51 protein-coding genes, 1 other RNA gene and 2 pseudogenes (2 of these 54 cut by a window edge) are annotated in these 56,567 nt (G+C 64.7%); 30 read left to right on the forward strand and 24 right to left on the reverse strand.

The genetic code is table 11. The features are described 5' to 3' along the window. From murC to rpmG, 5 genes are all read left to right on the forward strand, one after another. Positions 1–1,121 carry the 3' portion of a UDP-N-acetylmuramate--L-alanine ligase gene (murC, locus tag IT41_RS06930; protein WP_036739833.1) on the forward strand. 307 nt of this gene lie to the left of the window's left edge, so the window shows 1,121 of its 1,428 coding nt (coding positions 308–1,428); its start codon lies off the left edge, out of view; it ends in the stop codon at positions 1,119–1,121. Then, positions 1,118–1,396: a DUF2484 family protein gene (locus IT41_RS06935; protein ID WP_052081324.1), complete on the forward strand. Its 279-nt coding sequence runs from the start codon at positions 1,118–1,120 to the stop codon at positions 1,394–1,396. Before murC ends, IT41_RS06935 begins: the two co-directional genes overlap by 4 nt. Before the next feature lie 86 nt (positions 1,397–1,482). Then, the gene (locus tag IT41_RS06940) at positions 1,483–3,882 is read left to right on the forward strand and encodes an ATP-dependent helicase (protein WP_036739834.1); all 2,400 of its coding nucleotides are present in this window, start codon (positions 1,483–1,485) and stop codon (positions 3,880–3,882) included. 41 nt (positions 3,883–3,923) lie between these two features. Beyond that, positions 3,924–4,292: RNase P RNA component class A (gene rnpB / locus IT41_RS19420), an RNA gene on the forward strand. 236 nt (positions 4,293–4,528) lie between these two features. Next, positions 4,529–4,696: a 50S ribosomal protein L33 gene (rpmG, locus tag IT41_RS06945; RefSeq protein WP_011750518.1), complete on the forward strand. Its 168-nt coding sequence runs from the start codon at positions 4,529–4,531 to the stop codon at positions 4,694–4,696. A gap of 151 nt (positions 4,697–4,847) precedes the next feature. On the opposite strand, the gene IT41_RS19405 is transcribed toward rpmG, so the two are convergent. From IT41_RS19405 to IT41_RS06985, 8 genes are all read right to left on the reverse strand, one after another. Next, positions 4,848–7,256, reverse strand: a complete 2,409-nt coding sequence (locus tag IT41_RS19405; protein ID WP_052081325.1) for a sulfotransferase — start codon at positions 7,254–7,256, stop codon at positions 4,848–4,850. A gap of 32 nt (positions 7,257–7,288) precedes the next feature. Next, the gene (locus tag IT41_RS19410) at positions 7,289–12,130 is read right to left on the reverse strand and encodes a glycoside hydrolase family 99-like domain-containing protein (protein ID WP_052081326.1); all 4,842 of its coding nucleotides are present in this window, start codon (positions 12,128–12,130) and stop codon (positions 7,289–7,291) included. 155 nt (positions 12,131–12,285) lie between these two features. Beyond that, on the reverse strand, positions 12,286–13,299 hold the full coding sequence (locus tag IT41_RS06960) for a lysine-2,3-aminomutase-like protein (protein WP_052081341.1): 1,014 nt from the start codon (positions 13,297–13,299) through the stop codon (positions 12,286–12,288). Positions 13,300–13,397: 98 nt separating this feature from the next. After that, positions 13,398–14,243, reverse strand: coding sequence for an ATP-binding cassette domain-containing protein (locus IT41_RS06965; protein WP_036739836.1), 846 nt, complete (start codon positions 14,241–14,243; stop codon positions 13,398–13,400). Then, positions 14,240–15,079, reverse strand: coding sequence for an ABC transporter ATP-binding protein (locus IT41_RS06970; protein ID WP_052081327.1), 840 nt, complete (start codon positions 15,077–15,079; stop codon positions 14,240–14,242). The genes IT41_RS06965 and IT41_RS06970 overlap by 4 nt, the downstream gene beginning before the upstream one ends. Positions 15,080–15,083: 4 nt before the next feature. After that, the gene (locus IT41_RS06975) at positions 15,084–15,986 is read right to left on the reverse strand and encodes an ABC transporter permease subunit (protein WP_036739838.1); all 903 of its coding nucleotides are present in this window, start codon (positions 15,984–15,986) and stop codon (positions 15,084–15,086) included. Next, positions 15,983–16,990, reverse strand: coding sequence for an ABC transporter permease subunit (locus IT41_RS06980; protein ID WP_036739840.1), 1,008 nt, complete (start codon positions 16,988–16,990; stop codon positions 15,983–15,985). Before IT41_RS06980 ends, IT41_RS06975 begins: the two co-directional genes overlap by 4 nt. Positions 16,991–17,061: 71 nt before the next feature. Further along, a complete protein-coding gene (locus IT41_RS06985; protein ID WP_036739842.1) occupies positions 17,062–18,666 on the reverse strand; it encodes an ABC transporter substrate-binding protein in 1,605 nt (534 codons plus the stop codon). Positions 18,667–18,914: 248 nt separating this feature from the next. On the opposite strand from IT41_RS06985, the gene IT41_RS06990 reads away from it, so the two are divergent. The 8 genes from IT41_RS06990 (at position 18,915) to trpB (ending at position 25,712) form a co-directional block, all read left to right on the forward strand. Further along, positions 18,915–19,499 (forward strand): (d)CMP kinase, encoded by a 585-nt coding sequence (locus IT41_RS06990; protein ID WP_036739844.1) that lies wholly within the window; start codon positions 18,915–18,917, stop codon positions 19,497–19,499. Beyond that, positions 19,496–20,530: an NAD(P)H-dependent flavin oxidoreductase gene (locus tag IT41_RS06995; RefSeq protein ID WP_036739845.1), complete on the forward strand. Its 1,035-nt coding sequence runs from the start codon at positions 19,496–19,498 to the stop codon at positions 20,528–20,530. Before IT41_RS06990 ends, IT41_RS06995 begins: the two co-directional genes overlap by 4 nt. 203 nt (positions 20,531–20,733) lie before the next feature. Then, a complete protein-coding gene (gene rpsA, locus IT41_RS07000) occupies positions 20,734–22,413 on the forward strand; it encodes a 30S ribosomal protein S1 (protein WP_036739846.1) in 1,680 nt (559 codons plus the stop codon). Between the two features lie 188 nt (positions 22,414–22,601). After that, positions 22,602–22,889 carry an integration host factor subunit beta gene (gene ihfB, locus IT41_RS07005; protein ID WP_036739847.1) on the forward strand — a complete coding sequence of 96 codons (288 nt, stop codon included), beginning with the start codon at positions 22,602–22,604 and terminating at the stop codon, positions 22,887–22,889. A 37-nt stretch (positions 22,890–22,926) separates the two neighbouring features. Next, complete coding sequence (locus IT41_RS07010) at positions 22,927–23,328, forward strand: LapA family protein (RefSeq protein WP_036739848.1); 402 nt, start codon at positions 22,927–22,929, stop codon at positions 23,326–23,328. Between the two features lie 3 nt (positions 23,329–23,331). Next, entirely contained in the window at positions 23,332–23,979 is a 648-nt protein-coding gene (locus IT41_RS07015; RefSeq protein ID WP_036739851.1) for a phosphoribosylanthranilate isomerase, read from the forward strand. Beyond that, the gene (locus tag IT41_RS07020) at positions 23,976–24,428 is read left to right on the forward strand and encodes a GNAT family N-acetyltransferase (RefSeq protein ID WP_036739852.1); all 453 of its coding nucleotides are present in this window, start codon (positions 23,976–23,978) and stop codon (positions 24,426–24,428) included. Before IT41_RS07015 ends, IT41_RS07020 begins: the two co-directional genes overlap by 4 nt. 51 nt (positions 24,429–24,479) lie before the next feature. Further along, a complete protein-coding gene (gene trpB, locus IT41_RS07025) occupies positions 24,480–25,712 on the forward strand; it encodes a tryptophan synthase subunit beta (RefSeq protein WP_036739853.1) in 1,233 nt (410 codons plus the stop codon). Between the two features lie 27 nt (positions 25,713–25,739). Here the strand turns inward: trpB and IT41_RS07030 are convergent, their stop codons facing one another. Beyond that, positions 25,740–26,375 (reverse strand): DsbA family protein, encoded by a 636-nt coding sequence (locus tag IT41_RS07030; protein WP_231564703.1) that lies wholly within the window; start codon positions 26,373–26,375, stop codon positions 25,740–25,742. Between the two features lie 279 nt (positions 26,376–26,654). Here IT41_RS07030 and IT41_RS07035 point away from each other — a divergent pair, with 279 nt between their 5' ends. From IT41_RS07035 to IT41_RS07060, 6 genes are all read left to right on the forward strand, one after another. Beyond that, the gene (locus IT41_RS07035; protein ID WP_036739855.1) at positions 26,655–27,050 is read left to right on the forward strand and encodes a hypothetical protein; all 396 of its coding nucleotides are present in this window, start codon (positions 26,655–26,657) and stop codon (positions 27,048–27,050) included. A 73-nt stretch (positions 27,051–27,123) separates the two neighbouring features. Continuing rightward, positions 27,124–27,630, forward strand: coding sequence for a cell wall hydrolase (locus IT41_RS07040; RefSeq protein ID WP_036739858.1), 507 nt, complete (start codon positions 27,124–27,126; stop codon positions 27,628–27,630). A 119-nt stretch (positions 27,631–27,749) separates the two neighbouring features. Next, complete coding sequence (locus IT41_RS07045; protein ID WP_081967484.1) at positions 27,750–28,862, forward strand: polysaccharide pyruvyl transferase family protein; 1,113 nt, start codon at positions 27,750–27,752, stop codon at positions 28,860–28,862. A 118-nt stretch (positions 28,863–28,980) separates the two neighbouring features. Further along, positions 28,981–30,528: a S8 family serine peptidase gene (locus tag IT41_RS07050; protein ID WP_036739862.1), complete on the forward strand. Its 1,548-nt coding sequence runs from the start codon at positions 28,981–28,983 to the stop codon at positions 30,526–30,528. Positions 30,529–30,533: 5 nt separating this feature from the next. Further along, positions 30,534–30,788: a hypothetical protein gene (locus tag IT41_RS07055; protein ID WP_074948024.1), complete on the forward strand. Its 255-nt coding sequence runs from the start codon at positions 30,534–30,536 to the stop codon at positions 30,786–30,788. 44 nt (positions 30,789–30,832) lie between these two features. Further along, positions 30,833–31,717, forward strand: a complete 885-nt coding sequence (locus IT41_RS07060; RefSeq protein ID WP_052081328.1) for a DNA/RNA non-specific endonuclease — start codon at positions 30,833–30,835, stop codon at positions 31,715–31,717. A gap of 94 nt (positions 31,718–31,811) precedes the next feature. Here the strand turns inward: IT41_RS07060 and IT41_RS07065 are convergent, their stop codons facing one another. Continuing rightward, positions 31,812–34,097 (reverse strand): FepA family TonB-dependent siderophore receptor, encoded by a 2,286-nt coding sequence (locus IT41_RS07065; RefSeq protein ID WP_052081329.1) that lies wholly within the window; start codon positions 34,095–34,097, stop codon positions 31,812–31,814. A gap of 290 nt (positions 34,098–34,387) precedes the next feature. Here IT41_RS07065 and IT41_RS07070 point away from each other — a divergent pair, with 290 nt between their 5' ends. Next, a complete protein-coding gene (locus tag IT41_RS07070; RefSeq protein WP_036739864.1) occupies positions 34,388–35,599 on the forward strand; it encodes a BaiN/RdsA family NAD(P)/FAD-dependent oxidoreductase in 1,212 nt (403 codons plus the stop codon). A 158-nt stretch (positions 35,600–35,757) separates the two neighbouring features. Here IT41_RS07070 and IT41_RS07075 read toward each other — a convergent pair whose 3' ends face one another. The 3 genes from IT41_RS07075 to IT41_RS07085 are packed head-to-tail and all read right to left on the reverse strand — an operon-like array spanning position 35,758 to position 38,558. Then, entirely contained in the window at positions 35,758–36,981 is a 1,224-nt protein-coding gene (locus IT41_RS07075) for an MFS transporter (protein ID WP_052081330.1), read from the reverse strand. Next, positions 36,974–37,891, reverse strand: a complete 918-nt coding sequence (locus tag IT41_RS07080; protein WP_052081331.1) for a PLP-dependent cysteine synthase family protein — start codon at positions 37,889–37,891, stop codon at positions 36,974–36,976. The genes IT41_RS07075 and IT41_RS07080 overlap by 8 nt, the downstream gene beginning before the upstream one ends. Further along, on the reverse strand, positions 37,881–38,558 hold the full coding sequence (locus IT41_RS07085) for a serine O-acetyltransferase (protein ID WP_052081332.1): 678 nt from the start codon (positions 38,556–38,558) through the stop codon (positions 37,881–37,883). The genes IT41_RS07080 and IT41_RS07085 overlap by 11 nt, the downstream gene beginning before the upstream one ends. Positions 38,559–38,692: 134 nt before the next feature. Between IT41_RS07085 and IT41_RS07090 the strand changes: the two genes are divergently transcribed. Continuing rightward, complete coding sequence (locus IT41_RS07090; RefSeq protein ID WP_052081333.1) at positions 38,693–40,012, forward strand: aminotransferase-like domain-containing protein; 1,320 nt, start codon at positions 38,693–38,695, stop codon at positions 40,010–40,012. A 392-nt stretch (positions 40,013–40,404) separates the two neighbouring features. Here IT41_RS07090 and IT41_RS19805 read toward each other — a convergent pair. Both IT41_RS19805 and IT41_RS22035 read right to left on the reverse strand, forming a co-directional pair. After that, a pseudogene (locus IT41_RS19805) lies at positions 40,405–41,303 on the reverse strand (IS701 family transposase); the annotation flags it as partial. Between the two features lie 27 nt (positions 41,304–41,330). Beyond that, positions 41,331–41,648 (reverse strand): annotated as a pseudogene (locus IT41_RS22035) (IS5/IS1182 family transposase); the annotation flags it as partial. Between the two features lie 139 nt (positions 41,649–41,787). Here IT41_RS22035 and IT41_RS21275 point away from each other — a divergent pair. Beyond that, positions 41,788–42,057, forward strand: a complete 270-nt coding sequence (locus tag IT41_RS21275; RefSeq protein WP_036739875.1) for a hypothetical protein — start codon at positions 41,788–41,790, stop codon at positions 42,055–42,057. A gap of 300 nt (positions 42,058–42,357) precedes the next feature. On the opposite strand, the gene IT41_RS07110 is transcribed toward IT41_RS21275, so the two are convergent. Next, on the reverse strand, positions 42,358–42,651 hold the full coding sequence (locus tag IT41_RS07110) for a hypothetical protein (protein WP_036739882.1): 294 nt from the start codon (positions 42,649–42,651) through the stop codon (positions 42,358–42,360). A 252-nt stretch (positions 42,652–42,903) separates the two neighbouring features. Between IT41_RS07110 and IT41_RS07115 the strand changes: the two genes are divergently transcribed. From IT41_RS07115 to IT41_RS07135, 5 genes are all read left to right on the forward strand, one after another. Continuing rightward, the gene (locus IT41_RS07115) at positions 42,904–43,455 is read left to right on the forward strand and encodes a thioredoxin family protein (RefSeq protein WP_036739885.1); all 552 of its coding nucleotides are present in this window, start codon (positions 42,904–42,906) and stop codon (positions 43,453–43,455) included. Next, entirely contained in the window at positions 43,456–44,136 is a 681-nt protein-coding gene (gph, locus tag IT41_RS07120; protein ID WP_036739887.1) for a phosphoglycolate phosphatase, read from the forward strand. It abuts the gene before it with no gap. Between the two features lie 91 nt (positions 44,137–44,227). Further along, on the forward strand, positions 44,228–44,656 hold the full coding sequence (locus tag IT41_RS07125) for a protein tyrosine phosphatase family protein (RefSeq protein ID WP_036739889.1): 429 nt from the start codon (positions 44,228–44,230) through the stop codon (positions 44,654–44,656). 258 nt (positions 44,657–44,914) lie between these two features. After that, positions 44,915–46,735, forward strand: a complete 1,821-nt coding sequence (gene typA, locus IT41_RS07130; protein ID WP_036739891.1) for a translational GTPase TypA — start codon at positions 44,915–44,917, stop codon at positions 46,733–46,735. 76 nt (positions 46,736–46,811) lie between these two features. Next, complete coding sequence (locus IT41_RS07135; RefSeq protein ID WP_052081334.1) at positions 46,812–47,444, forward strand: TetR/AcrR family transcriptional regulator; 633 nt, start codon at positions 46,812–46,814, stop codon at positions 47,442–47,444. A gap of 21 nt (positions 47,445–47,465) precedes the next feature. On the opposite strand, the gene IT41_RS07140 is transcribed toward IT41_RS07135, so the two are convergent. From IT41_RS07140 to IT41_RS07165, 6 genes are all read right to left on the reverse strand, one after another. After that, positions 47,466–47,789, reverse strand: a complete 324-nt coding sequence (locus IT41_RS07140; protein ID WP_036739893.1) for a 2Fe-2S iron-sulfur cluster-binding protein — start codon at positions 47,787–47,789, stop codon at positions 47,466–47,468. 67 nt (positions 47,790–47,856) lie between these two features. Then, a complete protein-coding gene (locus IT41_RS07145; protein WP_197055982.1) occupies positions 47,857–48,744 on the reverse strand; it encodes a DMT family transporter in 888 nt (295 codons plus the stop codon). Positions 48,745–48,880: 136 nt separating this feature from the next. Continuing rightward, positions 48,881–50,089, reverse strand: a complete 1,209-nt coding sequence (locus IT41_RS07150) for a beta-ketoacyl-[acyl-carrier-protein] synthase family protein (RefSeq protein WP_036740051.1) — start codon at positions 50,087–50,089, stop codon at positions 48,881–48,883. Between the two features lie 137 nt (positions 50,090–50,226). Continuing rightward, positions 50,227–50,487, reverse strand: a complete 261-nt coding sequence (locus tag IT41_RS07155; RefSeq protein ID WP_036739896.1) for an acyl carrier protein — start codon at positions 50,485–50,487, stop codon at positions 50,227–50,229. A gap of 43 nt (positions 50,488–50,530) precedes the next feature. After that, complete coding sequence (gene lpxD / locus IT41_RS07160; RefSeq protein ID WP_036739899.1) at positions 50,531–51,625, reverse strand: UDP-3-O-(3-hydroxymyristoyl)glucosamine N-acyltransferase; 1,095 nt, start codon at positions 51,623–51,625, stop codon at positions 50,531–50,533. A 26-nt stretch (positions 51,626–51,651) separates the two neighbouring features. Then, positions 51,652–53,145 (reverse strand): L,D-transpeptidase family protein, encoded by a 1,494-nt coding sequence (locus IT41_RS07165; RefSeq protein ID WP_231564704.1) that lies wholly within the window; start codon positions 53,143–53,145, stop codon positions 51,652–51,654. A gap of 444 nt (positions 53,146–53,589) precedes the next feature. Here IT41_RS07165 and IT41_RS07170 point away from each other — a divergent pair, with 444 nt between their 5' ends. After that, a complete protein-coding gene (locus IT41_RS07170; protein ID WP_036739902.1) occupies positions 53,590–54,150 on the forward strand; it encodes a YcbK family protein in 561 nt (186 codons plus the stop codon). A gap of 91 nt (positions 54,151–54,241) precedes the next feature. Here the strand turns inward: IT41_RS07170 and IT41_RS07175 are convergent, their stop codons facing one another. Further along, a complete protein-coding gene (locus IT41_RS07175; protein ID WP_036740054.1) occupies positions 54,242–54,994 on the reverse strand; it encodes an SseB family protein in 753 nt (250 codons plus the stop codon). Then, positions 54,978–55,583: a uracil-DNA glycosylase family protein gene (locus IT41_RS07180; RefSeq protein ID WP_036739905.1), complete on the reverse strand. Its 606-nt coding sequence runs from the start codon at positions 55,581–55,583 to the stop codon at positions 54,978–54,980. The genes IT41_RS07175 and IT41_RS07180 overlap by 17 nt, the downstream gene beginning before the upstream one ends. A 193-nt stretch (positions 55,584–55,776) precedes the next feature. On the opposite strand from IT41_RS07180, the gene IT41_RS07185 reads away from it, so the two are divergent. After that, positions 55,777–56,430: an ABC transporter ATP-binding protein gene (locus IT41_RS07185; RefSeq protein ID WP_036739907.1), complete on the forward strand. Its 654-nt coding sequence runs from the start codon at positions 55,777–55,779 to the stop codon at positions 56,428–56,430. Then, a protein-coding gene (locus IT41_RS07190; RefSeq protein ID WP_036739909.1) for a capsule biosynthesis protein crosses the window boundary here: on the forward strand, positions 56,414–56,567 show its 5' end (the start). The gene runs 1,589 nt beyond the window's last position; 154 of the gene's 1,743 nt are visible here — the first part of the coding sequence; the start codon lies at positions 56,414–56,416; the stop codon falls past the right edge of the window. Before IT41_RS07185 ends, IT41_RS07190 begins: the two co-directional genes overlap by 17 nt.

Raw genomic sequence — 56,567 nt, forward strand, 5'->3', positions numbered from 1 at the left:
TGCTGGCCGAGCTGATGCGCCTGAAATCCAACATCGCCATCGCGGGCACCCATGGCAAGACGACGACCACCACCATGGTCGCCACGCTTCTGGACGCGGGCGGGCTGGACCCGACGGTTATCAATGGCGGGGTGATCCACGCCTATGGCTCCAACGCCCGCGCAGGCGCAGGCGAATGGATGGTGGTCGAGGCGGATGAAAGCGACGGCAGCTTCAACCGCCTGCCTGCGACCATCGCCATCGTCACTAATATCGACCCCGAACATATGGAGCATTGGGGCAGCTTCGACGCGCTGCGCCAGGGGTTCTATAACTTTGCCTCGGGCATCCCCTTCTACGGGCTGGCCGTCTGCTGCACCGACCATCCCGAGGTGCAGGCGCTGGTCGGCAAGTTGACCGACCGCCGCGTCGCCACCTTCGGCTTCAACGCCCAGGCCGATGTGCGCGCCATGAACCTGACCTATGAGAACGGCATCGCGCATTTCGATATCGCCCTGCAGGGCGAGGCCGAGCTGAACGAGGGCCAGACCCCGGTGATCGAGGGCTGCACCCTGCCGATGCCGGGCGATCACAATGTCAGCAATGCGCTGGCCGCCGTCGCCGTCGCCCGCCATCTGGGCATGAAGCGCAGCGAGATCCGCGAGGCGCTGGCCAAGTTCGGCGGCGTCGGCCGCCGCTTTACCCGCGTGGGCGAGGTGAACGGGGTCACGATCATCGACGATTACGGCCATCACCCGGTCGAGATCGCCGCCGTGCTCAAGGCCGCGCGACAGGCCACCAGGGGCCGCGTCATCGCCGTGCATCAGCCGCATCGCTATTCGCGCCTGTCCAGCCTGTTCGACGATTTCTGCACCTGTTTCAACGAGGCCGATGTCGTCGCCATCGCCGAGGTCTATTCCGCCGGCGAGGACCCGATCCCCGGCGCCTCGCGCGACGATCTGGTCGCCGGGCTGATCGCGCATGGCCACCGCCATGCCCGCGCGGTGATCGACGAATCCGATCTGGCGCGGCTGGTGCGCGAACAGGCCCGTCCCGGCGACATGGTCGTCTGCCTGGGCGCCGGCACGATCTCCACCTGGGCCAACAACCTGCCCGAACGCCTGCAGGAGAAAGCCGCGTGAGCCTGCCTGCCTTTCCCCTGCCGATCGCGGCGCTGGCCGTGGCGCTCTGGGTGCTTGTCGCCTGTCTGGTGCCGCTGTTTCGCGCCCGCTGGCGCAACGCGGCACTGTTCGGGCTGGTGGTCTGCGGCGTGCCGGTGCTGGGCTGGATGACCTATCTGCTGGGCCCGGCCTTCGGGGTGCTGTTCCTGGCGCTTGGCCTGTCGCTGCTGGTCTGGCCGCCCGCCGGGCTCCTGCGCCGCCGTCGTCAGTCGCAGCCGGAGCGTGGCCTGCATTAGCGCCGCGCCGCCTTTGCCGGCCCTCGGGCGGGAACATTTCCAGAACAAGGCTTTTCGCTGCGGATATTGACGGCTATGCTGCGCGCATGAGCGATTTCGACGATTCCGACGCCTTTCAGGCCGCCGCCGCGCCTGTTCCCCTGTCGCAGCGCGCCTTGGGGGCGCGGCCGGCGCCCTATCTGGACGGGCTGAACCCCGCGCAGCGCGAGGCGGTCGAGGCGCTGGAGGGGCCTGTCCTGCTGCTCGCCGGGGCAGGGACCGGCAAGACCCGCGCCCTGACCACGCGGATCGCGCATCTGCTGACGCTGGGCAAGGCGACGCCGGGTCGCATCCTCGCGGTGACATTCACCAACAAGGCCGCGCGCGAGATGAAGGATCGCATTGCCCGCCTGCTGGGCGAGGCGGTCGAGGGCATGCCATGGCTGGGCACCTTCCATTCGATCAGCGTCAAGATCCTGCGCCGCCATGCCGAACTGATCGGCGATGGCGAATTGCACCTGAAGACCGGCTTTACCATCCTGGACACGGACGATCAGATCCGGCTGCTGAAACAGCTGATCGCGGCCGAGAATATCGACGAAAAGCGCTGGCCCGCGCGCCAGCTTGCGCATCTGATCGACGGCTGGAAGAACCGTTGCCTGACGCCCGCGCGCCTACCCAAGGGCGAGGAGCGCGGTTTTGACGGCTGGGGCGGGCGGCTTTACGCGGCCTATCAGCGCCGGCTGCTGGAGCTGAACGCGGTCGATTTCGGCGATCTGCTGATGCATTGCGTCAGCCTGTTCCAGGCCCATCCCGATATCCTGAACCAGTGGCAGGAGCGGTTCCGCTATATCCTCGTGGACGAATATCAGGACACGAACAGCGCGCAATACATTTGGCTGCGGCTGCTGGCCCAGGCGCATCGCAATATCTGCTGCGTGGGCGATGACGACCAGTCGATCTATGGCTGGCGCGGCGCCGAGGTGGGCAATATCCTGCGCTTCGAGACGGATTTCCCCGGCGCGAAAGTCATCCGGCTGGAACAGAATTACCGCTCGACCCCGCATATCCTGGCCGCCGCCTCCGGGCTGATCGCGGCGAACAAGGGCCGGCTGGGCAAGACGCTCTGGACCGAGGCCGAGGGGGGCGAGCGGCTTCGCCTGATCGGCCATTGGGACAGCGAGGCCGAGGCCCGCTGGATCGGCGAGGAAATCGAGGCCTTTCAGGGCGGGCACCGCCATTCCATCGGCCAGCGCAGCCTGAATGATATCGCCATCCTCGTGCGGGCCAGCCATCAGATGCGGGCCTTTGAGGATCGTTTCATGACCATCGGCCTGCCCTATCGGGTGATCGGCGGGCCGCGCTTCTATGAACGGCAGGAAATCCGCGACGCGATGGCCTATTTCCGGCTGGCGGTCAGCCCCGCCGACGATCTGGCCTTCGAGCGGGTGGTTAACACCCCCAAGCGGGGGCTTGGCGACAAGGCGGTGCAGAAGATCCAGTACGAGGCGCGCAGCCGCGGCCTGTCGCTGCTCGAGGGCGCGGCCTCGGCCGTGGCCACGGGCGTGCTGGGCGGCAAGGGCGCCGCCGCGCTGCGGCGGTTCACCGAAAGCATGGGGCGCTGGCATGCGGATGTCCTCGACAGCAGGGTGAACCATGTCGAACTGGCCGAGCGGATCCTGGACGAATCCGGCTATACCGCCATGTGGCAGAACGACAAATCGCCCGATGCCCCGGGTCGGCTCGACAACTTGAAAGAGTTGATAAAGGCGCTGGAAGAGTTTGATAATCTGCAAGGTTTTCTGGAACATGTGGCGCTGGTCATGGACAATGACAGCGGCGAACGCGGCGAAGAGGTCAGCATCATGACGCTGCATGCCGCCAAGGGGCTGGAATATCCCATCGTCTTCCTGCCGGGATGGGAGGACGGGCTGTTCCCCAGCCAGCGCAGCATGGACGAATCCGGCATGAAGGGCCTCGAGGAGGAACGCCGTCTCGCCTATGTCGGCATCACCCGGGCCGAGGAACTGGCGACGATCAGCTTTGCCGGCAACCGCCGCATGTACGGGCAATGGCAGTCCAGCCTGCCCTCGCGCTTCATCGACGAACTGCCCGAGGAACATGTCGATGTCTTGACGGCCCCCGGCCTTTATGGCGGCGGTTACGGCGCGGCGGCGCAGGCGCAGCCCTTTGCGCCCTCGGGCATGCATGACCGCGCGGCCAGCGCCGATGTCTATAACTCGCCCGGCTGGAAGCGGATGCAGGAACGCAGGGCGCAACCCGCGCAGCCCGTTCGCCGGACGCCGGTGACCATCGACGCCGAACCGGCAGCGCGGTTCACCGTGGGCGACCGGGTCTTTCACCAGAAATTCGGCAATGGCACGATCATGGGCATGGCCGAGGATACGCTGACCGTCGAATTCACCGCCGGCTTCAAGACGGTCAAGGCGGGCTATGTGCAGCCGGCATCCGCGGCGGGCGACAGTCTGGACGACGTGCCGTTCTGAGCGCTTGACCGCCCCGGCCCGGCAGCATATCTGCCTTGGGCGCGGATGGCCGGATGACCGCGGCGGCAACGTCGAGGAAAGTCCGGACTCCATGAAGGCACGGTGCCGGGTAACGCCCGGCGGGGGCAACCCCAGGGAAAGCGCCACAGAGAACAGACCGCCCGCGCTGGTCGCGGGCAAGGGTGAAACGGTGGGGTAAGAGCCCACCGCGGGGCTGGCAACAGTCTCGGCACGGCAAGCCCCACCGGGAGCAATGCCGAATAGGGACCGCGCGTCGCAAGACAGGGCCGCCTTCGCCCCAGCAGGTCCGGGTTGGCAGCTAGATCCCGTCAGCAATGGCGGGGCCAGATGAATGGTCATCGAAGGGGGCAACCCCGGAACAAAATCCGGCTTACAGGCCATCCGCGCGTTTGTTTCCCCGGCTCCGGCGGCCCTCCTGTCGCGTCCGATCCTGCGGCACCGTGCGGAAAGCCTGATGGCGGGCCAGCCGCGGCCCCGACAGTCGCGTGATCCGCTTCACCTCTATCGGCGAAAGCCGGTTCCGGGCCATGTTTTCCGGTTGACACGGCCGGCCGCGTCGTTAAAAGCCGGGTTTCAGGAATTTCCACGGTGGCCGTCCGGTGCCGCCGCAGCAGGAGCAAGTAATATGGCGAAGCCGACGACGATCAAGATCCGTCTGAACTCGACGGCCGGGACCGGGCATTTCTATGTCACCAAGAAGAATGCCCGCACGATGACCGAAAAGATGACGGTCAACAAATACGACCCGGTCGTCCGCAAGCATGTCGAGTACAAGGAAGGCAAGATCAAGTAGGATCCTGCCCGGCAGAACCGATCAGGAACCGCGCCCCGAAACGGGCGCGGTTCTTGCATTTGGCCGGCGCGCATTGCCGTGCCGGCAGCCGTGATCCGGCGCGAGGAAGCCGGCGCGTCACCGGGCATCGCCCGCGATGCCGCCCCGGCGATCAGTCGAGCGAAACCCGGAATTCATCCGTCGGCAGGGTGGCCATGAAACGCTCGGCGATCTGCGAGATGACGATCTGCGGCCGCACGCGCTCGATCAGTTCGTAATCGAGATTGGCGGACCAGATGAAATGCACCTCGCGGAAGGTTTCGGCCAGCATGGCGGTCAGCAAATGGGGGCGGAACTCGCTGAAGGAATCGCCGAACAGCATCACCGTCTGGGGATGCGCGTCGTCCAGGCTGTTCTGCAGGTGGACATAGCAGCCGACGAAACGCGGACTGCCCTGGCGGAAGCCGGTTTCCTCGTTATAGCGCACCGGGCCGTTGGCGAGGACCCGCCTGGCATCGCGCAGGACATGGGTAAAGCGCGCTTCCTCGATCACCGGGGGCGAGAACTTGTTGCCCAGATCAAGCGCCATCGCCTTGCCGCCGACTTTGCGATCGGAAAAATCGCGCGGCGCGACGCCCAGCGTCTCGCACAGCCGGCGATAGGCGGCCTGGCAGCCACGAAAATTCCAGTGGCTGTCGGATTTGTAGAAAACCGGGCCTTCCAGATCCGCCGCCCGCAGATCGGGCAGGACGTCCAGGTTCAGATCATTCCCGGGCACCAGCTGGGCCAGCAGCCGCGCCGGGTGGCGGTCGTGATGCGGCAGGGGCCGGCCCACATGCTCGGGATAGACCGACAGCTTGTCGGGCGCGGTCATATGCAGATAGCGGATGCCCAGCCCGGCCAGGCGGTCGCGCCGCGCGGTCAGCAGATCGGCCCAGTCCCGCGCATGCTTGTCGGTGAAGTGATCGTCCTGGGTATAGTAACGATGCACATTGTTCGAGCCGGTCCAGAGGAACAGCCAGCCATCCCTGCCGGACAGGACACCGTTCTCGATCCGGCCCCGTTCGGGCATGTTCAGCAATGGCAGATTGGGGTTGGCGCGCGCCAGAATGCTGCGTACCGCAGCGGCGTTGAAGGGCACGCCCAGCCGGTCGAACAGCGGCTTCAGCGCGGCCTCGTTGCCGATATAATCGTCATAGGCAATTTCGATGCAGCGATCCGGATGCGCGGCGGCGAACTTGCGGAACAGCTGGTCGGCGCGGGCATATTCATGCTCGTTCGCGACCTCGCCCGAGGCACGGTTGGCGGCGATCACCCGGCCCGTGTCGCGGGTGTTGAAGATCAGCAATGCCCGCGGAAAGCGCAGGCGCAGATAGTTGCAATAGGCGACGAATTCCGGGCGCGGCATCAGCCGGGTCTCGGTGCAGCCGATGATATGACTGTCCTTGGGCGGGCGCAGGACATGATCGACGAAACCGGCCGAGAGCTTGTCGGCAAAGGCCCTGGCCTGAATTTCCGGCGCACCGAACCAGGCAGAGCCGGGACCCGCCGCGCCGTCCTTCTGCCGCTGTGCCTTGTCCAGCCCGGCAGCAAGCTGCGCCACACCGACGAGCACGCCGCCATTGCCGCCCCGGATGCAGATGCCGGGCACGGTGTTCAGCGCCTCTTGCACGATGCCGGCGCCGGCATGCGGATAGCTGATGATGAAAGCCTGCTCGAACGGGCCGGTGGGCTTGTCCGGCGCCCGGGCGGCCGCAGCGGGGGATGCCTTTGTGGCGGGCCTGGGCGCGGGCTTGGCTGCGGGTTTTGCGGCTGGCCGGCGGTTCGGCAGGCCGGTCAGCTTGCAAAAGGCGTTGTAATTTGGGTTGAACAGGTTGTTGAGCCGTTCGGTCGTCTCGGGCGAAAGCGGATAGGTCGCGTTCTTGTCCTGATGGCTGTATTTCCGTTCCCCGAACCTTTCGTCACGGATCGGATCGACGCCGATATGGCGAAAGATCCGCTCCATGGTCTGCTGCGGGTCCTGCGACAGGCTTTCGTTCTCGACCGCAAGGAAACGGTCGCCGAACACGGTCCGGTAATTATGGGCCTTGCGGAAATACAGGCTGAAATTCAGGCACTGCATCAGATACATGTCGATCTGGTGGATCTGGCTGACCGCGGCTTCCAGATCGCGGGAAAAGAACTCTTCCGGCGAAATGCTCCTGAGTGCCTCGATCTTGTTGATCTTGCGCAGGTGATTGAAATGCGACAGCGCGCGGTCGATCGGGTCGCGGGCCATCATGATCACGCGGGCGTCCGGATTATAGTCGTGAATGCGGCGCGGGATCACCGGCTCGTTGGCCATGTCGAAATAGGTCGGGCTGGCATCGAGATAATGCTGGTCCGGGGGCAAGTGGCTGAAATGCGCGTGATACCAGTCCGGCCCCTTGGTGTCGAAAAGCGAGAAGTAATGGATTTCCTTTTGCGTGCCGGCATGGATTTCCGGGTGCAGCGACAGGAACTCGTGCAGGATGGTCGTGCCGCCCTTCATCGTGCCGACAATGAAGATATCAGGCCTGTTCACGGTCTGGTGGTCTTTCATCTCGAGTCTTTCCCTTTTTCAGCGGGCAGAGGTCATGCCCGGCGGCGGGTTGGTTTCAATCCGAACTGGTTCTCGAGTTCCGTGATCGCGGCGGCCGCGCGGCGATCGCGCTCGGCATCCGTGCCGATCAGATCGCGCGCCTTGCCCTGCATGCGGATGATCTCGTCCAGTTGCTTTTCATTGAAGTTCGAGATGGTGACGCTGGACTGGTGCCGGCGGTGAAGGTTTTTTGACAGGGCCGAATAGGCGATGTCGCCCCGCGCCATCAGGTTCAGATAGACTGCCCAGTCGCCGGCGAAGCGCAGCCCCTCGATTTCGGCGCGATGCTGCTGGAACACCTCGCGCAGCGCATCGGCGCGCATGACCACGGCCGAGGCGTTCAGGATGGTGTTTTTCAGAAACAGCGCCTGTTCGATCTCGGCGCGGCCGGAATTGACATAGTTCCGGTCCCATTTTCCGGGCGCGACGGCGTTCGTGTAATAACGGTAATCGCCGGCCAGCGGATTGCCCTTTTCGTCGATCTGGGCGGATTCGCAATAAGACAGAACCACGCCCGGCGCCTCGAAGCCGCGCATGACGGTGGACAGGAAATCCGGCGCGGCCAGATCGTCGGCCTCGGCGATCCAGATATAGTCGCCGCGGGCCAGTTCCAGACCCTTTTGCCATTGCCGGAAGACATTGCCGGAATTGGTCTCGTTGCGGATCACGCGGACCGGCGCCTGGCTGGCGGCGGCGAATTCCGCGATGATTTCCGGGCTGCGATCGGTCGAGCAATCGTCCAGCACGATGATCTCGAGAATCGGCATGTCCTGGGCGGCGACGCTTTCCAGCCGCTCGCGGATGTAATCCTGGTAATTGTAGCTGGGCACGATGACCGAGATGCGCGGCACCGGCCGGCCGCCAAAACTGAGCAGGTCCAGCGCATATTCGGTAAAGCCGGTATCTTCGGCGATGTGGCGGCTGGCGCGGGCGACCATCGCATCGCGTTCGGCGCCGCCCTGCAGCAGGTCCAGCGCGGCCCGCGCCATTTCGTCGGGGTTTTCGGCCGCCACCGCGCGGGCAAGGCCCCGGTCGGCCAGATCCGCCGCGCCGGTGACGCCGGCGAACATCACCACCGGCAGGCTGGCCGCCATCGCCTCGAGCACGACCGAAGGATAGGGATCCTCGCGCGAGGTCAGCAGGAACAGGTCCGAGGCGGCATAGAAGCGGGCGGGGTCCGGCCTGCGGCCCGGCAGGTGGATATGCGCGGCCACGCCAAGCTCTTTGGCCAGCGCCTGCACCCTGGGCAGTTCGTCGCGATCGGCATGGCCGATCCAGATCGCCTCGGCCGGCAGGCCGGCAGCGAGCATCGCCGCCACGGCGCGCACGAACAGATCGACCCCCTTGCGATGGTCGATATAGCCGGCGCCCAGGATCAGCGGCGCATCGGTCGCGATGCCGAATTCGGCGCGCAGCGCGGCGCGGTCGGCATCATTGCGCGGCGCGGGGGAAAGATACAGGCCCTGCGGCCGGATCCCGGCCTGCGGCAGCGCGCTGCCCAATGTCTCCTGAAACTGGTCGCGGACGATGCGGGCCGGGAATATCGTCGGCACGCCGGCCTCGGCCAGATCGCGCATCTGCCGGCGAAGGTTCAACTGACTGTAGACCGAGCGCATTTCATGGACCAGCGCGACGGGGCTGTAGCCGGCCTCTTGCAGCAGCGGGACCGCGCTTCCCGAAACGGTGGTGTTGGCGATCGCGACTTCCAGATGCTCGTTGCGCAGCCCGCGCAGCATGCGCAGCGCCTCGTCGCGACGGGTCGCGGGATCGGGCAGTTCCACGACCTGTGCGACCTCGGCGTAATCCTTGACCAGCTCGCCGCCCTGCAGCAGGACGACCTTGACCAACAGCCCCGCCTGCCGATAGGCGCGCGCCAGGTTGAGCAGCAGGAACTGCGCGCCATGCGGATGCGCGTCATGGCCGATCAGCGTGACATGTTTCGGCGCCGCGCGCGGATCCAGCGCGTCGCGCGTGGTTTCCAGCCAAGCATAGCCAAAGCGGGTATCCGGTTCGAGATGGGCGCCTTCGGCCCATTCGTTCCAGGCGTTGCAGAAGATGATGCGCTCGTCCCGGGTGGGGGCGTCCGCCAGCGTCCGGGTCATGGCATTGTTCAGCCATGTCGCATATTCGCCGGGCGTATTGTTGAGGAAGATCGCGCCGCCCTTCTTGCGCCGCGCGCTGTTGTCCCAGGCCGGGCAGACCGAGCGGATCAGCCGGTAATCGGGGCGCGGATAGTCGCGGCTGCGATCGACATAGGAATTCCAGTCATAGATGATGCCGTTGAATTCCGGGTCCAGCCCCTCGACGCGGTCGGTCAGCACGGTGGGCGAGGCATTGTTGGGCGGGAATTCGATCGCGGCGTCGAAATCATAGGTCTTGGGGTCGGCAAGCTCGAAGGACTGGGTATAGGCCAGATAGATCTCGCCCACGCCGTTCTCGCGGCACCACTCGCGCCAGCGCCCGGCGGTGGCGGCGGGATCGGGCAGCAGGCTGGGGCGATAGACCAGCACCAGCGGCCTGCCGTCGATCCGGATATAGCGCGGATCGCGCAGATAGGGGGCGAGCGCCGCGATAAAGGCCAGATCGTCCTCGGGCGAATGGTCCTGGGCGATCAGGATTTCGGCATCCTTGCCGTCCCAGCGGCGCGACCAGTTCTCGTTCGCCCAGCAGATGCAGAAGGGGAAATCCAGTTCGGCATGCGCGAGCCAGTTCTCGACCGGCTTTTCCAGCAGCCGCTTGCCGGCGAACCAGTACCAGTAAAAGCAGAAGCCGCCCAGGCCATAAAGTTTCGCCAGTTCGATCTGGCGTTTCTGCGCCTCGATATCGGTCAGGTCGTAATAGCCGATATCCAGCGGCTCATGCGGCTGGTAATGGCCGGGGAACATGGGCTGCGTGACCCGTACATTGGTCCATTCGGTAAAGCCCTTGCCCCACCATTCGTCATTTTCGGGAATGGTGTGGAACTGCGGCAGGTAAAAGGCGATCACCCGGGCCTTGGGGTCGGTCAGTTCGGTCTGGATGCGGCGCGGCACGAAATGATCCGCCGTGTCAACCGCGACCATGCCGCCGGGCGAATCCGCGGCTGCGGGCGCGGCCTCGGACTGGAAGCGGGCCGCCGACTGGCCGGGTTTTGCCGGGGCCGGCGCGGGTTTTTCGAAGGGCGCCACCTGAACCGCCAGCCAGTGCTGGTAAAGTGCCGTCGAGCCGAACAGCCGGCGGCCGGCGGATGAGGAAAATATCCGGTTCTTCCACTGCACGCGCCGGTTGGTCGGGATCGGCAGCCGGCGCCAGACCCCCAGGGCGATCCCGGCCGCGATACGGCGCAGAAGCCGGAGGATCCCGCGCAGCGCAGTGCTGAGCGCGCGCATCGGCCGCGTCACCCGCCACGAGGTGCTGGCATAGACCGCGCGCAGCATGTTCGAGAGATTCTCGATCTCGGCCAGACGGTCCTGAACGCCGCGCGCGTAATGGCCGGCCTCGATCCGTGACGCGTCCAGAGCCTGTGACAGACGGCCGGCCTCGATCCGTGACGCGTCCAGAGCCTGTGACAGACGGCCGGCCTCGATCCGTGACGCGTCCAGAGCCTGTGACAGCCGGGCGGCCTCGTCCTGTTTCTGGCGCAATTCCTCCTGGGCCTTCTGCAGCGCGCTTGCCGATTTTTGCGCCCTGTGCTGCAGGTCCTTCAGCCGCGCCCGGTCCTGTCGGTAAACCTCGCGGTCGCGCTCATAGGCGGTCTGCACTTCGATGCGCGCGGCCTCGGTCTGCGCGCGGGCGTTCTCGGCCCGGCTCAGCCGGTCGATCGAGGCGCCGAGCTGGCGCTGCTTTTCCTCAAGTTGCGAGCGCAGATCATTGATATAAAGTTCGTTTTTCTTGTTCAGGTCCAAGACGACATCATGCAGTTTCCAGATGCCTTCCAGACCATGCGAAAGCTCGGTATTGCGGCGCGCCAATTCGTCGCTGGTCAGCTTGTGCAGGGCGATATCGGCGCTGACACTGGCCAGTTCATGGCGCGTGTCGCGGATCGCGGGCAGGGTCAGTTCGACCAGCTCGTCGAACCGTTCGGCAATGGCATCCATCTGGGCCATGGCCGTCGCGTCCTGCGGATCTTTGGCGAATGCCGCGCAGGCGTCAAAGCCGCGCAGCGCCAGCCCGTTCGTGTAGCTTGTCCGCGCCAGATCCTCGGCGGTCCATCTGTTGTGACGGGCATCCTTGACGATGGCCTTTTTGACATCGGCGGCGATCTTTCCCAGATCATTCGGCCAATTCAGCCCCAGATCCGCGGCCATGCGGCCGAAGGTGTCGCGCCAGTCATCGAACAGGCTGTCATATGAGGTGAAGCTGCGCTTGCAGCCGCGGCTGTCGCGTTCGGCGTCGATCAGATGGCGCAACCACAGCATGATCCCCTCGCGCATGCTGATTCCGTCGCGGGCAAGAAGCGAGCCGGCGACCTCCAGCGGGTTGCGATAGGGAATGACGACCAGCGGCTCGATCCTTTCGGCCTCCAGCGCGCGCAGGATCGGCGGCAGCAGGCGGCAGCTGCGCGGCTCTTTCAGCACCATCAGCGGCGCGTCGCCCTGTTCCTCGCGGAGAAAACCGCGCAGGTCCGAAATATAGCGCGCGACCAGATCCTGCGGCGCCGCGCCAAGGTCCAGCCGCGACCATTCGTTCCAGTCGCTGCCCAGATCCTGCAGCAGTTCGGAATTGCGGTTGTTCAGCCAGACCGGCTCCCAATGCCCGTATTCGTTATCTTTTGTGGCGCCGATCAGATCCGCAGGCAGCCTGGCGCCGGCCAGGCCGATCAACTGGGTGACGACACTGGTGCCCGAACGGTGCATTCCCAGGACCAGCAGGCATTGACGAACTGCTTGGGCTTTTTTCGCGGCTTTGGCGGGTTTGTTCGGCAATGTCGTTCTCGCGATCTGTGACGGGTGTTTGCTAATCGCTATGGCCGACTCGCGCAACCCGGGATGAGGGAAGATCCGGCCCCGGATCAGGCATCGGGATCGCGGTAGTCATGGGTCTTGCCCCGCCAGTCGCGGATCAGCCATCGCCCCGGCGCGACCTGCTGTGCGTGGCCCGGATCCAGCGGCACCTTGCCATGCCCGCCGGGCAGGTCCAGCACATATTGCGGCAGGCAGGTGCCCGAGATGCGTCCGCGCAGGCGCGCCATGATCTCCTGCCCCTCGGTGATCGAGGTGCGGAAATGGCCGGTGCCGCGCGCCAGGTCGCAGTGATGCAGGTAATAGGGTTTGACGCGGTTGCGGATCAGCGCGCGAAACAGATCGGCCAGCGTGTCGGCATCGGCATTGACGCCGCGCAGCAGCACCGTCTGCGACAGGAGCGGGATGCCGGCATCGGCCAGCCGGGCAAGGGCGGCGCAGGCATCCGGCGTCAACTCATTCGCGTGGTTGCTATGCAGCACGAGCCAGACCGTCAGCCGCGCCGGACGCAGCGCCGCCAGCATGGCCGGGTCGATGCGGCCGGGGGCGACCACCGGGATGCGGGTATGGATGCGCACCAGATCGACATGGGCGATCCCGTCCAGCCGCGCCATGACCGCCGCGATGCGGCGCGCGGACAGCACCAGCGGATCGCCGCCGGTCAGGATCACCTCGCGGATGGCCGGGGTCGCGGCGATATGGGCCAGCGCGGCATCTATCTCGCGCGCGGGCAGGGTGCCCTCATCGCCGACCACCTCGCGGCGGAAACAGAAGCGGCAATAGACCTCGCAACTGCGGGTGATGTGCAGGATCGCCCGGTCGGGATAGCGATGGGTCAGGCCGGGGACGGGGCTGTGCGCCTCGTCGCCGATGGGATCGGCCAGTTCCTCGGGGCGGGTGATCAGCTCGCGCGGGTCGGGCACGAATTGCGCGGCGACGGGATCGGCCGGGCCGTCCGTCTGCACGGCGGCCCGCATGGCGGGCGTCATGCGGATGCGGAATCCGGCCGCGACCTGCTCGAGCCGCGCGGCATCGCCCGAGGGCGCAAGGCCGGCGGCGATCATCTGCGATACGGTGGTCAGGGGGCGTTCGGGCACGCGGGCCTCATCGGGGTTGCAAGGGCGGGCGTTTAACCCGGGGCTGCCCGCCCTTGCAAGGCTGCTTAGCCGCCGGCAGCCGCGCGCATTGCCTGCCGGCGGGCGACGCGGGCGCGGATCGCGTCCAGATCGGTGACCGGCGTGGCGGCGAAAAGCTCGCGCGTATAGGGGTGCTGCGGATCGGCAAAGACCGCCTCGCGGCTGCCCTGTTCGACCGCCTCGCCCTGGTTCATCACCAGCACGTCATCGGCGATATAACGCACCACCGACAGATCGTGGCTGATGAAGACATAGGCCAGGTTGAACTCTTCCTGCAGATCCGCCAGCAGGTTCAGCACCTGCGCCTGCACCGACAGGTCCAGCGCCGAGACCGGCTCGTCCAGCACCAGCAGCGTCGGGTTCAGCATCAGCGCCCGCGCAATCGCGATCCGCTGCCGCTGCCCGCCGGAAAACATGTGCGGATAGCGGTTGAAATGCTCGGCCGGCAGCCCGACCTTGACCAGCATTTCGCGCGCGCGGTCGCGCCGTTCCGGGGCGGGCGTGTCGGTGTTCAGAAACAAGGGCTCCATCAGCACATCGCCGATCTTCTGGCGCGGATTCAGGCTGCCGTAAGGGTTCTGGAACACTATCTGCACCTTGGAGCGCATTTCGCGCGTGGGGCGGGTCTTGCCGATATCGACGGGCTTGCCCTCGATCAGCAGCTCGCCCCCCGTTGCCTGGTCGATCAGCGCCACGATCCGCGCCAGAGTGGACTTGCCCGAGCCGGATTCGCCCACGATGGCCAGCGTCTTGCCGCGCTCGACCGCGAAACTGATCCCCTTGACCGCATGCACCGTTTTCGCCGGGCGCATCAGCGAGCCCGCGATGTGATAGTCGCGGATCAGGTTCCTGCCTTCGACGACCACGCTCATGGCTGTGCCTCGTGTTCAAGGAAGCTGGCCACGGTGGACAGCCGGTCGCCGGTCGCGTTTTCCGGCAGGGCTGACAGCAGCGCGCGGGTATAGGGGTTCTGCGGGTTCTCGAACAGGCTCAGCACATCGGCCTCTTCCATCTTCTTGCCTTTGTACTGGACCTGCACGCGGTCGGCGGTTTCGGCCACCACGCCCATGTCATGGGTGATCAGGATCAGTGCCATGCCGGTTTCCTGCTGCAATTCCATCAGCAGATCGAGGATCTGCTTCTGGATGGTCACGTCCAGCGCCGTTGTCGGCTCATCCGCGATCAGCAGGCGCGGATTGGTGGCGATGGCCATGGCGATCATCACCCGCTGCGACTGCCCGCCCGACATCTGGTGCGGATAGGATTTCAGCTTGCCCTCGGGGTCTGGCAGGCCGACCTGTTCGAACAGGTCGATGGCGCGGGCGCGGGCGGCCTTGCGCGACAGGCCCGCGTTCAGGCGCAGCACCTCCTCGATCTGATAGCCCGCCGTGAAGGAGGGGTTCAGCGAGGCGATGGGTTCCTGAAAGATCATCGTGATCTCGCGCCCGATGATCTGGCGACGCTGGCGCGGGGTCATCGACAGCAGGTCGCGGCCGTCGAACGTCATCTCGTCGGCGGTGACGGTCGCGGTATCGGGCAAAAGCCCCATGGCCGCCAGCATCGAGACCGACTTGCCCGAGCCCGATTCGCCCACGATGGCCAGCACCTCGCCCTTGTCGACATGGACGTCGATGCCGTCCACGGCGGTGAAACTGCCGGTCGAGGTGCCGAAGCGGACGGTGAGATTGCGGATTGTCAGCAAGGCCATGGTCTCAGCTCCGCTTCAGTTTCGGGTCGAGCGCGTCGCGCAGCCCGTCGCCCATCAGGTTGATCGCGAGGACCGAGGTCAGGATCGCGAGACCCGGGAAGGTCACCACCCACCAGGCTCGCAGGATGAATTCGCGCGCCTCGGCCAGCATGGTGCCCCATTCGGGCGTCGGCGGCTGCGCGCCCATGCCCAGAAAGCCGAGCGCCGCCGAATCCAGCACCGCGCTGGAAAAGCTGAGCGTCGCCTGCACGATCAGGGGCGCCAGACAGTTGGGCAGGATGGTCCGGAACATCAGCCGCAGGTTCGAGGCCCCGGCCACGCGCGCGGCGGCGACATATTCGCGGGCCTTTTCGCCCATCACCGCGGCGCGGGCCAGGCGGGCGAAATGCGGCTGATAGACGATGGCGATGGCGATCATCGCATTGGTCAGCCCCGGTCCCAGAACCGCGACCAGAACCAGCGCCAGCAGCAGCGAGGGAAAGGCCAGGATCACGTCCATCACCCGCATGATGACGCTGTCGACCCAGCCGCCGTAAAAGCCGGCGATCAGCCCGATCACCACACCGCCGGTCAGCGCGATGGCGACGACGACGATGCCGATGAACAGCGAATATTGCGATCCATGGATCAGCCGCGACAGCATGTCCCGGCCGACCGCATCGGTGCCCAGCAAAAATTCCGCGCGCCCGCCCTCGGCCCAGACGGGCGGCACCAGAAGCGCGTCGCGATATTGCTGCGTCGGGTCATGCGGCGCCAGCAACGAGGCGAAGACGGCGGTCAGGACCAGCAGGACAAAGACCGCAAGCCCAAGCACCGCGCCACGGTTCTGGCTGAAATAGAACCAGAATTCCCTGAGCAGCTGGCGGCGGATGGCCGCGTCCGAGGTGGTAAGATTGCTGTCGGTCATTGGTGCCGGATCCTTGGGTTGATGAGACCATAGGTCAGGTCCACGATCAGGTTCACGATCATCACGATGCCGGCGATCAGCAGCAGGCCGCTTTGCACCACCGGGTAATCGCGGCGCGAGATCGAATCGATCATCCACTTGCCGATGCCGGGCCAGGAAAAGATCGTCTCGGTCAGGATGGCGCCGGCCATCAGCACGCCGATCTGCAAGCCGATGGTGGTGATCACCGGGATCATCGCGTTGCGCAGCGCATGCACGCCGATCACGCGGGCGGGCGGCAGGCCCTTGGCGCGGGCGGTGCGGACGTAATCCTCGCCCATGACCTCAAGCATGGCGGAACGGGTCTGGCGCGCGATCACCGCCAAGGGGATCGTGTCCAGCACGATCGAGGGCAGGATCAGGTGGCTGACGGCCGAGGCGAAGGCGCCATCCTGCCCCGACAGCAGGCTGTCGATCAGCATGAAGCCGGTGACCGGCGGAAAGTAATACATCAGCGAAATGCGCCCCGAAACGGGCGTCCAGCCCAGGATGCCGGAGAACAGGATGATCAGCAAAAGCCCCCACCAGAAGATCGGCATGGAAAAACCGATCAGCGCGCCGGTCATGGAGATCTGGTCGAACCAGCTGCCGCGTTTGATCGCGGCGATGACGCCCACCGGAACGCCGACGAAAGCCGCGATCAGGATGGCGACCAGCCCCAGTTCCACCGTGGCCGGAAACAGCGCCAGGAATTCGTCCAGCACCGGCCGCTTGGTGACCAGCGAATTGCCCAGATCGCCCTGCAGCAGATCGCCCAGATAGCCAAGATATTGTTGCCAGACCGGCTTGTCATAGCCGAGCTGCGCCGCGATCTGGGCATAGCGCTCGGGCGACACGCCGCGCTCGCCCGCCATCAGCAGCACCGGATCGCCGGGCAGCAGCCGGATGAAGCCAAAGGCCACCAGCGTGATCCCGAGCAGCGTCGGGACGAGATAGAGTAGTTTCGAAAGAATGAACCTGATCATCGAATCCTATGCCTCAAAGGCCGTGCGAAAGGAAATTCCGCACGGCCGCAAGCGTTTCTGCCCGATCGAAACTATTCGGTCAGGTCGACGGATTCGAAGGTGTAATCGCCCAGCGGCGACTGCACGAAGCCGGTGACGTTCCTGGCCATCGGCACATATTGCGTCGAATGCGCCAGCGTGGCCCAGGGCGCCTGATCCTTGAAGATGACCTGCGCCTGTTCATAAAGGCTGGTGCGTTCCGCCGGGTCCGAGGTCGCCTTGGCCCTGGCCAGCAGGTCCGAAAACTCCTCGTTGCACCAGAAGGCGCGGTTGGCGCCGCCCGGCGCCGCCGAGGCGCAGCTCAGCAGTACCGACAGGAAGTTGTCCGGGTCGCCATTGTCGCCCGTCCAGCCCAGGATGACGGCGCCCTCGCGGCCCTCTTCCATCGACTTTTTCAGGTATTCGCCCCATTCGTAGCTGACGATCTTGACCTTGACGCCGACCTTGTCGAAATCGGCCTGGATCATCTCGGCGGCGCGGCGCGCATTGGGCATGTAGGGGCGCTGCACCGGCATCGCCCAGACCTCCATGCTGAGATCGGTGACGCCGGCATCTTCCAGCATCTTCTTCGCGGCTTCGGGATCGTAGGCATCGTCCTCAACCGCGTCGTTATAGGACCACATGGTTGGCGGGATCGGGTTCTTGGCGACCTCGGCGCTGCCCTGATAGACGGCCTCGATCATCGCCTGCTTGTCCATCGCCATGTTCAGCGCCTTGCGGACCTGCGGATTGTCGAAGGGGGCGACGGTGGTGTTATAGGCCAGATAGCCGACGTTCAGGCCGGGCTGCTCGTCCAGTTTCAGGTTCGGATCGGCGCGGATGTCGTCCAGATCGGCGGGCGCGGGATAGGGCATCAGGTGGCATTCGCCGGCCTTGAGCTTTTGCAGCCGCACCGAGGCGTCGGGCGTGATCGCGAATACCAGATCGTCGATCTTGGGCGCTTCGCCCCAGTAATCGGCGTTCTTCTGGTAACGGATCACCGCGTCCTTCTGATAGGCCACGAACCGGAACGGGCCGGTGCCGATGGGCGCGTTGTTCAGATCCTCGCGGGTGCCGGCGGCCTCCAGCGTATCGGCATATTCCTTGGACAGGATCGACACGAAGGGCATGGCGACATTGGCGAGGAACGGCGCCTCGGGCTGGTTCAGGGTGAACTTGACGGTATTGTCGTCGATCTTCTCGATGGATTTGATCAGCTTGTCCATTTCCATCGACGAGTAATATTCATAGGTGATCCCGGCCAGGTACTGGTTCCAGGGATGGTCGGCATTGGCCTGACGCTCAAAGGTGAAGATCACGTCATCGGCGTTGAAATCGCGGCTGGGCGTGAACTTGTCATTCGCGTGGAACTTGACCCCCTGACGCAGCTTGAAGGTATATTCCAGGCCGTCCTCGGACACCTCCCAGCTTTCCGCCAGGGCGGGCTCGATTTCGGTCGTGCCGGGCTTGAACTGCACCAGACGATTGTAGACGGCATGGCCCGATGCGTCGAAGGTGGTGCCGGCGGTATAGGGCGCGGGGTCGAAGCCCTCGGGCGAGCCCTCCGAGCAATAGACGAAGGTCTTTGCATGCAGCGGCGCCGCAGCCATCACGGCCAGCGCGGATGCGGCCAGCATCCGGGGTGAAAAAATCGACATATTACCTCCCATGTCTAGATTTATTATCATGCCTGATGCAAACCAATCCGGGCGCAAGGTCAAGCCTTGTGCCGCAAAGAATAGCAGATCCGCCCGCATGACGCGACGAAATGACGAAGACGCGGCGCGGTTTTCGGCGAATTGTCGGCGATCATCGCGGCGCGGGTGCTGGACCTTTGGCGCCGGCGGGTGCAATGAAAGGGAACAGATCAGGGACGGCCCGGTCCCGCCCAACCCCCGAGGAAGCCATGCCCTTCACCATCGCCATCGACGGACCGGCCGCCTCGGGCAAGGGAACCATCGCGCGATCGCTGGCCCGGCATTTCGGTTTTCACCATTTGGATACCGGGCTGCTTTACCGTGCGATCGGCGCCATGGGCGGCGATCCGGTCGCGGCGGCGCGGTCGCTGACGCCCGCGGATCTGGCCCGTGACGATCTGCGCACGGCCGAGGCCGGGCAGGCCGCCAGCCGCGTCGCCGCCATCCCCGAGGTGCGCGCCCTGCTGGTCGATTTCCAGCGCGGCTTTGCCCGGCAGGATCCGGGCGCGGTGCTGGACGGGCGCGATATCGGCACGGTGATCTGCCCCGATGCCCAGCTGAAGCTTTACGTGACCGCCTGCGACGAGGTGCGCGCCCAAAGGCGGGCGGCCGAGCTTGGGGTGGATGCCGGCGATCTGCTGGCCGAATTGCGCGAACGCGATGCCCGCGATGCGGCGCGCAGCGCCTCGCCGATGCGGCCGGCGGACGATGCGCTGATCTTCGATACCAGCGACATGACCATAGACGAGGCCGTGGCGCTGGCCGTCGCGCGCGCCAGGGAGGCAGGCGCATGAGCTTTTCCCTGACCCATCTGCAGGTTCCCGTCATCCAGGCTCCGATGGCCGGCATCGCCACGCCCGCGCTTGCGGCGGCGGTCAGCCGGGCAGGGGGGCTGGGTTCCTTGGGGCTGGGTTCCTCGCATGCCGATCAGGCGGCCGCGATGATGGCGGAAACGGCGGCGCTGCTGGGTTCGGCGCGCTATGGCGTCAACCTGTTCTGCCATCGCCCGGCAACCGCCGATCCCGCGCGCGAGGCGGCATGGCTGGATTACCTGCGCGCCGAATTTCACCGCGCGGGGGCCGAGCCGCCGGCGGCGCTGCACGAGACCTATCGCAGCCTTCTGGTCGATGACGCCATGCTGCGCGCGGTGATCGCGGCCCGGCCCGCGATGATCAGCTTTCACTTCGGCCTGCCCGATGCCGCGCGCCTCGCCGCGTTGCGCGGGACCGGCGCGCTGCTGGCCGCGACGGCGACCTCGCGCGCCGAGGCGCAGGCGATCCGCGCTGCCGGGCTGGATGCGATCATCGTGCAGGGCCATGAGGCGGGCGGCCATCGCGGCATCTTCGATCCCGACGGGCCGGATGAATGCCTGTCCACCGCCGAATTGCAGGCGGCGCTTGCGGATATCGGCCTGCCGCTGATCGCGGCGGGCGGCATCATGGACGGGGCGGATGCGGCGCGCCACCTGCGCGCGGGCGCCGTGGCGGTGCAGATGGGCACGGCCTTTGTCGCATGCCCGGAATCGGCGGCCAGCGATCTTTATCGCGCGCGGCTGACGCAGGCGCGGCCGGTGATGACGCGGGCGATCTCGGGACGCCCGGCGCGGGGGCTGGAAAACCGGCTAACCGCGCTGGCCGGGGCGGCGGATGCGCCGGCGCTGCCCGATTATCCCATCGCCTATGACGCGGCCAGGGCACTGCACCGGGCCGCCGGCGGGACCGATTACGCCCCGTTCTGGGCCGGCACCGGCGCGGCGCGGGTCCGCCCCATGCCGGCGGCCGATCTGGTCGCGCTGCTGGGGCGCGAAATCGCCGCCGCCAGCTAGCGTTTTCCGGGCGCCGGCGCTTGCCAGAACGCCTTCGGGGCGCTATACGGCGCGGGTCAGGACAAGCGATGGGGCCAGAACGGGCCGCTTCAGGACAGGGTCGGGCGTCGCGCCGCGACCCTTGTACTTGTTCCGATGGCTACAAAAAGACCGGCGGAGCCAACCGTCAGGCCGGAAAACAATGTAAAGGAAACTGGATATATATGTGCGCTAAAGCGACCATGGAGGAGTTCGAGGCCCTCCTGAACGAAAGCCTCAGCATTGACACCCCCGACGAGGGTTCGGTCGTCAAGGGCCGCGTCATCGCCATCGAGGCGGGCCAGGCCATCATCGATGTCGGCTACAAGATGGAAGGCCGCGTCGATCTCAAGGAATTCGCCAATCCCGGCGAGGATGCCAAGCTGGCCGTCGGCGATGAGGTCGAGGTCTATCTGGACCGCGTCGAGAACGCCCGCGGCGAGGCCTCGATCTCGCGCGAGAAGGCCCGCCGTGAAGAGGCCTGGGACCGCCTGGAGAAAGCCTATGCCGCCGAAGAGCGCGTCGAAGGCGCCATCTTCGGCCGCGTCAAGGGCGGCTTCACCGTCGATCTGGGCGGCGCCGTGGCCTTCCTGCCCGGCTCTCAGGTCGATGTCCGCCCGGTGCGCGATGCCGGCCCGCTGATGGGTCTCAAGCAGCCGTTCCAGATCCTGAAGATGGACCGCCGCCGCGGCAATATCGTCGTCTCGCGCCGCGCCATCCTGGAAGAGAGCCGCGCCGAGCAGCGCGCCGAAGTCATCGCCAACCTGACCGAAGGCCAGACTGCTGATGGCGTGGTCAAGAACATCACCGAATACGGCGCCTTCGTCGATCTGGGCGGTGTTGACGGGTTGCTGCACGTCACCGACATGGCCTGGCGCCGCGTCAACCACCCGTCCGAGATCCTGTCGATCGGCGAGACCGTCAAGGTCCAGGTCGTCAAGATCAACAAGGAAACCCACCGCATCAGCCTGGGCATGAAGCAGCTTCTGGCCGATCCGTGGGATACGGTCTCGGAAAAATTCCCGCTGGGTTCGGTCCATGCCGGCCGGGTGACCAACATCACCGATTACGGCGCCTTTGTCGAACTGGAAGCCGGCGTCGAGGGTCTGGTCCATGTCAGCGAAATGAGCTGGACCAAGAAGAACGTCCATCCCGGCAAGATCGTCTCGACCAGCCAGGAAGTCGACGTCATGGTGCTGGAAATCGACGAGGCCAAGCGCCGCGTTTCGCTGGGTCTCAAGCAGACCATGCGCAACCCGTGGGAGGTCTTTGCCGAAACCCATCCCGCCGGCACCGTCATCGAGGGCGAGGTCAAGAACATCACCGAATTCGGTCTGTTCGTCGGTCTGGAAGGCGATATCGACGGCATGGTTCACCTGTCGGACATCAGCTGGGATGCCCGCGGCGAGGACGCCATCCAGGACTTCCGCAAGGGCGATGTCGTCAAGGCGGTCGTGCAGGAGGTCGATATCGACAAGGAGCGCATCTCGCTGTCGATCAAGGCGCTTGAAAACGAGGCCATGGCCGAGGCGGTCGAGGGCGTCAAGCGCGGCTCGGTCATCACCGTCGCGGTCACCGCGATCGAGGATGGCGGCATCGAGGTCGAATATAACGGCATGAAGAGCTTCATCCGCCGTTCGGATCTGGCCCGCGACCGTCAGGACCAGCGCCCCGAGCGTTTCCAGGTCGGCGACAATGTCGATGTGCGCGTGACCAATATCGACACCAAGACGCGCCGTCTGGGCCTGTCGATCAAGGCCCGCGAGATCGCCGAGGAAAAGGATGCGATCGAACAGTATGGCAGCTCGGACTCGGGCGCCTCGCTGGGCGATATCCTGGGTGCGGCGCTGAAAAGCAAGAACTGACACCCGTTGACGCGATCGACGCCCCCGGCTGGTCCGGGGGCGTCTGACTTTCAGCTGCCAAAACCGGACGGTTCGAAAAAATCGGGCAACCATTTCCGCGGTAAGGCGTTCTGCCATTGATCGCCGCGTACCCATGCATAAGATCGCCGTGGCGGTGTCCTTGTTGGAGCCCATATTCAGGAAGTGCCATGATCCGGTCCGAATTGATTCAAAAAATCTCGGAAGAGAACCCCCATCTCTTTCAACGTGATGTCGAGCGCATCGTGAACACGGTATTCGAAGAGATCATCGACGCCATGTCCCGTGGCGACCGGGTCGAGCTGCGCGGTTTCGGCGCATTCTCGGTCAAGAAACGCGACGCGCGCCAGGGCCGCAACCCCCGCACCGGCGAGGCGGTCAGCGTCGAGGAAAAGCATGTTCCCTTTTTCAAGACCGGCAAGCTCCTGCGTGACCGGTTGAACGGCGGCGCCGAATAGGCCAGATTGGCCGCGAAGATTTCAACGGGGTGAACTTATGCGCGCGATCCGGCTCGTTTTCATTGTCATTCTGGCCATCGTGCTGATTCTGGTGGCAACCGCGAACCGGGCGCCGATCACCATCGGCCTGCTGCCGCAGAACATTGCCGAATTTACCGGCCGTGACTGGGCGCTGACCATGCCCGGCTTCCTGGCGCTGTTCCTCGCGATGGTTTTCGGCGTTCTGGTCGGCCTGGTCTGGGAATGGCTGCGCGAGGCCCATCTGCGCGCTGAATCGAAAACCCGCGCGCATCACCTCGCCCGGCTCGAGCGCGAGATGGGCGATCTGCGCCGCACCCATGCCGCCTCAAAGGACGAGGTGCTGGCGATCCTTGACGATACCCCGGCGCGCAAGCCGGCGACCCCGGCCACGGGGGGCGCATTGCCCGCGCCACGCTAGGCCATGCCCGTCTCTGTCAAGATCTGCGGCCTGACCGAGCCGGCAGGGCTTGGTGCCGCGGTCGATGCCGGCGCGCGCTATGTCGGCTTTGTCTTCTTTCCGAAATCCCCGCGCCATATCGCGCCGGATCGCGCGGCCGATCTGGCCGCCCGGGTGCCGCTGGGCGTGGCCAAGGTGGGGCTGTTCGTGAACCCCGACGATGCGCTGCTGGGCGATGTCCTCTCCGGGGTGCCGCTGGACATGATCCAGTTGCATGGCAGTGAAGCGCCCGCGCGCGTGGCCGAGGTCAAGGCGCTGACCGGCCTGCCGGTGATCAAGGCGGTCGGCATGGCGGAGCCGCGCGATCTGGATGCGCTTTGGGATTACGGGCTGGCGGCGGACATGCTGCTGATCGACGCCAAGCCGCCGCCGGACGCGGAGCTGCCCGGCGGCAACGGGCTGGCCTTTGACTGGCGGCTGCTGGCGGGGCGGCAGATGCTCAAGCCATGGCTGCTCGCCGGCGGCCTGACCCCCGACAATGTGACCGAGGCGCTGCGCCTGACCCGCGCGCCGGGCGTCGATGTCTCATCGGGGGTGGAAAGCGCGCCGGGCATCAAGGATCCCGGGCGCATCCGCGACTTCATCGCCCGCGCCACGGCACCGATCCTGTGAACCGGGGCGTCGAATTCCGTCACGCCACCCGCGCCGATCTGCCCGCCATCGTGGCGCTGCTGGCCGATGACCGGCTGGGCAGAACCCGCGAAAGCACGGATCTCGCCCCCTATCTGGCCGCGTTCGAGGCCATGCAGGGCGAAGCCGCCAACCATCTTGTCGTCGGCACCATCGGCGCCGATATCGTCGCCTGCTACCAGATCAGCTTTATCTCGGGCCTGTCGCTCGCCGCCACCCGCCGCGCCCAGATCGAGGGCGTCCGCGTCGCCGCCTCGCATCGCGGTCGGCGCATTGGCGAGGCCCTGATCCGCGACGCCGAGGCCCGTGCCCGCGCCGCCGGCTGCGGGCTTTTGCAGTTCACCAGCAATCGCAGCCGCCAGGACGCGCATCGTTTCTATGACCGGCTCGGCTTTACCCCTTCGCATATCGGATATAAGAAACCCCTTTGACGGGCGTCATCGGCGCCCGCATACCCACGTCCCGACCGCGCGAGGAGAGCCATGGCCGAAGACCTCATCAACAGTTTCATGAACGGCCCGGACGAGCAGGGCCGTTTCGGCATTTTCGGCGGCCGCTTCGTCAGCGAGACGCTGATGCCGCTGATCCTCGATCTCGAGGCGGAATATGAACGCGCCAAGCAGGACAAGGACTTCTGGGCCGAGATGGAACATCTCTGGACCCATTATGTCGGCCGCCCCAGCCCGCTTTACTTCGCCCCCCGCCTGACCGAAGAGCTGGGCGGCGCCAAGATCTATCTCAAGCGCGAAGAGCTGAACCATACCGGCAGCCACAAGATCAACAACGTGCTGGGCCAGATCCTGCTGGCGCGGCGGATGGGCAAGAGCCGCATCATCGCCGAGACCGGCGCCGGCCAGCATGGCGTCGCCACAGCCACCGTCTGCGCCCGTTTCGGGTTGAAATGCGTGGTCTATATGGGCGCCCATGATGTCGAGCGGCAGGCCCCGAACGTGTTCCGCATGAAGCTGCTGGGCGCTGAGGTGGTGCCGGTGACCAGCGGTCGCGGCACGCTGAAGGATGCGATGAACGATGCGCTGCGCGACTGGGTCACCAATGTCCGCGACACTTTCTACTGCATCGGCACCGTGGCCGGCCCGCATCCCTATCCGGCCATGGTCCGCGATTTCCAGGCAATCATCGGCCGCGAGACGCGCAGCCAGCTCGAGGCGCAAGAGGGCAAGGGCCGTCTGCCCGACAGCGTGATCGCCGCGATCGGCGGCGGCTCGAACGCGATGGGGCTGTTCTATCCGTTTCTCGACGAACCTTCGGTGCGCATCATCGGGGTCGAGGCGGGCGGCAAGGGCGTCGACGAGCGCATGGAGCATTGCGCCAGCCTCAGCGGCGGCCGTCCCGGCGTCCTGCATGGCAACCGTACCTATCTGTTGCAGGATGCGGCCGGCCAGATCCTTGAAGGCTATTCGATCAGCGCCGGGCTGGATTATCCGGGGATCGGCCCGGAACATGCCTGGCTCAAGGAGCGGGGCCGCGCCGAATATGTCAGCTGCACCGATGACGAGGCACTGGCGGCCTTCCAGACCCTGTGCCGGCTGGAGGGCATCATCCCCGCGCTGGAGCCCTGCCACGCGCTGGCCCATGTCATCAAGATCGCGCCCGATCTGCCGCGCGATCATATCATGGTGGTGAACCTGTCGGGGCGCGGCGACAAGGACATCTTCACCGTCGCCCGGCATCTGGGGCAGGATATCCAGGGCTAGGCGGCGAAAGCCGCGCCCCGGCGCGCGCTATCGCGTGGCGCGCGCCTCGGCCACCAGCTCGGCCAGCTGTTCCCGGGACATATAGCCGAACTGGGCGCGGTTCCCGGCGATGAAGCTGGGCGTGCCGACCAGTCCGATATCATCGGCCAGCGCCAGCGAATCCTCGATCTGCCGGGTGATGCGCGGCGATTGCATGTCCCGCTCGAGCCTCGGGACATCCAGACCGACCTTTCGCGCGACCCGCAGGACCGAGGCCTTTTCGGCCTTGCCGCGCATCGACATCAGCGCCCGGTGAAAGACCTCGTACTTGCCCTGCTCCCTGGCTGCCAGCGCCGCCATGGCGGCATAGCGCGAGCCCTCGCCGAAAACCGGGATCTCGTGCATCACCATCCTGATGCCGGGGTCGGATTGCAGCAGCGCGCGGACCTCGGGCATGGTCTTGCGGCAAAAGCCGCAATTGTAATCGGTGAATTCGACCAGCACGACATCGCCCTGCGGATTGCCCATGACGGGCGCCTCGGGGTCGTTGAAGACGGCATTCTTGATCGCGGCGATCTCTTCGTTGCTCAACTCCTGCGCGGCGGCGGGCAAGGCGAGCGGCGCGGCAAACAGCAGGATCAGGGCGAGGGCGGCGAAAGCGCGGCGCATGGCGGTTCCTTTCATCTGGCCCCATGCAAGCCATCAGCCGGCGCCACGGTCAAGCGCCGGCTGATGACAATGACGTGCGCCCGGTATCCGCCATGTGACGGATGATTCCCTTGTGCGTTTGGACATGTCTCGGGAATGGGACGCGATGACACCTGCCTTACCCTTGCCCCTCCGACCGAGCACAGCCGGAAGCGCTGATCTCAGACATGCAACGCTGCCCGAAAGATCCGCTGACGCTCGGTTATCTTTCTGGCGACGGCGGATGACCGCGCAGCGGCGCCACGCTGTTCGACGATGCCTCGCTACGGCGGCTGCGGCTCCGGGCCGGTCGAACGGCGCCTGATCTGGGAATACCTGCTGCCGTCCGGGGGCGAACGGGCAGCGGATACCTACCTGACCTTTCTGGCCGATCCATTTGAAATCGTTGGAGGCGAGATCTGTAACGCCGTCTCTACGGGATATCCTCTGGCCGCGCAGGAGGGGGAAAGGCTGGCGATGCGCCATTGCGTCCGGAGCCTGTCGCGCGAACTGGGCAAGATCGGCCGGCTGGCCGACTGCGCGAAATTCGGGCACTGGCAGGAGGTGCTGCTGCCTTCGACGCCCGGTCGGGTGCCTGAGCGCCCGTCCTCGGCTCGCGTCCTTCGCCCGTCCGATGACCCGCTTCGGTCGCGACAGCGCGCCGGGTGTTGAACCCGCGCGCGGGCATTTGCTAAGCAGTCGCCAAACGAAAACAACGCTCGGCAGGGCATCGAAAGGGCAGTGCATGACAGATCGAAAACCGAAACTGCGGATCGCCGTCGCGCTGGCCTCGGTGCTGCTTGTGCTGGCGGGCTGCGGCTTGGCGCAGCGGCGCTCGGCCCAGGATTGCATGGAGCGGGCGATGTATTTCGAATCCAACCGCTCCAGCAGGGACGGCATGGTGGCGGTGGGCAGCGTGGTCATGAACCGGGTCGAATCCGGCCAGTTTCCCAATTCGGTCTGCGGCGTCGTCGGGCAAAAGGGACAGTTCGCCCGGGGCATCATGTCGCGCGAGATGAATCCCCGCTCCATGCCGCTGATCCGCGACACCGCGCGATCGGTTCTGCGCGGAGAGCGCCATCCCCTGATCGGCAACGCGATGTTCTTTCACACCGCAGGCTACCGGTTTTCCTATGACAACATGCATTACGTCCTGGTGACCGGCGGCAATGCCTTTTACGAGAAACGCAAAAGCCATCTGGTGACCCGGCCGGTTCCGCCGCCGCCGATCGAGGGGATCACCCGCCGCTAGGCGGGCAGGGATATTCCCCCGGGGCCGGGCTTGCGGCTGCTTGCGCTTGTCCGGCGATGGTGCCATTTTGCCCGCGAATTCGGGCCGCTGCGGCGCCTTTGCAACAGATCTGACGAGGCATGATGCGTATAGCCGCCGTTACCCTTCGCCGCGCGACTGGCGCTCCGATCAAGACGAATACCGGGAACTACATGTTCACCGAGGCCGTCTACCGAAACCTCGATGCCCAGGTCGAATGGGTGGGGTTTCGCTTCACGCCCGAGGCGGTGAACGAGAAATTCGATGCCGTCATCGTTCCGGCGGCGAACTGGCTGAACGCCAACAGCGATTTCGCGGATCTCGCCCGCCGGATCGAGCAGCTGACCATTCCGGTGACCTGCGTCGGGCTGGGCACGCAGGCGCCGTCGCTGGACAGTCTTGAGGTGGATATTTCACCCTCGGCGCTGGATCTGGCGCGGGTGCTGTCGCACAAGAACGCTTCGATCTCGCTGCGCGGCGAATTCACCCGCGCGGTGCTGGCACGGCACGGGATCACCAATACCGTGGTGACCGGCTGCCCGTCGCTTTACATGGATGTCGCGGCGCGCAGCGATGACGGCGCAAATGGCGGCATCGTGCTGCAGGGAACCCGCTATGTCATGGCGCGGCCGGTCCTGCGGCGAAAGCTCTTGGACAACGACATCTTCCGCATCGCGGGACGCGGCAATTACGACATCGTCTACCAGTCCGAAAAGCTGGAGATCGCCTATCTGGACGGCACCGGCCGCGAGGGCTGGGAGCAGGCCGCACATGACAGCGGCCTGCCGCAGCTTTACGGTTTCGACAGCGCCCCGGCGATGCGCGACTATCTTGAGCTGCGCGGCCGCGTGTTCACCAATATCGACAGCTGGTCGGATTATCTGAAAACGAAAACCGCAGTTGTCGGCAGCCGGTTGCATGGCGCGATCCTGGCGCTGAACTCGGGCGTTCCGGCGCTGCTTCTGCCCCATGATTCCCGGACCCGGGAACTGATCGACTTCGCCGGCATTCCGACCGCCGATCCCGACACGGTTCTGGATGTCCGTAATGCCCGCGTCACGCTGCCCGGGAACCTGGCCGAAATGGTGCGGGCCTATCGTGACAGGCGCGCCCGGAACAAGCGGATCTATCAGGATTTCCTGGCCGCGAACGGGCTTGCGTTCCGCGACAGCCGGCCAGAGCATGACCGGGCCGGATTGCTGGCCGTCTCATAGCCGTTTTCGGCCCAGGGCAGCCTGTCGCTCGGCGGATTTCCGGCATTGCCGGATATGGGCCGTCTGGCGAAATCGTGTCATTCGTGTAGCCTTGTGGATGTAGCAAGGAGCCGTGGCCATGTCCCGAAAGAATGCCCGTTACGTCATCGTGCCCGACGACAATGTCTTTAACGACAGCATGGAAACATCCAGCTTCCGGCTGTTCCGCGCCATGCATTCCCGGCTGTTCAGAAAGCCCGGCGCCGCGCTGATGTCCAGCGTGGCCCATGGCGCGGGGACGGGCACGGCGCCGGTGATCCGGCCGCGGCTGCGCGTGATGGAGACCGAGGCCGGGCGCATCCGGCTGATCGATTCCATCGGCGAGAACGAGGCCTCTCTGGTCAGCATGACCCCGGATCAGGCGCGCGAATTGCAGCGCGCCTATCCCGGCCTGCGGGTCCGGCGCGAATTGCTGCTCTATCCGCTGCGCTATGGCCAGATGAACATCATCCGCAAACAGGCCAAGCCGGCGGCCTTTCGCTCGGCCAAGGAACTGTCGCTGCGCTGCGTGGACGCGGTCACCGGCAAGCCGGTTGCCGGGGCCTCGGTCGTGGTGGTGCTGGACAGCCGGCGCGGCTTTGGCATCTCGGATGTCGAGACCGACAATGACGGAGGTTTCAGCACGCCGTTGCCGGCGGGACAGAAACGGATCGACGCGGTGATCTGCCAGCCTCTGGCCGGCTACTGGCCGGCCGGGGCCGAGGCGATCCCGGTCGAGGACGAGGGACCGACCGAGGTGAACCTGTCGCTGGTCCCGATCGCCGGGGATTTTCAGGACGGGCTGGACCGGATGCTGGCCCCGGCGCAGCCTGCCGACGGGCAGGGGGTCAGGGTCGCGATCATCGATACCGGCGTCGATCCCGCCGCCGGCTTGAACCTGGGACGCGGGCTGAACACCACCGGGACCGAGCCCGCCGATGAATGGTTCGACAATGGCGCCGGGCATGGCACCCATGTCGCGGGCATCGTCGCCCGGATCGCGCCGGCGGTGACGCTGCATTCCTATCGCGTTTTCGAGGCCGGGCAGGACGGCGCCGCCGAATTCGCCATCGCCCGCGCCATCCGCCAGGCGATCGAGGATGGCTGCGACATCATCAACATGAGCCTGGGCCAGGCCTCCGAGCCGGTGGCGATTTCGCGCGAGGTGCGGCGGGCGCGGGCGATGGGCGTGGTGTGCATCGCGGCCACTGGAAACGACTATATGGCGCGCGTTTCGTATCCGGCGCGGTCGGGCGTGGTGGTGGCCGTCTCGGCCGGCGGCGTGCTGGACACATGGCCCGAGGGCGCGATCACCGCGCGCAACATCGCCGAGGATCCGGCGCCTGTCGGGGATAGCTTTTTCGCCAGGTTCAGCAATATCGGGCCCGAAGTGGACTTTATCGGACCCGGCGTTGGTATTATATCTTGGGTCAGCAAGGACTCGAAAGGGGTGATGGATGGCACCTCGATGGCCTGTCCGGCCGTGGCCGGGCTTGTTTCGCGGCTGCTGTCCCGAAATCCCGATATCCTGTCGGCCGAGCGGAACCAGCAGCGCTCGGACGACATTATCAAGATGGCGAATAGCCATGCTGTTCCGATCGGCTTCGGCGCGGAATACGAAGGCGCCGGGCTGATCGATCAAGGGTGATGGGAATGAAAACGCAAAGCAAATCGACCGAGAACTGCATATTGGTCTATTCCGACGACCGCGATCCCAGCCGCTCGGAAACGGCCGAATTGCTGGACCATCTGAAGCCGCTTCCCGCCGAAGAGGTCGTGCCCGGCACGATCCGGGTCAAGGGCAGTGTCAAAGAGGTGCGCGAGTGCATCGGCGATCTTGCCGACTGGCAGGTCTCGAAGGAAAAGATCTTCAAGCTCAACCCGCCGCACAAGGCGCAGCTGCGCTGAGGCGGCGCGGCTTCGGCCCGGCCGACACGCCGCAGGCCCTGCGGGTGACCGAGGCGCTGCGGCCGCTGCAGGATTATGACGACCGCCGGGGCTATGATCCCGGCTTTGTCCTGCCCGACACCCCCTTGCCCCTGCCGGGAGCGGGCCGTTGGGCCGATGATCTGGCGCCGCTGACGCCCGAGGCACGCCGCCCGGGCCAGGATGTCAGCGAATTGCGCTATACGCATTTCTCGGTCCGGATGTCGCAGTCGCGGGGCCTGCCGCTGTTCAGCGCCTGCAATATCGACGGCGCGCAATCGGATCGCGAGGTGCCGCGCGATGACACATGGCGGCGCGATCCGCGGATCGATGCCCGTTTCCAGAACCTGCGCGAAGGCTATGGCGACGAGCGTCGGGGCCTGTTCAGCCGCGGCCACATGACCCGGCGCGAGGATCCCAACTGGGGCGATGCCGATACCGCGCGGCGCGCCAATGCCGATACGTTCCACATCACCAATGTCGCGCCGCAGCGTCAGGGCTTCAACGGCGGCATCTGGCTGCAGCTGGAAGATTACGTCATCGACAATGCCGACCGCGCCAATCTGAAGGTGAGCGTGATCACCGGCCCGTTCCTGACCCCCGAGGACCCGGTTTACTACAACCGCCCGATCCCGGTGGCCTTCTGGAAAATCCTGGCATTCGTCCATGCCGGCACGGGCGAGCTGACGACCATCGGCTACCGCCGCTCGCAGATGGACTACCTGCCGCGCCCCTCGGGCGGGCGCTTCGTCTTTGGCGATTTTCAGGACAGTCAGGTGCCGATCAGCGCCATCGCGCAGGAAAGCGGGCTGGACCTGACACCCTATGCCGATCTGGACGTGATGGCCGCGGCCGCCCCGGAAATGGAGATCAGGCTCAGCAGCGTTTCGGATTTCTATCTGCGGCGCTGAGCGCCGGGGCGCCATAAGCGGGGCAGGGCGCGCGCAGCAAAACGGGCGGCCCGGATATCGGGCCGCCCGGTGATCATCGGTCGGGTCGTTGCGCCTAGAAGGTCTTGTTCAGCGACATGTAGAAAGCGCGGCCCGGCTCGTTATAGGTATTGGCGCCGGTACCCGAATCGGTGCGCAGGATGGTCTTGTCGAACAGGTTGGTGACCCCGCCCGACAGGCGCACGGTGTCGGTGACGTTCCAGACCGTGCCAAGGTTGAACAGCGTGTAGCCGCCACGCTTGGTGGTTTCCTCGAATTCCGAGCCGGTGGTCGAGTTGATGCTGGCCGCGTCGATCTCGCCGTAATGGGTGGCCGACAGGGTGACCGTCACGTCGTTCGTCGCATACCAGTCGAAGGCGGCGTTGACGGTGTAATCCGGCACCAGGCTCAGCGGCTGGCCGTCATCCTTTTCGGATTTGATCATCTTGGTGAAGTTGGCGTTGAACGCGAAACGCTCGCCGATCTGGGTCGAGAAATTGCCCTCGAGCCCCGAGATCGTCGCCTTGCCCTGGTTTTCCCAGCGATACAGGCGGTTGGTGGTGGCGCCTTCGTTATACTGGTAAAAGCCCGAACCGATACGGTTCTTATAGTCGTTGTGGAAATAGGTCAGGCTGGCATTGATGCCGTTCCGGCCGGTATAGGCGATACCGATTTCCTTGTTCAGACTGGTTTCGGCCTCCAGATCCTCGTTGCCCAGAACGTAGCAGGGGCCGTCGACCTGCGCGCCGTCGATCCAGGGACAGCCGTTTCCGCGCGTCACATAGACGAAATTCGGGTTCAGCTGGAACAGGTTCGGCGTCTTGAAGGCGCGGGCGATGCCCACCTTCATCGTCCATTCGTCGTTGAACTGATAGGTCGCGTTCAGGCTGGGCGACCAGTTATTGCCGAAATTGTCGTTATAGTCGAAGCGCAGGCCGGGCGTCAGCGTCAGCTTGTCGTTCCATTCGATATTCGCCTCGGCATAAAGGCCGATGGTGTATTGGTCGGATTCCGGGTCGCGGTCAGCGGAATCCGCGGGCACGCCTGTATCGTCGACCAGCGAATCGTCCAGCCCGCCACGGATCGAGATGGCATCATCCATGAACTCGCCACGATATTCCGCGCCAAAGGTCACCCGGCTGTTCTTGGTGCCAAGCTGCATCGGCAGGATCCATTCGGTCTTGGCCGTGACGTTGTCCAGTTCAATGGTGCCGAACTTGGTGGCGTCGTTCTCGCCATCGCCATCGGTATCGACGCAATAGGTGATATTGTCTTCACCGCCGCCGGCGGTTCCCGAGCAAAGGCGGGTATTGCGGGTGTTTTCCCACTGGAGATAGCTGTTCGATTCGCCGAAATCATATTCGCCGCGATGGGTCACCGACAGCGCACGGCGATAGGTCCGGTTGGTTTCCTCATCGAGCAGGTTGGGGGCATTCTCGTCACTGCTCGACGGGGTATCCTGTATCCTGCCGTTGCGCGAATCGCCGGCATAGATATTGCCCTGGCGCGAGAAATTTCCTTCGAAATCGATGACATGGCCCGGCGCGACGTCCCAGCTCAGCAGGCCGCCGATATCCTTGTTGCGCACGCCTTCGGAGCCGGCCAGCGGGTCGAGATCCACCAGTTCCCCATCTTCATCGTAATAGGGCTCGGGGTCGGGGTTGATGTCGGTCGCGTCGCGATCCGTCTTGTTGATATTGCCGAACAGACGGAAGCTGAGGGTTTCCGAGATCGGCCCGCCAATCAGGAAGTTCAGCCGGCGGGTATCCCCCTCCTTGCTGCTTTCGGGATATTCCAGATGCATGCCGATCTGTCCCGAAAAGGTCTCGGGACGCTTGGTGATGATATTGACCACACCGCCCGAGGCGCCCGAACCATAGCGCGCCGCCGCCGGGCCGCGGATGACCTCGATCCGCTCGATCATTTCCGCCGGCACCCAGTTCGAATCGCCGCGCGTGTCACGCTCGCCGCCGCGGCTCATCTTGACCGAGTTGCGCGACATCACCGGCTTGCCGTCGATCAGGATCAGCGTGTTTTCCGGGCCCATGCCGCGAATGTCGATCTGGCGCTGGTTGCCACGCTGGCCGGTCGCGGTGGCGCCGGTCAGGTTCACACCCGGCATCTTGCGGACGATTTCCGAGATATCGTTGGTAACCGGCTGTTTTTCTATGTCTTCCTCGGTGATCTGGGACACGCCCAGAGACTGCTTGACCTGTTCTTCCGCAGTCAGGACGACCTGTTCCAGCACGACGACGTCATCATCGCTTTCGACGCTGTCCTGAGCCCAGACCGCTGTCGAAGATCCGGCCAGAAGCAGGCTCAGCGCCGTGGATGATATGATTCTTTGTCTGAGTGAGCGCATCACCAGCCCCTTATTGTGACGAAATTGTAAAGGCTGGCTGGTGGCTCGCGCGCTGACGTTTAGTAAACATTCTCAAAAAGGGATAGTGGTTCCCGCGGCCCGGCGCTGTCATGCATGGGAAAAGTTGCGAATTGAGCACAGATCGCGGAAACCGCGTTTGTGACACACCTTGCCCGGCGGGATGGAGCCGCCTCGATTCCGGCCTGAGCAGGCGGTTTTTTCCGCGCCTTGCATTCTGCCACGGCCGCGACAGGCTTGCCGCGCTTCTTCGGGGCGGCTAAGCGCCGGTCATGGAAGCGGTGGACATTGTCATTCTGGGCGCCGGCGCGGCGGGGTTGTTCTGTGCGGGATCGATCCTCGGCGAAGGCGGCGGGGCGGCCCGCGTTCTGGTTCTGGATCACGCCCGGGCGCCGGGCGAAAAGATCCGGATTTCGGGCGGCGGGCGGTGCAATTTCACCAACCTCGCGACCGAGCGGGATCGGTTCCTGTCGCGGAACCCGCGCTTCTGCGCCTCGGCGCTGGCGGGGTTCCGGGCGACCGATTTCGTCGCCATGGTCGATCGCGCGGGCATCGCCTGGCACGAAAAGACACTTGGCCAGCTGTTTTGCGACGGCAGCGCGCGGCAGATCATCGACATGTTGCTGCACCGCATGCGCGGGGCCGAGTTGCGGCTGGAAACGGCGGTGCAGGGGGTTTCGCGTCAGGGCGACCGCTTCATCGTCGCCACTTCGGCGGGGCCCATTTCGGCCCGGCATGTGGTGGTCGCGACGGGCGGCAAATCGATTCCGAAAATGGGGGCGACCGGCATCGGTTACGAGATCGCCCGCAGCTTCGGCCTCGACCTGGTCGAGCCACGCGCCGGGCTCGTGCCGCTGACATTCGCGCAGCAGGATCTGGACCTGTGCCGCCCGCTGGCCGGCCTGTCGGTCATCGCCGAGGTCAGCCATGGCGCGGGCAAGCGCCGCGCCAGCTTTCGCGACGGTCTGCTGTTCACCCATCGCGGCCTCTCGGGTCCCGCCATCCTGCAGATCTCCAGCTATTGGCAACCGGGCGAGATGATCACCGCGGATCTGGTCCCCGGCGTCGATATCGCCGCGGCGCTGCGCGACCAGCGCGGGCAGGGCGGACGGATCTCGCCCGCGGTCGCATTGACCCGCTGGCTGCCCGCGCGACTGGCCGATGCGATTGCGGCAGTAACCGGATTGCAGGGCGCCCGGCTGGCCGATCAGGGCAACGCGGCGCTAGACCGGCTGGGCGCGCGGATCAATCGCTGGGCGTTGCGCCCGGTCGGTTCAGAGGGGTGGCGCACGGCCGAGGTAACGCTGGGCGGTCTGGATACGGCGATGCTGCATTCGCACAGCATGGAGGTCAGATCCGTGCCCGGGCTCTATTTCATAGGCGAGGTCGTGGATGTGACCGGCTGGCTCGGCGGCTATAATTTCCAATGGGCATGGGCCTCGGCCCATGCCGCGGCGCGCGCCATTGTCGCGCCGCCGGCCTAGGCGGTGTCATCAACTGAGCCAAATGCTTGCAGCGGCGAACTTGCGAGGTTCCTCGCTTGACGCCTGGGGCTGTAACCAGCAGCCCCCGTTTCAACATCATCCCCCTGCGGGATGACCGCATTCATGACCACCAGAGCAACACGAGTCCATTGCAGCATCTAGTCCTTCACCCCCTGTGGTGCGGGCTGCGGGGCGCGCAGCTTGTGCAGCGCCGCCATCAGCACAACGGGCAGAAGTGCCGCGATGACCAGAAGGTTCGCGCCCGCCCAGCCATAGCGCGTCACGATCACCCCCGGCAGAAAGGCTCCGATCATAGCGAAGACGCCGATCGCAAGGTCGTTGACAGCTTGAGCCGGCAGCGAATGCCCGGGCGCCACGCTTTTCGCGACAAGGTACGAGCCGCCGACATAGGTCATGTTCCAGCCCAGCCCCAGCGTGATCAGACAGACCTGAAGCACGGAAACTGACATCGGATTGAGAAAGGCGATGGCAGAGGTCGCCAGCAGAATGACACCGCCCGCAAGTGCGACGCTGAATGCCCCGACCTGCGCGATGATCCGCCCCATGACCAGAGACGGCAGGAACATCGCCAGAACATGCCACTGAATCGCAACAGAGATATCTTCGTAGAGACAGCCCAGTTGCTCCATCGTCAGCGACGAGGCGATCATCAACAGGTTCATCGCGCCATAGCCGATGGCGGCAAAGCCCGCGCCGATCAGGATTCGCGGCTGACGGAGAAGCTCGGCAAGCTCGCGGCGTCCGAACCCGGCTGGTGCCCTGGCGAAAACCGGCAGCCTGGTCGAAACCAGAAGGCAGAAGGTCACCGCGCCAAGGGCGAGGATGCTCAGATAGGCCGAGGCGAAAAGATCCGCCGAAAAGATCGCCTGCCGCGACAGCACGGGGCCGATGATCGCGGCGAATGTGCCGCCGAAGACCACCAGTGACATCGCCGAGGCGCTGCGCTCGGGGCGGGCGACCTCAAGCGCGGCGAAGCGATAGAAGTTCGCGTTCGCCAGCATCACCCCCAGGGCAAGATGGGCAAGGCACAACAGGATCGGGTCCGAGCGCAGGACCGCGAAATAGCCAAGAAGCCCGCCTATCATGCCGCAGGTGGCAGCCGCCAGAAAGACCGGCTTGCGACCATGGCGGCTCATCAGCCGTGCCGAAGGATATGTGGCCAGAAGCAGCGCCAGAAACTGCAGGCCATAGGGCACCGTTGCCATCGCCCCGGTCCAGCCGACATGGCCGGCCACAAGTGCCGAGGCGGTCACCGAAATCACCGCCGCAGAAATCCCCAGGCCATTGCAAAGCGCCAGCTTGACAACAGAGGCAAAGCTCTGCTGCCCGGGTGGGGTGGCTTCGGTGATTGCGTCAGGCATGTGCCGGCTCCTTGCTGTCGATGGGCGCGGCGGGACAGCCGCAGGGCAGATAGGCCTCGCCACTGTCATAGGCGAGGGTCAGGATCAGGGCGTCGGGATGGGACGCGGCCAGCCGATCTGCGCAGGCATAGTTCGCGCCGCTGGTCATGCCGGGCAGAAAACCGATCTCGGTGGCCATGCTCGCCTGCCCGGCGCGGGCGCTTGCGCCGTCGATCTGGTGGATACCGTCGACCAGCGCCAGATCGAGGAACGGCGGGCGCACGCCGACCGCGAAGCCCTCAAGCGGATGGTCGCAGAAACTGTTCGTCGCCAGATCGCAGCCTTCGGGCATGACCAACTGGCACGAGACATTGTCGAACGCCCGTTTCAGGACGGTCGCAATTCCCTGAAAGCTCGCACCCGTCCCCGCGCCAAGCACGAGGATAAGGGGTTGGTCCTTCTGCAAAAGCGGGCGAATCTGGGCCGCGATCTCGGGGCCCGTCTCGACCAGATGCGCGGCCAGATTGGCCTGGTTCGAGAACTGATCGGTGAAGAAATACCGCTCGGGCTGTTCCTCGACCAGTTTCAGCACCACCTCTTTCGGGCTCATCCCGGCGCGCAGAAGGTCGTCATGGATGACACGCGCGCCATAGCGCTCGCACAACGCCCGCTTGATCCGCGAGAACGACAGCCCGATCACCAGATCGACGCCGATGCCATGCTGCGCTGCCTCGAAGGCCAGCCCGACCCCAAGGTTGCCGCCCGATTTTTCCAGGATGCGCCGAGGCCCGCCGGGGCTGAGATCCCCGTTCGCAATGGCCTGGCGGATAATATGGCGCGAGGCGCGAGCCTTGTGGCTGGATCCCGGCTGCAGCGCCTCCATCTTGACGAGGATATTGCCCTTGCGGCGGAGCGGCGTTTCAACCTGCATGGCGTGTCTCCTCGACAAAGCCGGAGATGGCAGATTCGGCAGGATGCACCGCCCTGACCCGCGCACCGGCGGGCGTGTCGCAGGTGACGACAGCATGGGGACCGATAAAGGCATCGTCGCCGACATGCACATTCCCCAGGATCCGCGCGAATGAGCCGATCTGGACCCGGTCCCCGATTGTTGGATGCCGCTTGATGTCCGGATTGCCCGAAATCCCGCGCGCCCCCAGCAATACGCCGTTCAGCACATAGCAATCGCTGCCGATCTCGCAGGTCGCCCCGATCACCGTATTGGTGCCATGATCGACGACGAAGCGGGGGCCAAGCCTTGCTCCGGGATGAATCTCGACCCCGGTCAGCGCCCGGCTGTAATGACCGATCGACATGGCCTGCCTCCGCATCTCGATAGAGCTCTGATGCCAGTGCCAATAGGCCAGCCGGTAGCAGAGTGTCGCGACATACGGGGAGTGCTGCACAAGCGCGAAACGCGGCTCTCCCATCAGCGCGGGATCACGCCCGACATAGGCAAGAAGGTCCTCGGCTGCGGCCGCGATGACCTTGTCATAGCCTTTGCTCGGAAAATCCCGCTGCTGAACCCCGGCGGTCGCGGCCCGATCGAGGGGGAAGAGCTCTCCGACGAACTCGTGAATGCGGTCCTCAAGAAGCATGAAGTTTCCTAACTTTTACAAAAATGACAGAAAAAAGATCGTTCAAGCGGCTTTTCGGGGACATTTAGTCTTTCGAAAATTGTCTGGGTCAACCAGTATATTGTCGTCAAGACGATTCATTGGCGGAAGATTGCATGTGGTCGCCAATCCTCGAAACGGGAATCCCGAAGCCGGCCGCCATCGTCCGGGCCTTGCGCCGTGCCATAGAGAACGGTGATCTTCTGGCCGGCGCGCGCCTGCCGCCGCATCGCGAGCTTGCGCATGCACTGGGCGTGAACCTGTCGACCGTCACCCGTGCGATGAACGATGCGCGACGGGAAGGCCTTGTGGCGGCCGAGGTCGGGCGCGGCACGTTCGTGATGCCGACAAGCGATGCCGCGACGATCTTTGCCCAGACGATCAGCCGACAGGAACTGACCGATCTGTCCTCGATCTCGCCCCCGCCACTTGGCGAGGAACTGATCCGGGGGGTCATGCGCGATGTCGTGGCCGATGAGCCTGACATCATCGGCTATCCCCGGATGCATCACCTGAGCGCCGGTTTCGATGCGGTCGTCGACTGGTTTCGCTGGCGCAACATGACGGTGTCCCGCGATCAGGTTGCCCTGACCGCCGGGGCGCAGGCCGCCCTTCACGCCGTGCTCTCTTGCGCGATGCAACCCGGCGAAAAGCTGCTGGTCGAGGAGTTCACCTTTCCGGGCGTGAAATCCATCGCAAAGGTGCTTGGCCTCAGGCTGCATGGCGTCGCCTGCGACGCCCAAGGGCTTCTGCCCGAGGCGCTGGAGCAGGCAATCGGCGCGACCCAGGCCAGGGCCATCGTCGCGGTTCCGAACATGCAGAACCCGACCGGATCGACGATGCTCTCGGCGCGCCGCCAGGAGATTGCCCGTGTGCTTGACCGCCATCGCCTTTTGCTGATCGAGGACGATGTCTATGGCAGCCTTGCCGACATGCCGCCGCTGGCCGCCGAGGTCACGGGCGATCATGTCGTCCTGAGCAGCCTCTCGAAGACCGTCGCGCCCGCCCTTCGCTTCGGGTTCATCGCGGGATCGCATCCGGTCGTTCAGCAGCTGCGCGAGGATGTCAGTCTTTCAAATTGGCCGATTGCCATGGTGAGCCTTCTGACAGCAAGCAGGCTGATCCTCTCGGGTGAGGCGATGCGGCTTGCCAGGAAGCAGAATGCGGTGCTGCAAGAACGCTGGCAAATCGCGCGGTCGGTTTTTCCGATGAAGCAAAGGCCCGCGACGCATATCTGGCTGAAGGTCGCGAATGCCAGGGATTTTGTCGAGACCGCCCGGTCGAGCGGAGTGCTGGTCATCCCAGGCCCCTATTTCGCTACATCGCCGCATCGGTCCGAATTCATCCGCGCCTCGCTTTGCGGCGTGACCGAACCCACCGCACTGCGTGAAGGGCTGGCGGTTCTGTCCCGATTGGGCGCGCAGATTGCGGTGTAGGTTCGGGAAGCTGCCGGGGCAGAGTTTGGGCAGTACGATGCGGGCATGGCCGCTGTCAGAGCGAGAAGCTATGCCGCTTGGGTTAATTGTCCCAACCTGACTTAACCCTCAAACGACCTGTCCGCAGCCGTTTTCCGGGGGTGACCGTAGATAACCCGTCCTTGGCGTTGCGGAACAATGGTTCACGTTTTCCGAATATGGGTACGGGTTCGATCGAGACGTGTTAGAGTAAGGCGACATGTGATATCTCCTCCAGCGCACCAGCATTCCAGTTGCATTTTCTGTTTGATCTGGACACGCCTTGCCGCAGCCTGATGCGCCCTTCGCCAAAGTGGCCATGCGATGATTTGAGCTGGCTGGATCTGCCGCTGTGCCATACGGTCGGCGATCCGGCCATGCCACGAGCGTGTTTCGTTGTGACCGAGACCGAGTTCGTTTTCTGCGCTCTCGAAACTCTGTCCTCGACCGCCCGTCGATGCCCTTCAACCTGCGCCAGGGTTTCCATGGACGTGCCCTGCGGAGATCAGCCGGAAAAGAAAGCGAGCCCACCATCGGCAATGTGGCGGCGGATCAGCAAGCCCCGTGTCCAGAGGCCCGTGAAATGCGCGCCAAGATCACAGGCATCGAGATCTGCCAGCTCCGGACAGACCCAGTCATGGAGCCGCTCTCCCGTCGTGCCGAGGCCAGCCGACAGGCGACGCCAGGTCGCGGCGGGCAGGCCTTCGGCGATTTCCTTTGCTGTTCCTGCGACAGCGAATGGTTTCCCCAGGGAGTTGAAGGCATGCTTGGCACTGAGACCGGGAACATATCCCTTTCCGGCACGATGCAGGGCCATTCCGATGTCCCCGGCACCATGAACACGATCGGCAGCCACCCAGGCGGACGGAATACCCTCTGCCAGCGCCCGCCCGATCATGGTGCGGGCAATCGCGGGCCTGGTTGCAAAGCCGACCTTCTGCGGCACATGGGTCTTGCGGCGCCGTTCGGGATCATCCGCCCGGACCTTCGGCAGATAGAGGGCCCGGCCGATGACGACATGGCCATGGCGTGAGACATGGGAAGCGAAGACCCCGATCCGGCAATTGGTGATCCTACCCGCCGAACCGGTGTACTGTCGTACCACACCACAGCAGGCATGGCCCTGTTTCAGAAAGCCGTTCGCCGGGCAAATGATTCACTGGATTCTTTGCTTAACCGGTTCACCATCAATCACCAGCACCGCATCAGGATCCGCCAGCGCTTCCAGCGCATAGTCGCGGAAGATGTCATGCAAGACATCGGCATCGTTCCTATCCGACTTGTCGATCACAGCAATGAAGGGAATGATGCCACGCTTCTCGACCAGCCATCCGAGATTCTCGGCGTTACCGTAGGTGGTGTCCGCAGCCAGCCAGTCCGGACGGATCTCGAACCGCTTTTCCCTCCTTTCCCGCATTGTGCGCGAAGCGCCGACTTCGGCCCAGCGGATCGCCCGCGTCGCCTCGACATCCATGAAGACCGAACTCTTGGCGTCGATCAGGTAATTGGTGGTATAGGCAAAATGTGGGCGGCTCTCTTCGGCTCGGGTCCACTGTGCGGCCGGATAAGATCTGGCCACGAACTTCGGCTGGACCGGAGATGCAGCCCCGAACGCCGATCACCAGCATCCGGATGATGAGTTCGAGACCGATGGAGGGGCGGCCAAGATGAATGAAAAAGGGCCGCAGCACGTCCCGCAGGCCCTCACCGTCCAGGAATAGATCGATCTGGTCAGGCCGCCGACGGAGGGTGAGCTCTTGCTGTCTTTCTTCGGGCGCAATGCGGCCGAATATGGCATGAGTGCGGCAGGGTTGCTGGTCCATGGACTGTCAGCGGGCCAACAGGACGGGGCAAGCCCGGGCGGGGCTTCGATCCGGCTTGCGGATCAGGACCTGGGCGCGCTTTCGTATCTGCTTCGGCAGACACCCGAAGCGTTGCAAGCCTTGACGCTTACGCACGCATTTCCGTCGCTGGCTCAAATGGATACCGGCGAAGATGTGACGGATGGCCGGCCGCGGATCAACTGATGTCCGTTGTATCTGCTGGAGGACGGGGCAGGGGGCGGAGATCATCATCTACGACTGGATTGGGCTCTGGCGCCGATCACCATGTGTCGCTCGTACGACCGCCCGCTGAACGAACGCTGCCAATGCTGCTATCGCTTCTATACGCAGGGTTTTCGCGCTATGGGGACAACTTGCGCTGATCTGTCCGCACTGTCTGGTGCCGCTGGGTGCGGCGCACGGCTTTGATTTCGTGAGCAATCATCATGTTCTTGACTGGAAACGAAACAAGGTGTTGCCGTGTTTCTGGCGACGGCTGAACCGCTACGGACGCGCTTTTCTCATGGCACATAAAAGCGCCCGCGCCAGAGCAAGACGCAACGCCTGTGCCAGGAACTCCGAGCGATCCTCGACATAGTGCTCCGTGCGAAACCCCCAAGCAGGATACGGCCCGTCGATCTGCTCCGCAACGCCCATTTCCCGGCACCGGTAAAGCTGCGCGAGGCCGAGCGACAGTGCGGTACTGGAGGACTGCTTTGAGGAACTGAGATTCGGTCCGGCTGCCGCGGCACGCAAGGGCAGAATTCGGTCGAGGCTTACGACGACATGCAGTTCCATCTGCTCAGCATGACCAGACTAACAGTATTTCAATAGTCGCAGCAGGCGGCGAACCTATGGGAACGCGCCCAGGAATTGCTGCACGGCGAATCTCATGATTGGTCTCTCATTAAAGCGATGGAATCCGTGATAATCGGAATTATGTAACAACTTGACTTGCCCATGAAAGCCGGCATGCCGACAATTGCACCGCAAGCCAGCCTCGCATAGTTATTCGGTCATGTCAGACAATATCCAGGGAAAGGAATAGCCATGGCCGTTCGTCCGCCGGTTTGCGAGTTTGGTGCCGCGGCGCCCGATTTCAGGCTGCCCGATCCCGATGGCCGCATGTACAGCCTTGACGATATCGCCGGGCCGCGCGGTACGCTGGTCATGTTCATCTGCAATCACTGTCCCTATGTTCAGGCGGTGATCGACCGCATCCAGCGCGACGCGGCCGATCTGCAAAAGCTGGGAATCGGCGTCGTCGCGATCTCGGCCAATGATGTCGCGGAATATCCGCAGGACGCCCCCGCGCAGATGAAGGCCGAGGCAGCAAGGCACGGGTTCAGCTTTCCCTATCTCTATGACGAAAGCCAGCAGGTCGCGCGCGCCTATGGCGCCGAATGCACGCCGGATTTCTTTGGCTACAATGCCGATCGGGAATTGCAATATCGCGGCCGTCTGGACGCCTCGGGCCGCAGCCCCGGCGCCCCGGATGCGCGGCGCGAACTTTATGAGGCGATGGTGCAGATCGCCGAAACCGGGCAGGGTCCGCGTGAACAGGTTCCCTCGATGGGCTGTTCGATCAAATGGAAGGCCTGAATGAATACCTGTCTTGCGCCCTGCCCCGTCGTTTTCGATCTTGACGGCACGCTGATCGACAGCGCGCCCGATATCCATGCCAGCGCCAATGCCGTGCTGCGCATGAATAGCGCCGGCCCCCTGACGCTGGATCAGATCCGCAGCTTTGTCGGCGGCGGCGTGGACATGCTCTGGCGGCGCATCATCGCGGCGACGGGCCTGCCGGCCGAGTCGCATCGCGACCTCGTGGCATCCTTCATGACGCGCTATCACGACGCCACCGCGCTGACGCGGCTTTACCCGAATGCGATCGAGGCCCTGGGCGTCCTGGCCGATCGCGGTTATCCGCTGGGGATCTGCACCAACAAGCCGATGGGTCCGACGCGCGCGGTTCTGGATCATTTCGGTATCACGGGGCTGTTCGCAACCGTGATCGGCGGCGATTCCCTGCCGCAGAAAAAGCCCGATCCGGCCCCCTTGCGCACGGCCTTTGCCGCCCTGGGCGCCGATCCGGCGCGGCCGCGCGGCATTTTCGTCGGCGACAGCGAATTCGACGCGGAAACGGCCAGCAATCTCGGCGTGCCGATGCTGCTTTATCTGCAAGGCTACCGCAGGAGCCCGGCCGAGGCTCTTGCGCATCGCGCTGCTTTCGACGATTTTCGTCAATTGCCGCTGCTGGTCGAGGAAGCCGCCGCCATCTGACGGCACGCCTGCCCCGCCTGACAGCGCGCCGAAACGGGGCAGCCGGTCGCCAGCGGCGTCGTCCCATTGCCCGAATGCCCAAGGAGTTGCCATGGACCTGCGCCAACTGACCCCGGAACTTGCCGTATCGTCGCAGATTTCGCCGGCCGAGCTGCCGGCCCTCGCCGAAGCCGGTTTCAAGGTGCTGATCAACAATCGCCCCGATGATGAGGTCGGCTCCGAGGAAAGCCATGAAACCATGCGCAGCGCGGCCGAGGCGGCCGGTCTCAGATATTTCTTCATCCCCTTCATCCCCGGCCGCATCACCCCCGAGATGATCTCGGCCCAGGCCGAGGCATTGGCCGGCCCCGGCGCGAAAGTGGCCTATTGCCGTTCGGGCAACCGTTCGGCGGTGCTCTGGGCGCTGACTCGCGCGGGGCAGGAACCCGCCGACAGCCTGCTGGGGACCGCCGCACAGGCCGGGTACGACCTTTCCGGGCTGCGGCCGATGATCGAATCGCTGGCCAGCCGCGAGGGCTGAACCGAAGACGGCACGGAACCCACGATGCTTTCGGGCGTTTTTCAGGCGAATGCCCGGAAACCGGACGATATCCTGCTCCGGCGGGCCAAGGTTAAGGAAACGTCATGAACTCGATCATCTATCTCGTCGGCCTTGTGGTCATCGTGCTGTTCATCCTGGGCATGCTGGGGCTGCGCTAGCCTGCCCCAAGATTGATGCTGGCGTTTCGGCCGGCTCTGCGTTACCCGGGGCGCGACTTCTGATAAAGGCCCGCCCCATATGGACATCCGCAATATTGCGATCATCGCCCACGTCGACCACGGCAAGACCACGCTGGTCGATCAGCTGCTGAAGCAATCCGGCAGCTTCCGCGAAAACCAGGCCGTGGCCGAGCGGGTGATGGACAGCAACGATATCGAGCGCGAGCGCGGCATCACCATTCTGGCCAAGGCCACCTCGGTCGAATGGAAGGGCACCCGGATCAATATCGTCGACACGCCCGGCCACGCCGATTTCGGCGGCGAGGTCGAGCGAATCCTGTCGATGGTCGACGGCGTCTGTCTGCTGGTCGATGCCGCCGAAGGCCCGATGCCGCAAACCAAGTTCGTCACCTCCAAGGCGCTGGCGCTTGGCCTGCGCCCGATCGTCGTGCTGAACAAGGTCGACAAGCCGGCGGCCGAGCCCGACGACGCGCTGAACGATGTCTTCGACCTGTTCGCCAATCTCGGCGCCAGCGACGAGCAGCTGGATTTCCCGCATCTCTATGCCTCGGGGATCGGCGGCTGGGCCGATGACAGCCTCGAGGGGCCGCGCAAGGACATGTCGGCGCTGTTCGACCTGATCCTGAGCCATGTCGAGCCGCCGAAACAGATCGCCCGCCAGTCCGAGCCGTTTCGGATGCTGGCCACGACATTGGGCGCCGATCCGTTCATCGGCCGTATCCTGACCGGCCGGGTCGAGGCCGGCCGTGCGAAAGCCGGCGATACCATCAAGGCCCTGTCGCGCGACGGCGAGCGGATCGAGCAGTTCCGCATCTCCAAGGTGCTGGCGTTTCGCGGCCTGACGCAGCAGCCCATCGACGAGGCGGTCGCGGGCGATATCGTCTCGCTTGCCGGGATGACCAAGGCGACGGTGGCCGACACGCTTTGCGCGCCCGAGGTCGACACCGCCCTGCCCGCCCAGCCCATCGACCCGCCGACGATCAGCGTCACCTTCGGCATCAATGACAGCCCGCTCGCCGGGCGCGACGGCAACAAGGTGCAATCGCGGGTAATCCGCGAACGCCTGATGAAAGAGGCCGAATCCAACGTCGCGATCAAGGTCGAGGACACGCCGGGCGGCGAAGCCTTTGTCGTCTCGGGGCGCGGCGAATTGCAGATGGGCGTGCTGATCGAGAACATGCGCCGCGAAGGGTTCGAGCTGTCGATCAGCCGCCCCCGCGTCATCTTCCGCGAGGAGGACGGCCAGCGCCTGGAACCCATCGAGGAAGTCATCATCGACGTGGACGACGATTTCACTGGCTCGGTGATCGAAAAACTGACCGGCGACCGCAAGGGCGAGATGGTCGACATGCGCCCCGCCGGCCATAACAAGACCCGGATCGTCGCGCATGTCCCCTCGCGCGGCTTGATCGGCTATCATGGCGAGTTCATGACCGACACCCGCGGCAATGGCGTGCTGAACCGCATCTTTCACGGCTGGGCGCCGTACAAGGGGGCGATCCAGGGGCGCCGCCAGGGTGTGCTGATCAGCATGGAGGACGGCATCTCGGTCGCCTATGCGCTGTGGAACCTGGAAGAGCGCGGCAAGATGTTCATCGGCGCGCAGGAGCAGGTCTATCAGGGCATGATCATCGGCGAGCACTCGCGCGACAACGATCTGGAAGTGAACCCGCTCAAGGGCAAGAAACTGACCAATGTGCGCGCATCGGGCACCGATGAGGCGGTGCGCCTGACGCCGCCGGTCCGCATGTCGCTGGAGGAAGCCATCGCCTATATCGACGATGACGAGCTGGTCGAGGTCACGCCCAGGAATATCCGCCTGCGCAAACGCTATCTCGACCCGCATGAGCGCAAGCGGCAAGCCCGCGCGGATGCTTGATTTTTTTGATTTACCGGGCTTCCGCATTGACTGAACTCTGGTAAAGTCGTCCTTAGGTAAGCCTGGGGAGCGGACGATGGAAGGCCGGGGTAATGTTTACCAGAACCTGATCTTTGCCGCCCAGAAGGTTCTGGAGGAAACCGGGAAATTGCCCGCCACCCCGCAGGCGCTGGCCGAGGCAAGCGGGGTCGGCGAAGAGGATGTGGAGAACATCTTTGGCAGCACCGACGAGTTGCTCGAAGGGTTGCTTTATCATTCGGTCACGCTCCTCAACGATGCCGTCCGGCAGGGCGTGATCGACGCCGATACCGCGGATCCGCTGGAACAGATGCGCGCCATCGGGCATGCCTATCTGACCTGGGCGGATCGGAACCCCAGCCTGTTCCGGCTGGTTGTCACCGGCCTGAACGGCGAGGTCAAACCGGACAGCACGCTTTATCGCTTTACCACATCGATGCGCGATCTCTACCACCGCAAGCTGGCCGAGATGCAGCGGCTCGGCAAGCTTTCCGCCACGGCGGATATCGAGATATGCGTGATGATGCTGCATTGCCTGGTCAAGGGCGGGAACATGATGTTCCTGACCCGCGACACCGATCCATGGTTCGCGGATGACAGCCGCCCGACGCCGGTGCTCGCCGAACTGATATTCTCGGAATTCCTGAAAAACCTCGCCGGCGCGCGGAATCCGGAAGCCGTGCCGGGCTGAAGGGCGGCAATCGCCCGCTGGTCAGATCTGGCGCTCGGGCAGGTTGACGACCAGCCCGTCAAGCTCCGGCGTGACCTTGATCTGGCAGGTCAGGCGCGACCGTTCGGGATCGGGCTCATAGGCGAAATCCAGCATGTCCTCTTCCATCGGATCCTTGGCGGGCAGGCGGTCGACCCATTCCGGCGCGACATAGACATGGCAGGTGGAACAGGCGCATGCGCCGCCGCAATCGGCATCGATGCCGGGCACGCCATTGTCGCGCGCCCCCTCCATCACGGTCATGCCGGGCTTGACGTCGATTTCATGGGCGGTGCCGTTATGCTCGATATAGGTGATCTTCGCCATGGGTGCCTTCCTTGCGCTTCAACATGCAAATAAGTGATCGGGACAGGCGTGAAAAGCCCCGGCCGCATCAGGACCGTCGTTCGGCGCGCAGCGCCTGCAGATTGGACAGCAGGATGATCGCGCCGCCAAGGAAGACCCAGATATCAATCAGCTCGGCATAGACAAGATAACCGACCAGCGCCGCCAGCGGCACGCGCAGGAAATCCACCGGCATGACGATCGAGGCATCCAGACGCCGCAGGGCCTGCGCCATGCAGTAATGCGCGCTCAGCGCCCCTGCCCCGGCCACGACCATCCAGGGGATGTCCGAAACATGCACCGGACGCCAGTCGGTCAGTGCCGCGATCAGCCCCAGCGGAAGCTGGATCAGGATCATCCAGGCGACGATGGCGCCGGGCGAGTTTTCCCGCGTCAGCCGCTTGACCAGCACCAGCGACAAGCCGTAGCCCATCGCCGCCAGCAGCACCAGGCCGGCGGCCGGATCGACGATCCCGATCCCGGGCCGCACGATCACCAGAACGCCGATGAACCCGCCCAGCGTCGCCAGCAGGCGCGCCCGCGTCAGCCGCTCGCCCAGAAGCGCCCAGGCAAAGAAGGCGACCCAGATCGGCATGGTGAATTCCAGCGCGAAGACCGAGGCCAGCGGCAGCACCACCACACCGATGGTCCAGAAATACTGGGCGGTGAAATGAACGGCGTTGCGCAGGACATGCATCCGGAACTGGCGAAGGTGCCGGATCTCGGGCCAGAGCCGGCGGATGAACAGCGCGATGACGAACAGCCCGACCAGCGCGCGAAAGAACAGCACCTGCCTGATCGACAGGGCCGCCGCCAGTTCCCGCGAACCGACGGACATGGCGATGAACGAGCTCATGCTGAGCGCCATCCAGCCCAGACCAAGCCATAGCTCGCGCCTCGAGACCGCGTCTGTTGCGGGAATGCCCGGATTGCTCATGTCATGCTCCTGCCGAAAGACCAGCATGGAGCTATAGCCTCGCGACAGGGAAACGCAATCGCAAACGGCCCGCTTTCGGCGATGAGGCATGCCCGACAAGGCCCGCGCAGGGCCGCCGGCAGAGCCCCCTGCCCGCCTAAACCTTGCGCAACGCCAGCACGGCGTTCAGCCCGCCAAAGGCGAATGCGTTGGACAGCACCGCCCCGACCCGCGCCTCGCGCGCCTCGTTGGGCACGACATCCAGCGCACATTCGGGATCGGGTTCCTCATAGCCGATGGTGGGCGCGATCACGCCATCGCGCAGCGCCATGATACAGGCCAGCAGCTCGACCGCGCCGGTGCCGCCGATCAGATGCCCGTGCATCGACTTGGTCGAGGATATCATCAGCTGGTCGGCATGGTGGCCGAAAGCATGCGCCACCGCCGCGCATTCCGTCTTGTCATTGGCCGCCGTGCCGGTGCCATGGGCGTTGATATAGCCAACCTCCTCGGGGCGCATATGCGCATCCTGCATGGCGCCGGTGATGGTGCGCTGCGCCCCGATGGCCGAGGGCATGACGATGTCCTGCGCATCGGCGGACATGGAAAAGCCCACCACCTCGGCCAGGATATCGGCGCCGCGCGCCGCGGCATGTTCCCAGTCCTCGAAGATGAAGACGCCGGCGCCCTCGCCCTGCACCATGCCGTTGCGGGTGGCCGAAAACGGCCGGCAGGCATCCTTGGACATGACGCGCAGCCCTTCCCAGGCCTTGACGCCGCCAAAGCACAGCATCGCCTCGGAGCCGCCCGTCAGCATCACCGTCGCCGCGCCCGAGCGCACCATGTTGAACGCCATGCCCATCGCATGGTTGGAACTGGCGCAGGCCGTGGCCACCGTGAAGCTGGGCCCCAGAAGCCCGTATTCCAGGCTGACATGCGATGTCGCGGCATTGTTCATCAGCCGGGGCACGACAAAGGGATGGACGCGGTTCTTGCCCTCTTCATAGACGGTGCGGTAGTTTTCGTCCCAGGTGTTCATGCCGCCGGCGGCGGTGCCCAGGACCACGCCGGAACGCAGGCCCAGCTCGCCCTCGAAGACCAGCCCCGACTGTTCGACCGCCTCGCGCGCGGCCAGCAGGGTGAACTGCGTGAACTTGTCGTAAAGGACGATCTGCTGGCGGTTGAAATAGGTCTCCGGCTCCCAGTCGCGGACCTGACCGCCGATCCTGACCATCAGCCGGTCGACATCGCGGAAATCAAGCGGCCCGATGCCGCAGCGCCCTTCGCGCATGGCCTCCAGCGTCGAGGGTACGTCGCGCCCCAGGGCGTTGATCGTGCCCATGCCGGTGATCGCGACCCGGCGCATGCCATTGGCATGCCGCCCCATGATAACGCGGCCCAGCATGGTGCGCGCGGCCTTGGTCGCGCTTTTCATCTTGCCCTTGACCTTGCCCGGTTTGCGCGCGGATTTTGCGGGCTTCTCGCCCTTGGTCTTCTTGGCGTTCATGCCTTTTCTGCTACCAGCTTCTCGACGGCCGCGACAATCGCGCCAAGGCTCGATATGTCGAAATCCGATTGCTCGGGCTCATTGGCGTTGAAGGGCACCGAGATGTCGAACTCTTCCTCGATGGCAAAGATCGATTCGACCAGCCCAAGGCTGTCGATGCCGATATCCTGAGGCGACATGTCGAGCTTCAGCTCGGATGGGTCCAGCATCGCCTGATCGGCAATGATCTGGATGATGCGGTCGCGATAGTCACTCATCTGGGTCTCCGTTCAGCCATGCCGGGAACTCGCATGGCAGGGTTCAATCCCGGCCGTCCTTTTGCATCAGCTTCTTAACAGTTTCGCGAAGCTCTGCCACCTGCGCATATAGCCGCGGCAGGCGGCGGATGTTCTTTTGCGCCTCGATATGGGTGTCCATCTTCAGCGCCGGGCTGCCCAGCAGCACACGGCCGGCCGCGGCATTGGTAAAGATCTTGGTGGCGCCGCCGGCGATCACATCGTCGCCGACGAAGATATTGTCGGACACGCCGCATTGCCCGCCCAGCACCACCCGGTCACCGATCCGGGCCGAGCCGGCAATGCCGACCTGGCCGCAGAGCAGGCAATCCTCGCCGACCACGACATTGTGGCCAAGGTGCACGAGATTGTCGATCTTGGTGCCTCGCCCGACGCGGGTGGCGCGGATGGTGCCGCGGTCGATGGTGGCATTGGCGCCGATTTCGACATCGTCGCCGATCTCGACTCCGCCCAGCGAATGAATGCGCGTCCAGTGTTGCGCGCGAATATCGCCGCGTTCTCCAAGGGTTTCGCGAATTTCCTCGACCCCGGATTTCTCGGGCGTGACAAAGGAAAACCCGTCGCTGCCGATCACCGCGCCGGAATGCACGATCACCCGGTCGCCAAGGCTCACACCATGGGCGATGCGGGCGCCGGCATGGATCAGCGCGTCGCCGCCGATCCGCGTCTCGGCGCCGATCGAGACATGCGAGCCGATCCGCGCCTTGGCGCCGATCCGCACCTTCGCGCCGATCACGGCAAAGGGGCCGATGGCGGCATCCGCCGCGATCTCGGCGCTTGGGTCGATGATGGCGCTGGCATGAATGCCGGGGGCGATCCCGGGGCCGGGATCGAAGCTGCGCGTCAGCCCGGCCATGGCCAGCCGCGGGCGCGGCACAAGGATCGCGGCCTTCAGGCCCAGGGCTTCGGGATCCGCATCCTCGGCCAGCAGCGCCATGCCGCCCGGTGCCAGCCGTCCGGCATAGGCCGGAGAGGTCGCCAGCGCGATCTGACCGGGGCCTGCCTGTCCCGCCTCGGCCGCGCCGGTGACGATCAGGCTGCCATCGCCCCAGATGCGGGCATTCAGGGCTCGGGCCAGGTCGGCAATGGTCAGAGTCATGCGGCTCCCCTTCTGTCGGGGATCATCTATTCATCCGTGGCGGCAGAATCCAGTGCGGCCTTGCGCAAGGCGGCCGCAATCTTCGCGTCGCGGCCATAGATGTCGCGAAAGCGGCGAATGGCGCCCGTCTCGTCGGGGAATGCGGTGAAATAGACCAGATGGACCGGCACCTGCGGGCGCAGGTTCAGATAGGTTTCCCGACCCGATTTCAGCGCCCTGGAAAACAGCGCTTGGGGGTTGTCCGCCTGCGGCCGCAACAGTTCATAAGCCAGATCAAAGGGCCGGCCGATGCGGATGCAGCCATGCGAATAGGCGCGCACGGTCTGGTTGAACAGACCCTTGGTCGGCGTGTCGTGCAGATAGATGTTCCAGGGATTGGGGAACATGAACTTGACCAGTCCAAGCGCATTGTCATCGCTGGGTTTCTGGCGCATGCGATAGGGGAAGTTCGCAGCCGTGTACTTGCGGAAATCGATCCGGTTGCGGGGCACGACCCGGCCTGCCCTGTCAACGACGTCCAGATGGCCGACGGCATTGCGGTTCGCCCGCAGGCGCGGCAGATATTCCTTGACGGTGATCGAGCGCGGCACGTTCCAGCTGGGATTGACCACCATATAGGCCATGTTCTCGCTGAATTCGGGCGTCTCAAGATCGGGATCGGCCTTGCCGATCACCGTGCGCGTGCTGAAGATTTCGGCACCGCCCTCGAATATCCGCGCCTGGTATTCGGGCAGGTTCACCCAGACATGGCGGGCGTTCAGGTCATGTCCCCGCATCCAGCGCATCCGTTCCAGCGCAACAAGAATTCCATCCGCCTCGGGGCCGGCATCGCCATTGAGCCGCGCCACGGTGCGCGGACCCGCGACGCCGTCCGCCGTCAGGCCGGCCGAGCGCTGAAAATCCATTACGGCCCTGGTCAGCGGCGCGTCAAAGCTGCGCTCGCTGGCCATCGGCGGCGCCGAATGGCCAAGCAAGGCCAGCCGCTGCCGCAAGGCCGCAATGGCCTCACCGCTGTCCCCTTCGCGCCACAGGCCCGGGGGCACCATGGGCGCATCCATGGGCGCGATCGGGGTAACCTGCCCGGCAAGCGCCCGGCGCAGGGCCTCGTAGCGCGGGTCCGTCATCGGCAGGCCCGCCAGCACCGCGGCCGGATCGGCGCTTTGGGCGAACTGGCGCATCACGTCGCCGGTCGCGGGGCGCAGCACCTCGCGCTTGATGCCGCCGTCCATCTTGCGCGGGTTCAGGATGCCGCCGGTGATATCGTGGCTCCAGCGGGCGAAGATGCGGGCAAACAGCAATTCCCGCGCCAGATCGTCGGAACCGGCGCGGTCGCTGCGGCGCAGTTCGGCCTGGCGATAGCGCGCGGCCGGCAGCCCGTGCGAGGCCGCCTGCCTCACCGCCCCGATCAGCGCCGCGCGACGGGCGGCGCCCTCGCCCCCCAGAAAGATCGGCTGCAATCCGTTGGAGCCGTAGAAATCGGCCAGATCCGGCGCGCCCGCCACGGCGCGCGCCAACGCCATTTCCCGCTCCGAGAACGCCAGCCTAGGGGCGGGAAGCGCGGCAATCGACAGATTGTCAAACGCCTGTGCCGCGCCTGCCTGGGGCCAGCCAAGCATGAGCAGCGCAACAACCCATGCGCGAATCGTCCGTTCCCGCCGCACGCCGGATTTCATTGCTTCCACCGTCACTCTTTACCTTCGCCACATGTTTCGACCAGCAATCGCGCGATTATGATGGCTGGCCCGGAAAACGATCATCATGCCGACATATAACCTTGGGTTGCGCTCCGAATCATCGGTCCTTTCGGCAAATTTTCGCCGATAATGGCAAAACTTTGCCGCAGTTGGAACGAAAAGCTTCCATCCATCCATGCACTGGTGACATATTCTTAATCAGTTCCGGATAAACCGGTTCAGGTCGCGCAAACGGGCGACATAACAACGAAGCAGGACAGGCGATCTGACATGACGTTTGAAACGATCTCGCGTCGGGGCATCCTCGGTGTCTTCGCGGCGACGACGGTGACGGCTGCGCCGGTTATGGCCAATGCCTTCGGATTTCTGCGGGGCGCGGGCGATATTCGCCGCATCCGCATGTATTCGGGCCGGACCGGGGAAAGCATCGACACGGTTTACTGGGTCGATGGCAAGTATATTCGCGACGCTCTCAAGGAAATCAATGTCTTCATGCGTGACTGGCGCACCGGTCAGGCGATCGGCATCGATCCGCGCGCAGTCGATGTTGCCGCAGCCTCGCATCGGCTGCTGCAGACCAATGAACCCTATATGATGCTGTCGGGCTATCGCTCGCCCAAGACCAACGCCATGCTGCGCCGCCAGTCCTCGGGCGTGGCGCGCAACTCGCTGCATATGGTGGGCAAGGCCGCTGACCTGCGGCTCAAGTCGCGCTCGGTCTCGCAAATGTACAAGGCGGCGGCCGCTTGCAAGGGCGGCGGCGTGGGAAAATACTCGCGCTCGAACTTCGTTCACATGGATTGCGGACCGATTCGCTACTGGGGCGCCTGACAGGCAGCCCTTCCCGGACCGCCGATCACGCAAAGACCGCCCCTCGCAGGGCGGTTATGGTTTTCAGACGACTCGGGCCGCCACCATGTCCTCAGCGCAGGCGCGGCGGCGCATTCGGATCGCGAGGCGCGGGCTCTGCCGGCGCTGTCAGGGCGGGAACTTCCAGAATCAGGGCGCTGGCCGGCAAATCGCGGGTCGAAAACCCGATATCGATGCCACCCGGCACCTGTGGCAGAAAGGCCAGCAATTCGGCAAAGGCCTTGGCGACCGCGCCCTCATGGGCCGGGTCGACGCCGCGCAGGATCAGCGCGTGATTGCTGCATCCGTCAGGCCATTCGGCCAGGACCAGCCCGGCGCGCTCGACCAGCCCGGCCATGTCGCCAAGCCGCTGTGCAACCGGCTCCGCGAGAAGCATGACGGCCTCCGGCCGTGGCGCAGAAAGGCTGCGGGCGGCTTCGGTCCCGGTCTGACTTGGCCGCGCGGCTAGTGCCTCGACCAGCCAGCGCAGCATGCCGGCATCCAGCAGCAATTGCGATACATGCCCGGGATTGACCAGAAGCCCCTGCCCTTCGCGGGCCAGTTCCGCCGCCAGAACGCGGCCCGGCAGCGCCAGATGGGCGACCGGCCCGCCAATGAAGCCCGCCAGCCGTTCCTCGCGGTCGCAGGCCAGGGCGAATTTCCCCTCGGGCAGGTCAAAGCTCTGCAATTCGACCTGATTGCCGGTCGGCTCGCCCGTCAATGCGGCAAACAGTTCGGTATCCGCAAGGCGGGACAGGATGCGCGCGCGGGCGGCGGCATCGGCCTCGTGAAATGGCGGGTGGCAGATCTCATCCAGCGGGGTCATCGGCATCTTTCAGTTGGGCGGCGATCGCGGCGCGCAATGCCGGCAGAAGTTCGGCCTCGAACCAGGGATTGCGTCGCAACCAGCCGGTATTTCGCCATGACGGATGAGGCAAGGGAAAGATGTGTGGCGCATGATCGCGCCAGGCCGCCACCGTGGCCGTGACGCCGGCTTTTGCCGCGGCGCCCAGATGCCAGCGCTGCGCATGACCGCCGACAAGCAGCAGCAGCCGCGGTGTCAGGCGCTCCATCACCTGCTGACGCCAGGTCTGCGCACAGATCGCAGGCGGCGGAAGATCCGCCCCCTTCGTGTCGTAACCGGGAAAGCAAAAGGCCATTGGCACGATGGCGATACGCCCGGTGTCATAGAACTCGGCCTCGCTGAGCCCCATCCATTGGCGCAACCGGTCGCCGGATCTGTCGGCAAAGGGGCGGCCGGCCAGATGCACGCGCAGCCCCGGCGCCTGGCCGGCGACCAGAATCGGCGCGCCGGGACGGAACCAGACCACGGGACGGGGCTGGTGATGCGTCGCGCTGGCCGCGAAACGCGGAGCACACAGCCGGCAATTGTGAATCTCGCGCTTCAGGTTCATAGGATCCAGATAGGCGCGGTGACGCGTACCGAAAAGGACATTATTCACAATATATAAAGCATTCCGCGGCAATGCTGGACAGCATCACGGGCGGCGCATAATGTGCCGCAGCCCGGGAAAGGCGGTGCCGCCGACAGGTTTGATATGAATATTTTCCAGCGATCCGCATGAGCAGGCGGCTCAGGACAGGCAGATGATTGAATTCGACGATGTCTCCAAATCCTTCTGGACCGGCACGCAGCGCAAGGTCATCCTGGAGCGCGCGTCGTTTCGCATCGAACTGGGGCGCTCGATGGGGATCCTGGCCCCGAACGGCACCGGAAAGACCACGATCATCAACATGATGTGCGGGCTGGAAAAACCCGATGAGGGGGTGATCCGTACGGACTGCCGGGTGTCTTTTCCGCTGGGTTTCATGGGCGGGATCAGCGCGACGCTCAGCGCCAATGAAAACGCCCGGTTCATCGCCCGCGTCTATGGGCTCGACCCCGATTATGTCGAAGCCTTCTGCCGCTGGCTGACCAGTATCGACGAATATTTCGATATGCCGGTCGGAACCTACAGCGCGGGGATGCGATCGCGATTTACCTTTTCGCTGATGCTGGCGCTGGAATTCGACGTCTATCTGATCGACGAAGGCATGCCGACCACGACCGATCCGGAATTCAACCGCAAGGCCGGTTCCGTCCTCTACGACAGGCTGAAGACGGCCACCGTCGTCGTCGTTTCGCATCAGGCCCAGACCATCGAGCGATTCTGCAATAGTGCTGCCGTATTGCGGGATGGCAAACTATATCAGTTTGAAACCCTCGAAGAGGCGAAGCAATATTATGACTACACCGCCTAAGGCCCGCGCCTATCGCATCAAGCGCGAGGAATCGGTGCTGGCAGCCGGCCGCGGGGATTCCAGCGCGGTCGAAACGGCACGAAAGGTCCAGATCAGCGTGCAAAAGCGCAATAACGAGCAATCGGCGGAGGATAGCC

It is taken from the genome of Paracoccus halophilus (assembly GCF_000763905.1).
Taxonomy (GTDB): domain Bacteria; phylum Pseudomonadota; class Alphaproteobacteria; order Rhodobacterales; family Rhodobacteraceae; genus Paracoccus; species Paracoccus halophilus.

Excerpts from the sequence above, each read along its gene's own strand:
- IT41_RS06940 (WP_036739834.1), top strand. The coding sequence starts at position 1,483 with ATGAGCGATTTCGACGATTCCGACGCCTTTCAGGCCGCCGCCGCGCCT.
- rpmG (WP_011750518.1), top strand. The coding sequence starts at position 4,529 with ATGGCGAAGCCGACGACGATCAAGATCCGTCTGAACTCGACGGCCGGG.
- IT41_RS19405 (WP_052081325.1), bottom strand. The coding sequence starts at position 7,256 with ATGAAAGACCACCAGACCGTGAACAGGCCTGATATCTTCATTGTCGGC.
- IT41_RS19410 (WP_052081326.1), bottom strand. The coding sequence starts at position 12,130 with ATGCACCGTTCGGGCACCAGTGTCGTCACCCAGTTGATCGGCCTGGCC.
- IT41_RS06960 (WP_052081341.1), bottom strand. The coding sequence starts at position 13,299 with ATGATCGCCGCCGGCCTTGCGCCCTCGGGCGATGCCGCGCGGCTCGAG.
- IT41_RS06965 (WP_036739836.1), bottom strand. The coding sequence starts at position 14,243 with ATGAGCGTGGTCGTCGAAGGCAGGAACCTGATCCGCGACTATCACATC.
- IT41_RS06970 (WP_052081327.1), bottom strand. The coding sequence starts at position 15,079 with ATGGCCTTGCTGACAATCCGCAATCTCACCGTCCGCTTCGGCACCTCG.
- IT41_RS06975 (WP_036739838.1), bottom strand. The coding sequence starts at position 15,986 with ATGACCGACAGCAATCTTACCACCTCGGACGCGGCCATCCGCCGCCAG.
- IT41_RS06980 (WP_036739840.1), bottom strand. The coding sequence starts at position 16,990 with ATGATCAGGTTCATTCTTTCGAAACTACTCTATCTCGTCCCGACGCTG.
- IT41_RS06985 (WP_036739842.1), bottom strand. The coding sequence starts at position 18,666 with ATGTCGATTTTTTCACCCCGGATGCTGGCCGCATCCGCGCTGGCCGTG.
- IT41_RS06990 (WP_036739844.1), top strand. The coding sequence starts at position 18,915 with ATGCCCTTCACCATCGCCATCGACGGACCGGCCGCCTCGGGCAAGGGA.
- IT41_RS06995 (WP_036739845.1), top strand. The coding sequence starts at position 19,496 with ATGAGCTTTTCCCTGACCCATCTGCAGGTTCCCGTCATCCAGGCTCCG.
- rpsA (WP_036739846.1), top strand. The coding sequence starts at position 20,734 with ATGTGCGCTAAAGCGACCATGGAGGAGTTCGAGGCCCTCCTGAACGAA.
- ihfB (WP_036739847.1), top strand. The coding sequence starts at position 22,602 with ATGATCCGGTCCGAATTGATTCAAAAAATCTCGGAAGAGAACCCCCAT.
- IT41_RS07010 (WP_036739848.1), top strand. The coding sequence starts at position 22,927 with ATGCGCGCGATCCGGCTCGTTTTCATTGTCATTCTGGCCATCGTGCTG.
- IT41_RS07015 (WP_036739851.1), top strand. The coding sequence starts at position 23,332 with ATGCCCGTCTCTGTCAAGATCTGCGGCCTGACCGAGCCGGCAGGGCTT.
- trpB (WP_036739853.1), top strand. The coding sequence starts at position 24,480 with ATGGCCGAAGACCTCATCAACAGTTTCATGAACGGCCCGGACGAGCAG.
- IT41_RS07030 (WP_231564703.1), bottom strand. The coding sequence starts at position 26,375 with ATGAAAGGAACCGCCATGCGCCGCGCTTTCGCCGCCCTCGCCCTGATC.
- IT41_RS07035 (WP_036739855.1), top strand. The coding sequence starts at position 26,655 with ATGCCTCGCTACGGCGGCTGCGGCTCCGGGCCGGTCGAACGGCGCCTG.
- IT41_RS07040 (WP_036739858.1), top strand. The coding sequence starts at position 27,124 with ATGACAGATCGAAAACCGAAACTGCGGATCGCCGTCGCGCTGGCCTCG.
- IT41_RS07045 (WP_081967484.1), top strand. The coding sequence starts at position 27,750 with ATGATGCGTATAGCCGCCGTTACCCTTCGCCGCGCGACTGGCGCTCCG.
- IT41_RS07050 (WP_036739862.1), top strand. The coding sequence starts at position 28,981 with ATGTCCCGAAAGAATGCCCGTTACGTCATCGTGCCCGACGACAATGTC.
- IT41_RS07055 (WP_074948024.1), top strand. The coding sequence starts at position 30,534 with ATGAAAACGCAAAGCAAATCGACCGAGAACTGCATATTGGTCTATTCC.
- IT41_RS07065 (WP_052081329.1), bottom strand. The coding sequence starts at position 34,097 with ATGCGCTCACTCAGACAAAGAATCATATCATCCACGGCGCTGAGCCTG.
- IT41_RS07070 (WP_036739864.1), top strand. The coding sequence starts at position 34,388 with ATGGAAGCGGTGGACATTGTCATTCTGGGCGCCGGCGCGGCGGGGTTG.
- IT41_RS07075 (WP_052081330.1), bottom strand. The coding sequence starts at position 36,981 with ATGCCTGACGCAATCACCGAAGCCACCCCACCCGGGCAGCAGAGCTTT.
- IT41_RS07080 (WP_052081331.1), bottom strand. The coding sequence starts at position 37,891 with ATGCAGGTTGAAACGCCGCTCCGCCGCAAGGGCAATATCCTCGTCAAG.
- IT41_RS07085 (WP_052081332.1), bottom strand. The coding sequence starts at position 38,558 with ATGCTTCTTGAGGACCGCATTCACGAGTTCGTCGGAGAGCTCTTCCCC.
- IT41_RS07090 (WP_052081333.1), top strand. The coding sequence starts at position 38,693 with ATGTGGTCGCCAATCCTCGAAACGGGAATCCCGAAGCCGGCCGCCATC.
- IT41_RS07110 (WP_036739882.1), bottom strand. The coding sequence starts at position 42,651 with ATGGAACTGCATGTCGTCGTAAGCCTCGACCGAATTCTGCCCTTGCGT.
- IT41_RS07115 (WP_036739885.1), top strand. The coding sequence starts at position 42,904 with ATGGCCGTTCGTCCGCCGGTTTGCGAGTTTGGTGCCGCGGCGCCCGAT.
- gph (WP_036739887.1), top strand. The coding sequence starts at position 43,456 with ATGAATACCTGTCTTGCGCCCTGCCCCGTCGTTTTCGATCTTGACGGC.
- IT41_RS07125 (WP_036739889.1), top strand. The coding sequence starts at position 44,228 with ATGGACCTGCGCCAACTGACCCCGGAACTTGCCGTATCGTCGCAGATT.
- typA (WP_036739891.1), top strand. The coding sequence starts at position 44,915 with ATGGACATCCGCAATATTGCGATCATCGCCCACGTCGACCACGGCAAG.
- IT41_RS07135 (WP_052081334.1), top strand. The coding sequence starts at position 46,812 with ATGGAAGGCCGGGGTAATGTTTACCAGAACCTGATCTTTGCCGCCCAG.
- IT41_RS07140 (WP_036739893.1), bottom strand. The coding sequence starts at position 47,789 with ATGGCGAAGATCACCTATATCGAGCATAACGGCACCGCCCATGAAATC.
- IT41_RS07145 (WP_197055982.1), bottom strand. The coding sequence starts at position 48,744 with ATGAGCAATCCGGGCATTCCCGCAACAGACGCGGTCTCGAGGCGCGAG.
- IT41_RS07150 (WP_036740051.1), bottom strand. The coding sequence starts at position 50,089 with ATGCGCCGGGTCGCGATCACCGGCATGGGCACGATCAACGCCCTGGGG.
- IT41_RS07155 (WP_036739896.1), bottom strand. The coding sequence starts at position 50,487 with ATGAGTGACTATCGCGACCGCATCATCCAGATCATTGCCGATCAGGCG.
- lpxD (WP_036739899.1), bottom strand. The coding sequence starts at position 51,625 with ATGACTCTGACCATTGCCGACCTGGCCCGAGCCCTGAATGCCCGCATC.
- IT41_RS07165 (WP_231564704.1), bottom strand. The coding sequence starts at position 53,145 with ATGGCGTTGGCGCGCGCCGTGGCGGGCGCGCCGGATCTGGCCGATTTC.
- IT41_RS07170 (WP_036739902.1), top strand. The coding sequence starts at position 53,590 with ATGACGTTTGAAACGATCTCGCGTCGGGGCATCCTCGGTGTCTTCGCG.
- IT41_RS07175 (WP_036740054.1), bottom strand. The coding sequence starts at position 54,994 with ATGACCCCGCTGGATGAGATCTGCCACCCGCCATTTCACGAGGCCGAT.
- IT41_RS07180 (WP_036739905.1), bottom strand. The coding sequence starts at position 55,583 with ATGAACCTGAAGCGCGAGATTCACAATTGCCGGCTGTGTGCTCCGCGT.
- IT41_RS07185 (WP_036739907.1), top strand. The coding sequence starts at position 55,777 with ATGATTGAATTCGACGATGTCTCCAAATCCTTCTGGACCGGCACGCAG.